The following is a 57,671-nucleotide window of genomic DNA, read 5'->3' as shown; positions in this document are numbered from 1 at the left end:
TCTTCAGCCATACCTCGTACGGCATGATCGGCACCTGGTCGTAGATGTAATCCAGGTTCGCGATGATGAACGGCGATTGGTCCGGATATTGCGCCGGCCAGTACGGCACGATGCCTACGATCGCGAATTCCACGACCCCGTCCTGCAAGCCCGCCGTAATCGTGTCCCCGAGCTTCAGCTGGTATTTCTCCGCCACGCTCGACGGAATGATGGCCGCCTGCTCGTATAGGCCGAGATTTTTCAAATAGTTGAACGGATGGACCGGGAACAGGTCGTTGCGGAACCAGGCCACCTTCGAGAAATCGACGTTGTCGATTCCCATGACCGTCCCTTGGCCGATCGAACGGCCGGAGACGACGATGTTCGCCTTCGTCTGCAGGACGCGGGCCGCGGCTTCGACGCCGTCCAGCTTGCGGAATATCTCGAACGGCGGCTCGCTGTAATTGACGCGCGTCGGAATGCTTTCGCCCCCACCTTGCCCGCCGCCGCTGCCGCCTCCGGATCCGCCGTTCCCGTTGCCGCCGCCTTGCCCGCCGCCCTCGGTACCGCCGTTGCCGTTGCCGCCACCGCCGCCATTGCCGCCGGACCCGCCGCCCCCGGTAGTGATGACTTCGGTACGGCCTTCCCAGACGGTCTGAACGATCACGTCCGTTCCGTATTTATAGAGCGTCCGCTCCGTCGAGTTCAGGTCGATGGTCCGCGCCGCCGACGCGTTGTACACGCCGAGGCCCAGCGTCAGAATGAGCAGTATCATGAGCGGGTAATACCCTTTGGACGAGCGCGACAGCTGCGTCAGCGTGAGGTAGAGCGGCACGGGCAGGAGCTTCCGGCCGAGCCAGTTGAACAGCTTCAGCAGCCACGGGAATACCCGCAGGAAGAACAGCCCCATCGCGAAGATCGCCAGCGCCGGCACGAAGAACAGGAACGGCTGCACGTTCAGCTGGTCCGTCGTCAGGTTGCTCTTAATCGAGATCATCTGCCGCTCGTTGAACAGGTACCAGCCGTACCCGGCGACGCCGAGCAGCAGCACGTCGACGAACCAGCGCTGCCAGAACGGCTTGCGGTCCGAGCGCGCGATCTGCTTCTTGTAGTCGACGATCGAAGCCCGCGCGTACACCACGGCCGGAATGACGGTGGCGAGCATGGCGAGCACGACCGCGCCGAGCCCCGCGATGACCGCGTCGGATGTGAAGCCGACCGGAATCGACTTGCGGTTGACGAACTCCAGGAATCCGTTCGCCGAGCCGATGCTCTTCGCCATGAACCAGCCGAGCAGCGGTCCCGCGGCCAGCGCCAGGATGCCGAGGAACAGCCCTTCGAGCAAATAAATGCCGACGATTTGCCTCGTTCCCGCTCCCCGGCTTCGCAGCACGGCGATGTCGCTGCGCTGCTTGTCGAGCGACTGGCGCGCGTTCATCGTTATAAAATAGAACACCATCGCCAGCATCGGCGCCGCGAGCGTGAAGAGCAGCATCTGCAGCTGCAGGCTCTGCGTCTTGAACTCGCCGAGCAGCTTGGCGAACGAGATTTCCACCCGCGTATCCTTCAGCCGCTGGTACAGGTCGATGTTGAGCCGGTCCAGCGTCTGCGTGAGCGGCGCGAGCTGGCTCGTCTTGATGTCCTTCAAGTCGAAGGCGTAGTACCAGCTGGCCGTATGGATCGGAATGTTCCGTTCCTTCAGCAGCCCGTCTTGGAACGCCTTGTCGCCGATCGTGAGCGTGCTCATGAGGCCCTCCAGCCCTTGGTACCAGAACGGATCGGTATCCTTGAGCGGCTTGTAGGCGCCGACGATCTTGACCTTCAGCGTCGTGCTGTTCGCGCCGTAGATCGGGTACTCGAACTCGTCGCCGATATGGACGTCGCTGCGGTACATCGCTTCTTCCATCATGACGGCTTCGATGACGTCCCCGTCGCCGACGGCGTCCTTGAACCAGCGCCCCTGCGTCAGCTCCGCCTTCTTGTCGAGTCCCGTCATCGTCGTGATGGCCATCGTGCGCGCCCGGCTCGCGTCAACCTTGGTCGGATCGACCGGCGTCAGATCGGCGCTGCGGATCGCGAGGCTCTGGCTGTACGTCGCGAACGGAAACCCGATCAGCTTCGGCACGTCGTCCCGAATGTAGGCGCCGACCGCGTTCAGGCCGTTCAGGTCCGTCTTCGACGACGTCTCCTGGTACCGCATGAGCAGGGAGCCGGCAGGCAGGCCGCCGCTCTCGTTCTGGAGCGTCTGCGCCACCACCCGCTTCAGCGCTCCGTCCGCGTACATCGGGATGCTGGTCGCGAAGGCGACGGCGATGATCAGGCCCGCGAGCGAGCTGAGCGTCATCCAGCGCGTATTCCACATTTTGCGGAACAGAAAGCGAAAAAGCTGGATCCCCATACGCTACTTACCTACGACTTTCTGCCCCGGCGTCAACCCTTTGAGGATTTCCACTTCCGTCGCGGTCTGCTGGCCGACTTCCACGTCCACCTCGCGCTTGCCTTCCGCGTCGACGACCTGCACGTACGTGCGCGAACCGATGGTGCGCAGCGCGGACGGCGGGATGACGACGGCGTTCTCCTTGCGGTCCATGATGATGGAGATGGACAGCGGGGTGCCGCGCATGACGCCGGCCGGCAGCGGCTTGTCGAGCGAGACGGTCAGAAAATCTTCCGGCCGTTCCGGACGCTGCGCGCCGCCGTTGCCGCCCCCGTTCCCTCCGCCGCCATTGCCGTCATCGCTCGAGACGACGGGAAGCTGCGTCACTTTGCCGCTGAATTCGCCGGCGTTGTTGATGTCGACGACGACCGGCATGCCGACCGCGACGCCTTCGAGGTCTTCCGGCGCCAGCTTGGCTGCCGCCGTGAGCTTGCCCGTGTCGGCGATGATGCACACCGGGTCGTACGCTTTGATCGCATCGCCCTTCGAGACATTCAGGCTGACGACCGTGCCCGTGAACGGCGCCGTCAACTCCGCCTTGGCAATCTCCGCTTCGGCGTCGGCGAGCGCCTGGCGCTTCTCCTCGAACGCAATCTTCGCCAGCTCGAACTCGACCGGGTCCATCTCGTCCTTCTTGCGCAGCGTGTCCTTCATCTGCAGCTCATCCTTGGCGAAATTGAGCTTGTCGGAGCGAAGCTGCTTGCGCATGTCGTCGACGTCCAGCGAGCCGATCAGCTGCCCGGCGGTCACCTTCTGGCCGACTTTCACGTTCAGCCCCTTGAGCCGTTTGCCGTCGAGCGTAAAATAAAGCGTCTCTTCCTGCGTGGCGATCATCTTGCCAATCTCCGTCCGCTTCGTCTCCAGCGTCGTCGTCGTCACCTCGTACTCCGGCTTCTTGGAGATTTGCGGCGGCGCGATTTCCGGCAGCACCTCCTCGCTCGCCTCGTTCGGCAGCAGCGAGCAGCCGGTCGACGCCAGCAGCACCGAACCGCCGATGACGATCGCGGCCGCTGTCTTAAATGAACTTCCCGTCAACCATTTCGTAAACATGATCGGCAACCTCCAAAATCGTGGGATCGTGCGTAGTCATACAAATCGTGACATGCTCTGTGCGGATAATCGTCTGGAAGACCGACATGATCTGCGCGGCCATCTGCGAATCCAGCTCAGCCGTCGGTTCGTCCGCGAGCAGCAAGCTCGGCCGGTGGGCGATCGCCTTGGCGATGGCGACGCGCTGCTGCTCGCCGCCGGACAGCTCGAACGGGCGGTGATGCATCCGCTTGGCCAAGCCGACGAGCTCCAGGCAGTGCTCCACCCGCGGCTTCCACTCGGCGCCGGGCAAGCCCGCCATGCGAAGCGACAGCTCGACGTTCTCGTACGCGGACAGCAGCGGCATCAAGGCGTACGCCTGGAAAATAAAGCCCATGTCCTTGCGCCGTACCTTCGTGCGCTGATCGTCGTTCATCGCATGGAACGGCAGATCGTTGAAAAAAATATGTCCTTTAGACGGCTGATCGAGCCCGCCGATCATGTTCAGCAGCGTCGTTTTGCCGGAGCCGGAACGACCGCGCAGCATGACCAGCTGCCGGGGCTTCAGCTCCATATGAATGCCCTTCAGCACGTGCAGCGGCTGTCCGCCGACCTGAAAGGTCCGTTCGACGCCTTCGACGACGAGCAGCGGCTTCGAGTCCGGAACCGCCGGCCCCGGCGCTTCCTTATGTACGTCGTTACGGGCAGCTTCGGCCACGGTTCTTTTGCCCTTCCTCCAACCCATATCGACCGCGAACCCCCTTCCCATGAGAAAACTCTAATCTTGCTACCGAATAGACGGTGCGTGGCAACAAAAGGTTACACTGGAAAAGGCCTTTAATAGAATTTTATATAGGAAAATAGCGCCCGTTCGACGCGGCCGTGACCATGCCGCGCGAACGGGCGCTATTTTCGACAATCCGGACGCTGACCGGGGGAGCGGACTCGGGCCATTTCACGGCCGGCGCCCTATCCGCGGAGCACGATAGCGTTGCCCGAGGCGTACCGCTTCAAGCCGAGCCGGAACGCGAGAACCGCAGCCGCGCCGAACAAGAGCGTGGCGCCGACGGCCTTCAGCGCGAACGCGGGATCGGCGTCCCGCATCAGGCCGATCGGCAGGAAGCTGATGAATCCCGCCGGAAGCGCCGTGAAGAGCAAAGCCTTCGCCAGCCCCTTGAAGATGTCGGACGGGTACGTCGACAGCGCGACGAAGCTGTTGAACACCTGCTGCGATAGTCCCTCCGCGTTGCCCATGAAGAAGGCGAGGCTGCCCGCCAGGACGACGACGCCCATGAACATCATGCCGCTGATCAAGAGCGCCGCGGCGAACAGCAGCACGCCCTTCGCGGAATGGTCGCCCACCCAGGCATACACGGCGAGGCCGAACGCGAAGTCTCCGGCCGCCGTCAGCGACATCCGGCTCGCCAGCACGTGAAGCAGCACCGGCTTCGGCTGCGACAGGTAGACGTCCAGCTGGCCGCTCGCGACGATCGGGGCGATCCGGGTGAAGTTGCCGAACAGCAGGTTCGCCCAGCCGAAGCCGCCGGCCCCGACCGCCCACATGAGCATGACGTCGTTCAGCCCCCGGCCGTTCACGACCGGAAACTTGCCGAAGAACAGGCTCCAAAAGAACAGCCACATGAAGTTATTGATGAACATCATCCCCGCCATTAAGAAGAAGCTCGCGCGGTATTCCATCGCGGAAGCCAGATTCACCTTCCAGCAGGTAAACAGGAACGCAAGCGCGCTCCCTGCCCGTCTCGCCCAGAACGGAGACGGCCCCGTCCCGTGCCGGGCGCGTTCATTATCCGCCGTTGACATGCAGCTTCGACACTCCTCTCCTGTAGATCAGCAGCACGGCCGCCGTAAGCATCGCGATCCAGACGGCCTGAATCGCGAATTGTTCGCCGAGCGGCGCCTCCCCGAAATTAACCGCCGTTCGCGCGGGAAAATACAGCATCGCCTGAAACGGCAGCCAGGCGCATACACGCTGCAGCGGCTCCGGCATCAGGTCGAGCGGCAGAAGCATGCCGCCGACGGTGAACTGCAGTTTGTGCAGCACGAACTCCATGCCCCGCGTCTCCTCGACCCAGAAGGCGCAGAGCGCGACGATCATGTTCAGCATGAACGCGATCGTAAGCGCGCCGGCCGTAAGCGAGAATAATCCCAGCCAGCCGAGACCGAACGCCGGCGGCCCGACGCACAGCCAGGCGACGGTGCCGCCGACGGCGAGATGCACGAAGAAACGGAAGACCGCTTCGGCCATGTAGGCGGCATAATGGTAGCCGACGTACGACAGCGGCCGGATGAGCCGGACCGCGATGTCACCGCTCTTCACTTCGTTCTCGATCAGGCCGCACAGCGCGGGGACGCCCATGGTGATCGCCTCGGTGAAGACGAGATACCAGATGATCTGCTTCAGCGTATAGCCGTCGATGACGCGCGTCCGGTCGCCGCCGTACGCCGCGGACCAGAGCTGGACGAACACGAACAGGATGATGAACATGAAACTCGCGCGCATCAGAAAATCCGTCTTGTACGCCAGCTGCTGCCTCATCGTGATCCGAGCGACCGCGGCGGCCTTCAAACCTCCGGCGGACAGCGGCCGCGGCCGCCGGACTGCCAAATCGTTCGCATTGCGCATGGCCCGCTACCCTCCCGTTCCGTATATATGCGTGATGATTTCCTCCATCGGCGGGTCTTCGACGGTGACGTCGTCGAGCCGGTACGCGCCGATGACCGCGCCGAGCACGGCTTCGATGTCGGTGGCCGCCAGATCGACAGCGAGTTTCAGCCGCCGGCCGTCCCGGGCAAGGACGCTCGTGCCCCGGAGCGGCGGCAGCGCGGACGCGTCCGAGCCCGCGGCCATCGTGAGCGAGATGATTTTGCGGTTCAGCACCTCCCGCTTCAGCCGGTCGACGGGCGCGTCGAGCAGGATGCCGCCGTGATGGATGACGACCGCGCGCGAGCACAGCTCCTCCATATCGCCCGCGTCGTGCGACGTCAGGAACACCGTCGTCCCTTCCGTCCGGTTCGACTCGCGGATCAGCTCGCGGATCCGCTGCTTCACGACGACGTCCAGCCCGATCGTCGGCTCGTCGAGGAAGAGCAGCTGCGGCCGGTGGAGGAACGATACCGCAATTTCGCAGCGCATCCGCTCCCCGAGCGACAGCTTGCGCACCGGCGTGTGCAAATACGGTCCGAGCTCGAAGCGCGCGATCAGATCGTCGCGCCGGCTCCGGTAGTCGCGGCGGTCGAGCTCGTATATCCGGCTGACGAGGTCGAACGTGTCGATCGGCGGCAGGTGGTACCAGAGCTGCGATTTCTGGCCGAAGACCGCGCCGATGCGGTACGCCAGCTTCTCCCGTTCGCGCCACGGCGTGAAGCCGAGCACCTTCGCCTCTCCTGAGGACGGGTGCAATATTCCCGTCAGCATCTTGATCGTCGTCGACTTGCCCGCCCCGTTCGGCCCGAGGAACGCGACCATCTCCCCCTGCCGCACCGTCAAATCGATGCCGCGCACCGCGACCTTCTCCTCCCATGCCGGCTTCAGCAGCGACCGGAAACTCCCGGCCAAGCCGGCGTCCTTGCGTTTGACCGCGAATACTTTGCGCAGCGCCTGCGTCCGAAGTGCGATCACGCGATTCCCCTCCTTTTTCTTTGCCCGCGGCGCTTCGTCGGAGTAAAGCAAAAAAGACCTCCGCGCAAACGCCGCCCAGTCCTGCTGGGTGGAACTTGCCGAAGGTCTTTTATCCCTACGGTGTGGCGGACTATCGTCCATGCCCGGTTTCGCTCGGTTCGCCTCGAAGCGGATCCCTAGAAACCCTTCCATTTAATGTTACATATTACCATCACCTCCACCGGCTGGCAAGAGGTTTTTTCTCTTCTTCCTTCTTCATTTTGCTGCACACGGGTTTCGATCGTGGGCCGGGAAAATGACCGGAGGGCGGAACGGAATCGGAGCAACGAAGTGGTCGCCTTTGCAGACGGAAATTCACCTTTAATCATTTCCTACAATGAAAATTTCCGTCTGCAACAGCGAGCGCAGATCCGTTCCGCCCGGAGGTCATTTTCCCTTCCGGCCCCCCCATTCAAGCCGCGTGCAGCAAATCCTCCATCATCGTGATCAGCCGCTGCCGCATGTGCAGCAGCTTCGCCGCCACGCGCTCCATCGCGGATTCATTGCGCGCATCTATCGCGTCGAAGGCGCGGCGCAGCTGGCCGTACGCTTCGTCCATCTGCAAGATTTCGTCGCATTTCTTCAGCTCCCGGTCGTATATCCGTACCCGGTACAGGAGGTCTTCCGTCGAATCCATCAATCGCTTGTAAAATATGTGCATCATGGCTTCCTCGCATTCTAGCAATCTATTTTGGCGGAACACTCCATTGTATGCGGCAGGTTAGCTACATATAACCCGCCTGCGGAAGGATGAAACACGGAGCTTGGCGACGAAAAAAAACAGGACCCGCCCTAGTAGGCGGATCCTGTCTGAAGAGAACGGCCGGAACCCGCTGATTGCGCGGGTCTCCGGGACGCATATCGCGGCCAGCGGCCGGCAGCTTACGCGCCGAACGCTTGCGGATTTTCCCGCCACGCTTGCAGCAGGGCGACGTCGCTCTGCTGAACGATGCCGTTCTCGAGCGCCACGTCGATCAGCGCCGAATAATTCGACAGCGTCGCGAGCGGAATGCCCGCTTCCGCGAACGCTTCGGCGGCTTGCGGAAATTGGTACGTGAAGATCGCCACGACGCCCAGCACCTCGCAGCCGGCGTCGCGCACCGCGACCGCCGCCTTCAGCGAGCTGCCGCCGGTCGACACCAGATCCTCGATCAGCACGACCTTCTGGCCGGGCTCGAAATGGCCTTCGATCTGGTTCGTTTTGCCGTGGCCCTTCGCCTTGTCGCGGACGTAGAGCATCGGCAGGTTCAGCTTCTGCGCCGCCCAGGCCGCGTGCGGAATGCCGCCGGTCGCGATGCCGGCGACCGCCTGGCAGTCCGGATACTGCGTGCGGATCACCGCCGCGAATCCTTCCGCGATCTGGTCGCGGATCGCCGGATACGACATCGTCAGGCGATTGTCGCAATAGATCGGCGATTTCAAGCCGGACGTCCAGGTGAACGGATCGTTCGGGCGCAGCGCGACCGCATTGATTTGCAGCAGTCCGTTCGCGATGTCTGTCGGCAGTTGTTCCAGCGTGGATGTTGTCATCTACATCAGCTCCTCGATTATGGTTTCCAAAGCTTCTCTCGGGCTCGGCGCCGCCGTGATCGGCCGGCCGATGACCATGTAATCCGTGCCTTGCGCGAGCGCATCGCGCGGCGTCATGACGCGCGACTGATCGCCTATGTCGGCGCCCGCCGGACGGATGCCTGGCGTAATCGTCCGAAACGACGGCCCGCAGGCCTCCTTGATCAGCCGCACCTCGCGGGGCGAAGCGACGACGCCGCCCAGACCCGCATCCAGCGCCAGCCGTGCGTAGCGGACGACCGCGTCCGCGACGGAGCCGCCGATGCCGATCTCATCGTTCAGCACCGCCTGGCTCGTGCTCGTCAGCTGCGTCACAGCGATGACGAGCGGCCGCCGCAGACCCGGCTCGGCGGCGACCGCCGCTTCCACGCCTTCCATCGCGGCGCTCATCATGGCCGTTCCTCCGGCCGCGTGCACGTTGAACATATCGACGCCGAGCTTCGCGATACTGTTCGCGCCGCCTCTGACCGTGTTCGGGATGTCGTGCATCTTCAGGTCGAGGAACACCTTGTACCCCCGCGTCTTCAGCTCCGTCACGAAGCCCGGACCGGCCGCGTAGAACAGCTGCATGCCGACCTTCATGTAGCACGGAATGCCCTCCAGGCTCCGCACGAGCGCTTCGGCCGACGCTGCATCCGGATAATCGAGCGCCACCATGACGCGGCCCGCTGCTTCTTCTCTGCTTAGCTTCAACTGCTCCGCCTCCTTCGATTCGTTTGCTATGCATGGCGAAAGCCTGCTGGGGGGCAGGCTTTCGCGGCCGGCTGGCGGCCATTGCGGTCGGTTCGACCGCGGTTATTTTTGCGCCGACAGCACCGGCATCGGCCGCGAGGAGAAGTTGATCGTCTCCAGCATGTTCAGCAGGGCGCGGACCGTATCGAGCGAGGTCATGCAGACGACCCCGTTCTCGACCGCCTCGCGGCGAATGCGGAAGCCGTCGCGCTCCGGCGTCTTGCCCTTCGTCAGCGTGTTGACGACGAAGTGCGCGCGTCCATCGCGAATGAGATCCAGGATGTTCGGCGAACCTTCGCTCAGCTTGTTCACGCGCTTCACGCGCAGCCCCGCTTCCTCCAGCGCCGTCGCCGTGCCGCCCGTGGCGATGATGTTATAGCCCAGCTCGTAGAAGCCGCGCAAAATATCGATCGCTTCCGGTTTGTCCTTGTCGGAGACCGTGGCGATGATCGAGCCCGTCGGCGGAATGCGCATGCCCGCGCCTACGAGGCCTTTGTACAGCGCCTTCGCGTACTGCTCGTCGCGGCCCATGACTTCGCCCGTCGACTTCATCTCCGGCGTCAGCGTCGGGTCGACGCGGCGCAGCTTGGCGAAGGAGAAGACCGGTACCTTGACCGAGACGAATGCCTCTTCCGGCCACAGCCCTTCGGCATAGCCGAGGTCCGCGAGCTTCTTGCCGAGAATCGCCTGCGTCGCCAGGTTCGCCATCGGAATATTCGTGACTTTGCTCAGGAACGGCACCGTACGCGAGGAGCGCGGGTTCACCTCGATGACGTACACTTCGTCCTGGAAGATGACGAACTGGATGTTGACGAGGCCGATGACGTTCAGGCCGCGCGCGATCTTAATCGTGATGTCGACCATCTTTTGCTGCAGCTCTTTGGAGATCGCCTGCGGCGGGTACACCGCGATGGAGTCGCCGGAGTGCACGCCCGCGCGCTCGACGTGTTCCATGATGCCCGGGATGAGCACCGTCTCGCCGTCGCAGATCGCGTCTACTTCCGCCTCCTTGCCCAGCATGTAGCGGTCGATCAGGACAGGATGCTCCGGATTGATCTTCACCGCCTGCACCATATAGGTCAGCAGCTCCTCGTCGGAGTAGACGATTTCCATCGCGCGGCCGCCGAGTACGTACGACGGACGGACGAGCACCGGATAGCCGAGGCCTTGGGCGGCGGCGACCGCTTCGTCCACGGACGTGACCGTCGTGCCCTTCGGCTGCGGAATGTTCAGCTCGCGCAGCAGCGCCTCGAACTTCTTGCGGTCTTCGGCCGCGTCGATGCTCTCGAGGCTCGAGCCGAGGATGCGCACGCCGGCTTTCGTCAGCGGCGCCGCGAGGTTGATCGCCGTCTGGCCGCCGAACTGCACGATGACGCCGATCGGTTTCTCCTGCTCGATGACGTTCATGACGTCCTCGAAGAAGAGCGGCTCGAAGTACAGTCGGTCGGACGTGCTGAAGTCGGTCGAGACGGTTTCCGGGTTGTTGTTGATGATGACCGCTTCGTAGCCGGCCTTCTGAATCGCCCAGACCGCGTGCACCGTGGAGTAGTCGAACTCGATGCCCTGGCCGATCCGGATCGGACCCGAGCCGAGGACGAGCACCTTCTGCTTGTCGGTCTCGATCACTTCATTCTCGACCTCGTACGTCGAGTAGTAGTACGGCGTCGTCGCTTCGAATTCGGCCGCGCACGTGTCGACCATCTTATAGACCGGCTTCAGGCCGAGCTCCAGGCGGTAGGCGCGGATATCGTATTCGTTGGTATACGTCGGCTGATTGCCTTCGCGGCGGATCTCCGCGATGGAGCGGTCGGAGAAGCCTTTGCGCTTCGCCTGGTACAGCAGCTCCTTCGACAGGACCGCTGCGCCGCGCAGCTGCGCTTCGAACGCGACGATGCCCGCGATCTTATCGAGGAACCACCAGTCGATCTTCGTCAGATCCTGCACGTCCTGCAGCTCGTAGCCGCGGCGGAACGCTTCCGCCACGAGGAACATGCGCTCGTCGTCCGGCTTGCGCAGCCGCAGGCGCAGCGTCTCCTCGTCCAGCTCCGCGGCGTCCTTCAAGTGGATGCGGTGCGTGCCGATCTCGAGCGAGCGGACTGCCTTGTGCATCGACTCTTCGAACGTCCGGCCGATCGCCATGACTTCGCCGGTCGCTTTCATTTGCGTGCCCAGCTTGCGGTTGGCCGAGGTGAACTTGTCGAACGGCCAGCGCGGAATCTTCGAGACGATGTAATCGAGCGTCGGCTCGAAGCAGGCGTACGTTTGCCCCGTGACCGGGTTGACGATTTCGTCGAGCGTGTAGCCGATGGCGATCTTCGCCGCCATCTTGGCGATCGGGTAACCCGTGGCCTTGGACGCCAGCGCGGAGGAACGGCTGACCCGCGGGTTCACCTCGATGACGTAGTATTGGAAGCTGAACGGATCGAGCGCGAACTGCACGTTGCAGCCGCCTTCGATGTTCAGCGCGCGGATGATTTTGAGCGAAGCCGAACGGAGCATCTGGTACTCGCGGTCGGACAGCGTTTGGCTCGGCGCCACGACGATGGAATCGCCGGTATGTACGCCGACGGGATCGAAGTTCTCCATGTTGCAGACGACGATGCAGTTGTCGTTCGCGTCGCGCATGACTTCGTATTCGACTTCCTTCATCCCCGCGATCGATTTCTCGATGAGGCATTGGCCGATCGGGCTGTAGCGGATGCCGGACGCGACGGTTTCGCGGAGCTCCTCTTCGTTGGCGCAAATGCCGCCGCCCGTGCCGCCGAGCGTGTACGCCGGGCGCACGATGATCGGATAGCCGATTCGATTGGCGAAGTCAAGCGCTTCGTCCAGCGTCGTGACGATGACGCTGTCCGGCACCGGCTGCTCGAGCTCGCGCATCAGATCGCGGAACAGGTCGCGGTCTTCCGCTTTCTCGATCGCCGTCAGCTGCGTGCCGAGCAGCTGCACGTTCTCGCGTTCCAGCACGCCGGCGCGCGCCAGCTCGACCGCCATGTTCAGGCCGGTCTGGCCGCCGAGCGTCGGCAGGAGGCCGTCGGGACGCTCTTGGCGAATGATCTGCGTGACGAAGTCGAGCGTGATCGGCTCGATGTAGACTTTGTCCGCCATGTTCGTGTCGGTCATGATCGTGGCCGGGTTGCTGTTGATCAGCACAACCTCGTAGCCTTCTTCTTTCAACGCTTGGCAGGCTTGCGTCCCGGCATAGTCGAATTCAGCCGCCTGGCCGATGACGATCGGGCCGGAACCGATGACGAGGATTTTTTTCAGCTTGTTATTTCTGGGCATACTGCAGCTCTCCTCTCAATGATGCCGCCATTTGCGCTTGACGCGGTTTCTGCGGGTTGTTTCGTTTCGTGGTGCGGATCATGTCCAGGAATTGATCGAACAGGTAGCTGCTGTCGTATGGGCCGGGCGCCGCCTCCGGGTGGTACTGCACGGAGAAGGCCGGGTATTCCGCATGCTTCAAGCCCTCGATCGTCCGGTCGTTGTTGTTGATATGGGTCACTTCCAGCTTCGTGCCCGCGACGGACTCGTCAAGCACCGTGTAGCCGTGATTCTGGGACGTGATGTAGCAGCGGTTCGTCGCCAGCTCCTTGACCGGATGGTTGCCGCCGCGGTGGCCGAATTTCAGCTTCGACGTATCCGCGCCGCAGGCGAGCGCGAACAGCTGATGGCCGAGGCAGATGCCGAAAATCGGATATTCGCCGAGCAGCTCTTGAATCATCTTGACCGCGTGCGGCACGTCCTTCGGGTCGCCGGGGCCGTTGGACAGCTGGATGCCGTCCGGATTCAGCTTGCGGATCTGTTCGGCCGTCGTGTCGTGCGGCACGACGACGACGTCGCAGCCGCGCTTCGTCAGCTCGCGCAGGATGCCGCTCTTCGCGCCGAAGTCGACGAGCACGATCCGCTCGCGTTCGCCCGGGCTCGTGAACATGCTCTTCGTCGACGTGCGCGCCACTTGATCGCGCATGAGCGGAGAGCCCGACAAGCGCTCCTGCAGCTCTTCAACGCGCTCGGCGCCCGTCGTCAGGATGCCCTTCATCGTGCCGTGATGGCGGAGGATACGGGTAAGCATGCGGGTATCGATGTCGCTGATGCCGATGATGCCGTGCTCTTTCAGGATGCCGTCCAGCGTGTACTGCGCCCGCCAGTTGCTCGGCACCGGCTCGTGGCGCCGCACGACGAAGCCGTGGATGAACGGCGCCACCGTTTCGAAGTCGTCGCGCGTGATGCCATAGTTGCCGATGAGCGGGTACGTCATCGTCACGATCTGGCCGCAATAGGATGGATCCGACAGCACCTCTTGATATCCCGTAATGCCTGTATTAAATACGACTTCGCCGGTCGACTGCCCTTCGGCGCCGAAGCCGAGGCCCGTGAACAGCGTGCCGTCTTCCAGTAACAATCTTGCTTGCATCCGTATCCACTCCTGTTCTCAAGTTGCGTGCTCGCGTTAGTGTGCCGTCCAAACGATCTTGCCGCCCACGAGGGTCGTCTCCGGCCAGCCGTACAGCTTCCAGCCGCCGAACGGCGTGTTCTTGCCCTTGGAAGCGAAGGTCTCCGGATTAACTTCGCGTTCGTGCTCCAGATCCACGATAGTAATATCTGCAGGAGCGCCTGCTTTCAAAACCCCGCTCGCCAGCCCGAACACGCGGGCCGGGTCCGACGTCATCCGGCGCAGCAGGAAGCCGAGCGTCCATTTGCCCGTGCGGACGAATCGGGTGTACAGCAGCGGGAACGCCGTCTCGAAGCCGACGATGCCAAACGGCGCGAGCTGCATGCCGCGGGCCTTCTCCTCCGCGCTGTGCGGCGCGTGGTCCGTGACGACGATGTCGATCGTGCCGTCCTCGAGCGCTTCGATGACCGCTTGCACGTCGCGCGGCGTGCGCAGCGGCGGGTTCATTTTCCAATTCGCGTCCATGCCGGGAATGTCTTCGTCCGACAGGATCAGGTGATGCGGACACACCTCCGCGGTAACGTTGATGCCGAACTGCTTCGCGTGCCGGATGAGTCGCACCGACTGCTCGGTGCTCACGTGGCAGACGTGGTAGTGCACGCCCGTCGCTTCCGCGAGCAGAATATCCCGGCCGACGTGGATCGCTTCGGACTCGTTCGGAATGCCCTTCAGGCCATTCGCCGCGGCGAACTTGCCTTCCGTCACCGCCGCGCCGACGACCAGCGAGTCGTCTTCGCAGTGGGCGATGACCGGCATCCCCATCGAAGCCGCCAGCTTCATCGCGTCCTTCATCATCTGGGCGTTCTGCACGCCGACGCCGTCGTCTGTGAAACCGATCGCGCCTGATTCCTTCAGTGCCGCGAAATCGGTCAGCTCGCGTCCCAGTTCGTTCTTCGTAATCGCCGCGTACGGGAGCACGTTGACGATCCCGGCCGTCGCCGCCTTATCGAGGATGTACCGGACCGTGTCCGGCGTATCCGTAACGGGACGCGTGTTCGGCATGCAGGCGATCGTCGTGAATCCGCCCGCCGCCGCCGAGCGCGTGCCGCTCGCGATGTCTTCTTTATATTCGAAGCCCGGCTCGCGCAGGTGGACGTGCATGTCGATGAACCCTGTGGATACCAGCTTGCCTTGCGCGTCGATCGTATCGTGGCCTTGCGTGTCCGGCATCCCCGCGGACGCGTCCGCGAGTTCGGCGATGACGCCATCCGCGATGCGGATATGCTTCGTCTCCGTCTCGCCCGTTGCTTCGTTCCAGACTAATCCGTTCAAAATCCATGCTGCCATATATGTTTTGTCTCCCTTCGAACTTTAAGTCAATGCCCGTTCGATGACGGCCATGCGGATCGGCACGCCATTTTGCATTTGCGGAAAGATGCGCGATTGGCCGTGCTCCACCAGCTCCTCGTCGATCTCCACGTTCCGGTTGATCGGCGCCGGGTGCATGATGATGGCGTGCGGCGCGATGCGCGAAGCCCGGTCGACCGTCAGGCCGTACTGCTCCCGATACGCTTCCGGCGTACTCATCATGCCCGCTTCGTGGCGCTCCAGCTGAACCCGCAGCATCATGATAACGTCGGCGCGCAGCGCCTCCTCCATCGTGACGAGCGGTGCGTCCAGCTCCGGCGCGGCCATGCTCGGCGGCGCGCAGAACTGCACGTTCGCGCCGAACTTGCGCAGCGCGTACAAGTTCGAGCGCGCGACGCGGCTGTGCAGGATATCGCCGACGATGGACACCGTCAGCCCGCGGAGCTCGCCGAACTGCTTGCGCATCGTATAGAGATCGAGCAGCGCCTGCGTCGGATGCTCGTTGTTGCCGTCGCCCGCGTTGATGAGCGGCACGTTGATTTTGACTGCCAAGTCGGCCAGCACGCCGATCGGCTTCAGCCGGATGACGCCGGCGTCAATGCCCATCGATTCCAAGGTGCGCACCGTGTCGTAGATCGATTCGCCCTTCTGCACGCTCGAGACGGCCGCGGAGAAGTTGAGCACTTCCGCGCCGAGCCGCTTCTCCGCGACTTCGAACGAGAAGCGGGTGCGGGTGCTGTTCTCGAAAAACATGTTCGCGACGAATTTTCCTTGCAGCACCGGATCGATCTTGCGCGCGTGATGCTCCCAGTGCGCGGCGCGGTCGAGAATCGACTCGATCTCGCCCCGGCCGAGCTCTTTCAGCCCGAGCAGGCTTCGGTCCTTGGTCAGCGTTGCGGTCGTCATGCTCTTCCCCCTTAGTGGATAATCGTCACTTGATCGTTCTCGTCGACTTCCTGCAGCGACACTTCGATCTGCTCCTGCTTCGAAGTCGGCACGTTCTTCCCGACGTAGTCCGGCCGAATCGGCAGCTCCCGGTGGCCCCGGTCGACCAGCACCGCCAGCTGGATCGCCTGCGGCCGTCCCATGTCCATCAGCGCGTCCATCGCCGCCCGGATCGTCCGGCCCGTGTAGAGCACGTCGTCGAAGAGAATGACCCGTTTGTCCTTGACGTCGACCGAAGAGACTGCCGCCGGACGCTCGGCGCTGCTCTTCTCTCGGTCGTCGCGGTACTGCGTAATGTCGAGCTCCTGCACTTCGACGGGGCGTCCTTCGATTTCCCGGATTTGCTCGGCGATCCGCTGCGCCAGATAGATGCCGCGGGTGCGAATGCCGACGATCACGCAGTTGTCGATGCCTTTGTTCTTTTCGACGATTTCATGGGCAATCCGCGTGAGCGCGCGCCGGATCGCCGTTTCGTCCATGATGACGCGATGCTGCTCATCCATTGGTTTCATGCGCCTCCTTGCTTGATTGCGAAGTTCCATGGCCACAAAAAAACTCCTTGCGGCATGCGCAAGGAGTTCGTCGTTTCAGATATTCAATCTTCTCGGGTTGGACAAAGCGCCACTTCGGCTAAGCGCCAGTGGGCAGGGTTGTCCCCGGATTCGATTGATAAAACGATTCACGTTACCTTGCCAGCCTCTCTGGACTGAATTAAAGGTACTACGGTTTATCAAAAGAATTATGTCACATTCGACAAGCGATGTCAATCGCCGGCCGCCTGCTTAATTACAGGCTCAGCTTCGTAATCCGCTCCACCGCTTTTTCCGTGTTCTCGCGGCTGCCGAAGGCCGTCAGGCGGAAATAGCCTTGGCCGGCTTGGCCGAAGCCGACGCCCGGCGTGCCGACGATGTTCGCTTCCGACAGCAGCTTGTCGAAGAACGCCCACGAGTCGAGGCCGCTTGGCGTCTTCAGCCAGATGTACGGCGCGTTCACGCCGCCGAACACTTCGAGGCCGAGGGAAGCCAGACCGTCGCGGATGATGCCGGCGTTCGTCATGTAATAGTCGATGATGGACGCGATTTGCGCTTTGCCTTCCGGCGTGTAGACCGCCGCCGCGCCGCGCTGGGTGACGTACGAGACGCCGTTGAACTTCGTCGTGTGGCGGCGGTTCCACAGGTCGTTGACGAGCACGGCGTTGCCGTCCGCGTCCTTCGCTTTCAGCTCGCGCGGCACGACGGTGTACGCGCAGCGCACGCCTGTGAAGCCGGCCGTTTTGGAGAAGCTGCGGAACTCGATCGCGACTTCCTTCGCGCCTTCGATTTCATAGATGGACCGCGGCACGTCCGCCTCGCGGATGAAGGCTTCGTAAGCGGAATCGTACAGGATAATGCAGTTGTTCGCTTTGGCGAAATCGACCCAGCGCTTCAGCTCTTCCTTGGTCAGCGTCATGCCGGTCGGGTTGTTCGGGTAGCACAGGTAAATCAGATCGACCTTGCGGTCCGGCAGGCTCGGCGTGAAGTTGTTCGACGCGTCGCATTTCAGGTACACGATGTTTTCGTACTGATTCGTTTCCTTATTGAACGCGCCGGAACGGCCGGCCATGACGTTCGTGTCCACGTAGACGGGATACACGGGATCCTGCACGGCGACGACCGCGTCCTGGCTGAAAATTTCTTGAATGTTGCCGACGTCGCATTTCGAGCCGTCGCTGACGAACACCTCGTTCGTCGCGATGTCGATGCCCCGCGCCTTATAATCGTGCTCGATGATGGCGTTGATCAGGAAGTCATAGCCTTGCTCCGGTCCGTACCCGCGGAACGTGCCCGGATTCGCCAGCTCGTCTACCGCATCGTGCATCGCTTTGGTGATCGCGTCCGGCAGGCCGCGCGTCACGTCGCCGATGCCGAGGCTGATGATTTGGGCGTTCGGGTTTTCCTGCATGAATTTCGTGCGGCGTTTCGCAATTTCGGAGAACAGGTAGCTGCCCTGAAGATTCGTATAATACTGATTGATTTGCGTCATGCTCGATTTCTCACCCTTCGATTCGAAGATTTACGATTTGGTTCCATCATAGCGCAAGGCTAGGCGGCTGCCATATATAGAATATGGCGAAAAGTTTGCACTAATTTCGGAATCAGCGCTGTCGTAATATCGTCAGCTCATGCTCCATGTCGGCTGGAATCGGGGCCGAAAATTCCAAGTACTCGCCGCTGCGCGGATGCACGAAGCCGAGCACGGCCGCGTGGAGCGCCTGGCCCTTGAGCCCGATCGTCTTGCTCCGCCCGTACACCGGGTCCCCCGCGAGCGGATGGCCGATGTACTTCATGTGGACGCGGATCTGATGCGTCCGCCCGGTCTCCAGCTGCAGCTCCAGCAGCGTATAGTCCCCGAAGCGTTCGAGCACCTGGAAGTGCGTGACCGCTTCCTTGCTGCCCTTGTGCGTGACCGTGAACAGTTTCCGGTCCTGCGGATCCCGGCCGATCGGCGCGTCGACGGTGCCGTTCTCGTGCGGCAGGTTGCCGTGGACGAGGGCCACGTATTTGCGCGTGACGGAATGCGCCTTCAGCTGCTCCGCCAGCGACAGATGGGCCAGGTCGTTCTTCGCGGCCATTAAGAGGCCCGACGTGTCCTTGTCGATGCGGTGCACGATGCCCGGGCGCAGCACGCCGTTAATGCCGGACAAGTCTTTGCAGTGGTACATCAGCGCGTTGACGACCGTGCCGGAATAATGGCCGGGCGCCGGATGGACGACCATGCCCCGCGGCTTGTTGATGACGATGACGTCGGAGTCCTCGTACGCAACGTCGAGAGGAATGTCTTCCGCGTCGATGACCGCTTCCTCCGGTTCAGGCACAATAACCGTGACCACGTCGGCCACGGCTAGCTTGTAATTCGCCTTCGCTTCGCGGCCGCCTACCAGCACCGCGCCGCTCTTGATCCAGTCCTGCACCTGCGTGCGCGAGACCGCGCCGTCCTCCAGGTTTTCGGTCACGAATTTGTCCAGCCGTTCGCCGGTCGACGATTCGCCGATTTCGAAGACCATCGCGTCCTGGTCCTGTTCGTCACCGGATAAATTGATGGTTTTCGGATCCATTGCTTTCTTGTCCATTGGAATTAGAATCTCCGTTCTCTTTCTTGGATGAGAGCAGCGCGTCCAGCAAAATCAGCGCCACGCCGACGCAGATGCCGGAATCGGCGATGTTGAACACCGGGAAGACATAGCTCCCGAACGTGAATTGCAGAAAATCGATGACTTGTCCGTACAGCGCCCGGTCGATCAGGTTGCCGACCGCGCCGCCGAGCACGAGGCCCAGGCCGGACAGCAGCAGCGCTTTCCCGGAATGGCGGTTCTTCGCCATGTACCAGACGATGCCGATGACAACCACGAGCGTGATTCCGATGAACAGCAGCCGTTGCTCCTGCAAAATGCTGAACGCCGCCCCTTTGTTGCGGATCGAAGTGATGACGAAGAAATCGCCGATCACGCTTCTCGTCTCGTACAGGTCGAGACTGTGTTCCACCCACTTCTTGGTTGCATAGTCCACCACAAGCACGAATACGGCCAGCCAATAATAGTAAAATTTCACGGCGTCTGCCCCCTTATCCCCCACATTGTAGCATATTTCCGCGATGCGGGGCCAGCGTATCCGCCGCCGCGGCTGCCAGCTAATCCATGAATGCCCGCCTCTAAAAAACGCCCCCGCTGCAAAAGCTAACGGCACGACATCAACGCCAATCCGTTCCGAGGAAAGAGGGGTTTCAACCGATGACGACGACGCATCTGACGAACGCGCAGCTGCGCGGCCTGCGCAGCCGGCTCAACGTGGAGAAGGCGGCAGCCGAACAGCGCCTGGCCAGCAGCGAGCATTACGGCCTGGGCGACTCGCTGCGCGACGAATCCGGCGATCTGTCCGCCTACGACAACCATCCCGCCGACGCCGCCACCGAAACGTACGAGCGCGGCAAGGACATCGCGCTGCACGAGCAGGAGGAGCTGCACCTGAACCGCATCGAAGCCGCGCTGTCCGCCATGGACGACGGCAGCTACGGCGCCTGCCGCGTCTGCGGCGAACCGATTCCGCTCGCGCGGCTGCAGGCGATCCCGGATACCCTCTACTGCGTGGCGCATTCCCCGCGCCAGGACGTCTCCGACCGCCGGCCGGTGGAAGAAAGCTTCCTGCAGCCGCCGTTCGGCCGGACGAGCCTCGACGACCACGAAGACGGGTACAACGGCTTCGACGGCGAGGATGCGTGGCAAATCGTCGAAAGCTGGGGCACGTCCAATACGCCGGCGATGGCGGAAGGCCGCGAGATCGCCTCGTACGACCAAATGGCCATCGAGGCGGACGAACTGGACGGGTACGTGGAGCCGTACGAAAGCTTCGTCGCCACGGACATCACCGGCAACCACCGCTTCATCGTCCGCAACGAGACGTACAACCACTACTTGGACAACGAGGAAGGCGAGCCTCTGCTGGACAGCGAATAACGGGCAAGCCACGCGACAACAGGGCCAAGCGACAAAAGGGCAGCGGCGCCGGGCGGTATATCCGGCGCAGCTGCCCTTTTTGACGCTGCCCGCCGCTTCTTCGGGCCGCGCTTCCGGCGCGAGTCTTCCTGCGCCTTCGTCTACTTCTAGTACGTCTTCCCTTCCAGCTGATGCTGCACGATGCGCACGATATCCGCGATATAATCGCCGATGATCGGAAGATTCAGCGCCCCAAGCACCTGCAGCAGGTAGAGGATCGTGGACGCGATTACCGTAAAGCCGATCGCGATGCCGACGCCGCGCGACAGCCCGCCGAGCGCGTTGCGCCAGAACAGCGAGAACGGCCGGTTCAGCAGCTGCACGTAATCGGCGATTTGGGTGCGCTCCATTTGAGCCGTCAACGTTTCAAGCCGCTTCTCCAAGGCATCGAGCGAATGGCGGACGCCGTTCAGATCTTCTCGGTTATCGGTCGTTGTCATGGCGAATCTGTCCTTTGCTTGGCATTCGGCAAACGAAACGACGCCCACGCACGGGCGGCCCAAGCGGCAAAAAGCCGTCGGCCGCCCGCGTGTGAGCGTTCGGTTACTTTGCTGCTATGCCGTTATCATGCCCCCGCGATCGCGATTCCAATCTCGCGGTCGCCGAGCGGCATCCGTTCCATCTCCGCCGCGGTACCGTACGCTACGTCGCTCAGCAGGACATTTTCGAACAAGACTTCCCGGAACGCGTCGAGCGCCGCGCGCAGCTCCGCGTCCACGTCGAGCGTCAGCTTGACCCGCTGCTCGATCGGCAGGTCGAGCTTCTTGCGCGTGTCCTGCACCGCGCGGATGACTTCGCGGACGAGGCCTTCCTGCTCGAGCTCCGGCGTAATGTCCGTGTTGATCGCGACCGTCAGCTGGTAGCCGGAAGCGGACGCGAAGCCGGACTTCGCCTGCTTCTCCACGAGCAGCTCGTCGAGCGTGATGACGAAGCTCTCGCCCTCGAGCGTCGTATACGACAATTCGCCCGCTTTGACGATGTCGCTCGTCTCGTCCGGCAGCAGTGATTTCAGGTATGCTTGAATCGGCCCGACGTGCTTGCCGTACTTTTTGCCCGCGACCTTCAAGTTCAGCTTGAACGTAAAGTCGACGAAGCCGCTGTCGCCGCTCGCGATCGTGATCGACTTGACGTTGATCTCGTCCTTGATGATGTCCTCGTACGGCGCAAGATCGAATTCGTTGTCCAGCGCCACGATCAGCTCGGACAGCGGCTGGCGCGTCTTGATGCCGGCTTCGTTGCGCACGTTGCGGGCGAGCTCGACGATTTGCCGCGCCGTCTCCATGTCGCGCTCGAGCTTCTCGTCGATCGCGTTCTCGTCGGCCTTCGGATAGTCGGCCAGATGCACGCTGCCGCCGTCGCCGAGGTTCGTGTACACGTCCTCCGCCAGCATCGGCGCAAACGGCGCGATCAGGCGCGCCAGCGTCGTCAACACCGTACGAAGCGTGCCATAGGCGTCCAGCTTGTCGTCCGTCAAGCCGCTCCCCCAGAATCGGTCGCGCGAACGGCGGATATACCAGTTGCTCATCTCGTCGACGAAGCCCTCGATCGCCTTGGCCGCGTTCAGGAAGTCGTACGACGCCAAGCTCTTATTGACGTTCGCAACGAGGCTGTTCAAGCGCGACACGATCCAGCGGTCGAGCTTCGCCGTCGATACGCGGGCCGGCTGGGCCGCCGGGTCGTAGCCGTCAATCGACGCGTACAGCGCGAAGAAGGCGTGCGTGTTCACGATGGTGTCGATCACCTTGGACTTGGCTTCGCCGACGATGCCGCGCGAGAACCGCTTGCTGTTCCACGGCGCGCTGTCCGCCAGAAGCGCCCAGCGGAACGCGTCCGTGCCGTATTCGTTGATGATTTCCCAAGGGTCGATGACGTTGCCCTTGGATTTGGACATCTTCTGGCCGTTCTCGTCCAAGATGTGGCCGGTCGAGATGACCGCCTTGTACGGCGCGCGTCCGTTATACAGCGTGGACACCGCCAGCAGGCTGAAGAACCAGCCGCGCGTCTGGTCGATGCCTTCGCAGATGATGTCGGCCGGATACTGCTCCGCGAACGTCTCCTGCTTCTCGAACGGCTGATGGTACTGCGCAAACGGCATGGAGCCGCTGTCGAACCAGACGTCTACGACTTCGGACGTGCGCGTCATGACGCCGCCTTCGCAGTGCGGGCAGTGCAGCTTCACGTCGTCCACGTACGGCTTGTGCAGCTCGATGTCCTCGGAGATCGGCGTGACCGACCGCGCGGCCAGATCCTTCCGGCTGCCCGGCGCGTGCTGTCCGCCGCACTTGTCGCAGATCCAGACGTTGAGCGGGGTACCCCAATACCGGTTGCGGCTGATGTTCCAGTCCACGAGGTCCTCGAGGAATTTGCCGAACCTGCCTTCGCGGATATGGGACGGATACCAGTCGACTTCGCTGTTGTTCTTGATCAGCTGGTCTTTGACCGCCGTCGTCTCGATGAACCAACTGTCCGTCGCGTAGTAGATGAGCGGCGTTTTGCAGCGCCAGCAGAACGGGTAGCTGTGCTCGTAGCGTTCCTTCGAGAACAGCAGGCCGCGCTCGCTCAACATTTTCACGATGTCCACGTCGCATTCTTTGACGAAGCGGCCGGCCAGATCGGTGACGGCTTCGACGTAGCGGCCGGCGTTGTCGACGACGTTCAGGAAGCTGACGCCGTTCTGGCGCGCCACCTTGTAGTCGTCGTCGCCGTGCGCCGGCGCGATGTGGACGATGCCGGTACCGCTCGAATCGCTGACGAAATCGCCGGGGATGATGAAATGCCCGTTGTCGACTGCAACGTAACGGAATGGCGGCTCGTAGTTCAGGTTCAGCAGCTCCGTTCCCTTCAGCGTCGACAGCACTTCATAGTCGGCCTTCATGACGCTCTCCACGAGCGCTTCCGCCACGATGTACGTCTCGCCGTCCTTGCGCACGCGCGCGTACGTCAGGTTCGGATTGACTGCGAGCGCCACGTTGGCCGGCAGCGTCCACGGCGTCGTCGTCCAGGCGAGCACGAATTCGTCGCGGCCGTCGAGCTTGAACTTCACCGTCGCGCTGAGGTCCTTGACATCCTCGTAGCCCTGCGCCACTTCGTGCGAGCTGAGCGTCGTCTGGCAGCACGGACAGTACGGGCTGACGCGGTGGCCGCGGTACAGCAGGCCTTTGCCGTGAATCGTGGACAGGATGTTCCAGACGCTCTCGATATAATCGTTGTTCAGCGTGATATACGGATCGTCCATGTTCGTCCAGTAGCCGATCGCTTCCGTCAGCTCGCGCCATTGGCGCTCGTATTCGAAGACGCTGTTTTTGCATTTGTTGATGAACGCTTCCACGCCGTAATTCTCGATCTCCTGCTTGCCGGAGATGCCGAGCTGTTTCTCGACGCCGAGTTCGACCGGCAGACCGTGCGTATCCCAGCCGGCTTTGCGGACGACCCGGTAGCCGTCCATCGTCTTGTAGCGGCAGATGAAGTCCTTGATGACCCGGCCGAGCACATGCCCGATATGCGGGGCGCCGTTCGCGGTCGGCGGTCCTTCGTAAAACACGAAATTCGGCTTGCCCGCCCGGTTGTCGATCGACTGCCGGAACGTCTGCTCCTCTCTCCACTTCCCGAGCACCCGCAGGTCGCGGCTTCTCGCTTTCTCTTTCACGTCGATGCGCTGCATGCTTCATTTCCCCTCTCAATGGTTTGGACTGCTGCTGGACAAATAAAAAAAGCCCCGCCCCCGAAAAGGGACGAGACTCGGCTCGCGATACCACCCTTGTTCCGAACGCCGCCTTATTCGCCCCGTCCGAAGACAAAACGAATGAAGCCGAAGAATCGGCACCTTAGTCACGGATGCAACTGCCATCCGCGTTCCGGGTAACGGCGGAAATCCGGCGGGACTTACTGCTTGCGGCCATGCGCAAGGTTCGGCGCCGCTTCTCGGAGAGGATCTTCGGCAATCGTCCGCACGCCGGCTTTCAGCAAGCGCCGGCTCTCTGGGGGAACGTTCGAATGCGTACTTGTTCTCGTCAACGAAATCGTCGTATAACTCGATTATTACCATATATACGCCATTCCGATACATTTGTCAAACGTCCGAAGCAAAAAATTCGTTCTAGCCGCGGCTGCTCTCGCTTGCGAGGGACGGCGGGCTGTCCAGCGTATCCCAGCCTTCTTGGGACAAGAGCTCGAGCTGCGCTTCCACCAGCGTCCGGAAACGGGCGCGGTAGATCGACGCCTGCTTCTTCAGCTCTTCCACTTCGAGCGCGACCTTGCGGGACTTGTTGAGCGAGTCGTTGATGATGCGATCCGCGTTCTTCTCCGCTTCCTTCACGATCAGCTGCGCTTCCTTCTTGGCGTTGTTGCGGACTTCGTCGGCGGCTTCCTGCGCCACGATGATCGTCTTGCTGAGCGTTTCTTCGATATTGGCGAAATGGTTCAATTTCTCTTGCAGCGCCAGCGCTTGATTCTGGATCTCTTTGTTTTCGCGAATCAGCGCTTCGTAGTCCTTGATGACCTGGTCGAGAAATTCGTTCACTTCGTCTTCGTCGTACCCGCGCAGACGTCTGCTAAATTCCTTATTATGTATGTCCAATGGCGTTAACGGCACCGGCGCACCTCCTGAATGTTTGCATGTTAAGGGCAAGATGCCCGATTGTACATTGTTCATTCGACAGGTGGAGCCAAATTCCTGCAAAGTCCTAGATAATTTTCCCGATTTTGACCCGGATCCGGCCTTTCTTGGTGACGCCTTCGACCTCTAGCACCTTGAAGCGTCCGAGCCCTTGCATCGAGACGACGTCGCCCGCCTTGAGCGGCGCGGACGGATCTTCCTCGACCTTCCAATTGACGCGGCATCGGCCGGCGCGGATCGGATCCACGATCTTACTCCGGCTGATGCGATGCACGTCGCTCGCGATGCCGTCCAGACGCAAAGAGGCCACCGACAGGTTCATCTCTTCCATGGCCGGTATGGCCGGACGCAGCCGCTCCAAGGGAAGAATGTCCGTTAGGACGTGAACGCGGTGGACTTGTCGCAAATGAATGTTGATATAGCCCGCAATCTCCTCGGCCACGAGGCAGTGGCAGCGGTCTTCATGAACATGCAGATCGCCGATCCTGTCCCGCTTGATGCCGAGGCCCAGCAGCGCGCCCAGATAATCGCCATGGTCCAGCTCCAAATGCCCCTGCGTGCCGCCGGTCACTTCGATCAGCGCGATATGGGCGGGCTCGTCGTCCAGCACCCGGTAGTCCGGCGCGAGGAGGGCTCGCTTCCGTTCGGCGCCTTCGTAGCCGCCGTCCATTCGCAGCTGCACGTCGGGATTGCGGTTGGCAAGCGACGCGAGAATGTCCGCCTGCCGCGGATCCAAGAAATCCGTGCGCTTCAGCTCGTGGCCGAACGCGGCGCGGTCGATCCATTCCGACGCGCGGTCCACGAACGGACGCTCGTCGGGATGGAAATGAACGTAAAGATCTGGCTTCATACAAACATATCCAGGATCGCGATCAGCCCGTAAGCCACGAAACGAAGCGCGAATAACGCGACGATCGGGGAAATGTCGATAACGCCGCCAATGGAGGGAATAAATCTGCGGAACGGCGACAAATACGGCTCGACCAGCTTGCCGAGCAGTTCGCCGATGAAGCTGTCGCGGACCCCCGGCAGCCAAGACAGCAGCACGTAGGCAATGATCATATACTGGTAAATCTGGGTAAGCGTCCAAATAATACTGGCCACGTCAGACAATTCAAGGTCACCTCATTTTATTGTAGTCTTGCTCTTCAGTCAGCATTTCCGAAATCGCACCTTGAATTTCGACCGTATCCGGCGTGCAAAGAAAAATATTAGGCCCCAGTTTGGAGATGCCGCCGTTCAGCGCGTAAATCGTGCCGCTCAGGAAATCGACGATGCGCACGGCCTGATCCGAGCGCACGCGCTGCAGATTGACGACGACCGAACGCCGCGAACGCAAATGGTCCGCGATATCCTGCGCCTCTTCGTAGGAGCGCGGTTCGTTCAATATGACGCGGACGTTCTTCTGCGAATGGATGCTGACGATATTATTGCCCTTCGAAGAAGCTTTACGTGCTTCGAAGGGAGAAGTTTCAACTTCTTGCTCGTCGTGCGATTCGACCCGCTCGCGCTGTACGACCTCTTCTTCCTCCTGAAGTCCGAGAAAACTCATGAACTTGTTCATCATGTCAATCGCCTTCCTTCGTATGTATTGGCTGCTCGCCGGCCGGACGGATCTCCGCGGCGTCAGCTCTTTCCTACCAATACGGTTCCGAGTCGGAGCCAGGTGGCCCCTTCCTCGACGGCAATTTCGAAATCTCCCGACATGCCCATCGACAGCCCGCGTACCGGATCCGCCAGCACGGAACTGCCGTTCAGTTCATCGCGCAATTCCCGGAGCCCCCGAAAGACGGGTCTCGCTTGTTCACCCTCCGCGTCCAGCGGCGCCATCGTCATCAGCCCGAGGGGCTTGATATGGCGGAGCGGCGCCAGCTCCTTCGCGAACGGCAGGAGCGCTTCCGGCGCCAGGCCGTGCTTGCTCTCCTCCCCCGATACGTTTACCTGCAGGAAGCAGGGAACGACGAGGCCTAGCTGCTCGGCCCGCCGTTCGATCGCTTGCGCGAGCGACAGCCGGTCGAGCGAATGGATGTATGTAAACTTCCCGATGACGTCCTTCACTTTGTTCGTTTGCAGCGACCCGATGAAATGCCAGACGGCTTGTCCGGCCGGTGCGTGCGCCCGGTCGGCGTCCCAGCCGCCGCCCGTGATGGCGTTCCACTTGGACGCCGCGTCCTGCCAGCGGTTCTCGCCCATGTGGACCAGCCCGTGCCGAAGAACCTCCTGCGTCCGTTCGACGTCCACGTATTTGGTCACCGCGATAACCTCGATGTCCGAACGGTCGCGGCCGCTTCTGGCGCAGGCCGCCTCCAGCCGCCGTTCGACCTCGTCAATGCGATCTGCTAATGTCACGCTTTCAATTCTCCTTCTGCCATGCCGATCCAACTGACCATTCTGCCCGTCGCGCCGCCCTCCACCCGATGGGAATAGAACAAATCCGTGGAGCAGCCGGTGCACCATTCTGAACATTCGATACGAGTCGGCAAAATTCCTGCTTTTATCATAATCTGTCGGTTCAATTCTTTCAAGTTTATCCGGGCCTTTCCGTTTTCGGTCGGCGCTACCAGTCCGTCGCTCCCCAGACCCAATCGCTCCATAAGGGGGATTACCCGGTCGAGCACGATTTCATTCACTTCGTAGCAGCACAGGCCGATCGACGGTCCGATCGCGGCTTCAACATCCGCGGGGACGCAGCCGAAATTCGCCGTCATCGCCTCGACCGTCCTGCGCGCGATCTCCAGCACCGTGCCCTTCCAGCCGGCATGCGCCAGCGCGACGACGCCCTTGACAGAGTCGAAAAAATAGAGCGGCACGCAATCCGCGTAAAACGATGTCAGCAGCACGCCGCGCGCGTCCGTGATCATGGCGTCGGCGTCGCCGACCGCCGTGCTCCGGCTCTCGCGCCCCTTGCCGCGGTCGTTCTTGCCGACGACGAGCACTCGGTCTCCGTGCACCTGCTCCGCGCAGGTCCACGCTTCGAACGGCCAGCCGATCGCCTCGGCCAGCCTGCTGCGGTTCGCGACGACGTCGGCGTCGGCGTCGCCGACGTGCAGGCCGCAGTTCAGCGACGTCCAGGGCTCCGCGCTGACTCCGCCCTCCCGGCCCGTGAATCCGGCCGTGACGCCGGTGTACCGCTCGCTCCAATGCGGCAATAAAAAAAGCGAAGGACCCTTCGCCTCGCGCTTCACAAATGGTTCCATCGTTTGGCTTCACCTCTGCCTTAGTGTACCATGCGGCCGCCCTCCGCGCGAGCGCCGGCGCGCCCGCCCGGATGCGCGATCCTCCGCTGCCCGCCTTCAGCGGACCCCGACGTCGTCTTCCTCCGTCCGGTAGACCTTCGCGTCGTCGATGCGCACGAGCACGACGTCCGTGCCGATCTTCACGATGTTGCGCCACGGGATGATGACGTCCGTGCCGTTGCCGAACATGCCGAAGAATCGAGAATAGCTCGGCACGACGATGGAATCGATCCGCCCCTGGCGCAGATCCAGCTCCAAGTCGCTGATCTGCCCGAGCTTGCGCCCGTCTACGATATTGATAACGTCCTTTGTTTGAAAATCGGATATTTTCATCTTCCGTTCACCACGCTTCCCGCAGGACTGATGCCAAACAGGCCTATGCTTTCAGTATATGTGCCCGCCCGGCAAAATGTCCTGCTTGGCAGGAAATATCGCGCCGCGGCGTCGTAATAGGATAGAGCGCCGCTGTCAAGCCTTCCAGCCCGGCTCCATAAAAAAAACGGCGCGGGGGCGCCGTTGTCGTGTGCGATTGGAAAAAGCTCAGGTTTTGACGTGCTTTTGCATTTGCTGGATGGCCGATTTCTCGAGCCGGGAGACTTGCGCTTGCGAAATGCCGATTTCGTCGGCGACTTCCATTTGGGTCTTGCCTTCGAAGAAGCGCATCGAGAGAATCATCTTCTCGCGTTCGTTCAGTTTGTGCATCGCTTCCCGGAGGGCGATTTCCTCGATCCAGGAGACGTCCTTGTTCTTATCGTCGCTGATTTGGTCCATGACGTAGATCGGATCTCCGCCGTCGTGATAGATCGGTTCGAACAGCGATACCGGGTCTTGGATGGCATCGAGCGCGAACACGACGTCTTCTTTGGGAACGTTCAGCGCCTCGGAAATTTCGAATATCGTCGGTTCCCGCGAATTTTTGTTCGTCAGGGTGTCCCGGACCTGCAGCGCCTTGTACGCGATGTCCCGCAAGCTGCGCGACACGCGGATGGGATTGTTATCCCGGAGGTAGCGGCGTATCTCGCCGATGATCATCGGAACCGCGTACGTCGAAAACTTCACGTTCTGGCTGAGATCGAAATTGTCGATTGCTTTCATGAGGCCGATGCAGCCGACTTGGAAGAGATCGTCGACGAATTCCCCGCGGTTGTTGAACCGTTGTATCACGCTGAGCACAAGCCTCAAATTGCCATTGACTAATTTCTCTCTGGCTGCCCATTCGTTTTGCGTTTGCAATGCCGTGAAAAGCTCGCGCATTTCGGCATTCGTGAGGACAGGCAGTTTAGCGGTATCCACTCCACAGATCTCGACTTTATTTCGGGTCAACGTGATTACCTCCCAAGGAGAAACATTAATGTTCAGTATCTCCCCGGACCCCCAATTTATTCCCCCGCGAAACAGAAGAAGAAGCCCGTCCCGACCAGCATAAACCGGATAAAAAAACAAGCCCCCGGCGGGCTGCCGGAGGCTTGCGCAAACCGCGCCGAACGAAGTCTGGGGCGCGTCAGGATTCGAGGCCGAAGCTGTACAGCGTCATCGGCTGGAGCAGCTCCCGCTGCCGCTCGGGCGTGCCGTCGACAGTCAGCTTGCCCCTGTACGTCACCTTCCCGTCGGCGAGGTTGACGACTAGAATCTCGCCGTCCGCGTTCACGCGGTTCAGCACGTAGAGCCGGCCGCCGTAGATGAAGCGCTGCATGGACGAATTCGCGGCTGCCAGGTCGAGTGGAACGTCGTACGTCTCGCCCCGTTCGTTGCTCGCCAAGTCGTCGCTGCGCAGCGTCAGCTTGCCGGCCGCCTTCTTGATCGTGATCAGCTTGCCGCCGGACAGCATGCGGGCCGTGTTCGCTTCGTCCCCGCCCTCCGCGGGAACCGGCGTCAGCTTGCCCGTCTTGTAATCGAGCACGAGGACCTGCGAAGCGAGCGTACGCTCCGTATACGTGCCGTCCTTGTCTTTCCCTGCTTGAACGTTACTTCCGGACAAGAGCGCGTAGCCGGAGGGTGAGGCGGCGCCCTCGCTCGTAGCGTGGATCGCATACTGCTCCCGCTTGCCGGCGCCTTGGTCGGCATCCGCGGCGACCGTCATGTCGCCGGCGATGCCTTCATTGTCCAGATCGACCGTGAGCAGATGAATTTCCGTCATCATGCCGAGTTGGCCGAACCCCCTGTCTTTCGACAGCTGAACCAGCAGCTTCGCCTGGCCGTCGAGCATTTGCACGTCGTAGACGTACAGGTACGAATATTGCTGCTTGCCCGGCATGATCGCGTCGAAATGCGTTTTCTTGCCGGTCTTCAGATCCAGCGCGGCGACCGCGATCGAATAGTCGCTCAAGCCCGAAGCGGGATTCGTCTCCTTGGGCCTCGCATCCGCGTAGATGATCGCCTCGTCGCCTGCGTAGAAACCGTTCGTGCTGAGTTTGCCCCGCATGAAGCCGCGGTGCTCCTTCTTCAGCCGGACCAGATCTGGGCTGTTATCGGTGAAATCATTGTCCAGCTGCGCCAGAAACGACCGCCGTTCATTGTAAACCGAACCGTTCGTGCCGATCTCGACCCGGTGATACTTCTCGTCGCCGATCCGGGTATCGGCCTTCAGGATCAGCTTCGCCGCTTCCTTCGGATCGCCCGCAACGGTCTCGATGCGGAAATCCGGCATGTCCCGCGTGGCGGCGCCGACGTAGTACGTCCCGATGCTCGCAGCGACGAACACCGGAAGCGCGATGGATAACCAATATCTTCTCATGGATACGCCCCCTATACCGAAACCTTCTTGGTGATGAGATGCAGTCCGAGCCACACCGTAACCGCGGCGACGATCGCGAGCAGAACGAGCTCGATGCCGTAAAACTCCACCGGATACAAGTACGTGTCGATCCTGCTGCCGAGCACGAGGTAGGGCAGCAACAGAAAGAGGCACGCGCCGGCGACGTACAGGACCGCCGCGGCCAAGCCTTTCAACCGGTAGCTGCGCTCCAGCAGCACTGCCGTGAAGCACACGAGCACGGCGACGGCGCCGATGCCGTATAGGAACAGAAAATCCGTGAACGTCCCCGGGATGAACAGCGTCAGCGAAGCTCCGCGCACGATGTCGAACACCCCGGAGGGCTCGAACAGCGCCGTACCTCCGACGGATACGAACAAGCGGTTCTCGAGCGGCAGCAGCGCGAGCTGCAGGCCGACGAGCGCGAGCACGAACAGCAAAATGGCCGTCAGCTTGGCGAAGTAGATGTTGCGGCGCGCGGTCGGCAGCATGAGGAGGCGATAGACGAAGACGTTTTTGCCGTACCATTCTTTATACCAGATCATGAAGACGTAGAGCGCGAGGATGCCGGCGCACAGCGCGATCGGCCCGTAGATCCACATGCCAGTCTGAGTGAGGGCGTCGAGGAACGAATATTTGCCGTTCGCCTGCACGAACGCGCCCAGCGTGCTGTTGCTCGTACGAATGTGATAATCCACTTCATTGCTGTAATGGTTCGCTTCGCGGATTATCCCCGCACACTGGACGATCGCCGTCAGCGCGGCCATCCCCGCCAGCAGTTTCCAAAACCGCATCATTTCCCAATGGACGAGCTTCAAATACCGATTCATCCGCTATACACCTCTCTCATCACGTCCATGACGGACTTTCCTTCCTCCTGCCGAACGGTTTCGGCATCGAACTCCCGGCGCACGACGCCGTCCTCGAGCAGGACGACCTTGTCGATCAGATGCTCGATGTCGTTGATCTCGTGCGTCGTGATGATGACGCCGCGGTCCTCGATCAAGTGGCTCGTGAACACGGCCGCGATCTGCTCCCGGCTGAACATGTCGATGCCGGAAAACGGCTCGTCCATCAGCACGTAATCGACGTCGAGCGCCAGGCCGAGCAGCAGGTTGAGCTTGGCGGCGTTGCCCTTCGACAGCTCGCCGACCCGGTCGCGGCCGTTCAGTCTGAAGAAGCCCTTAAGCTCCTCGGCGCGCTTCGCGTTCCAGCTGGCGTAATAATCCGCCATGAACCGCATGCAGCTGTCGACCGTCATGCCGGGCGGCATCATGATGGCATCAGGGATGAACGTGATCCGTTCGTACAGGCGGCTCGAGACCGGCTGCCCGTCGATCCGGATCATTCCATCGGATACCGGCGTCAAGCCCATGATCGCCTTCAGCACCGTCGATTTGCCGACGCCGTTAATGCCGATCAGGCAGGTGATCTGCCCCTTCTCCGCCGTGAAGGACACGTCCTTCAGCACGTGCTTGCGGCCGAACCGCTTGCGGATGCTCCTGACCTCAATCATGCGCGTTTCCCTCCCCGTCTTGCTTCGCGTAGCTGTCCTCGACCCGGAGCTTGACGATCGCAAGCAGCTCGTCGACCGGAACGCGAATGTTCTGGATGGAAGCGACGAACGCGTCGACCGCATCCGCGATGAGCTCGCCTCTTATCGACCGCAGCACCCGTTCGTCCGACGTGATGCGGCTCGGGGAATTTCCTTCCGTAACGATCAAGCCTTGTTCCTCCATTTCCTTGTACGCCTTCTGCGCCGTATTGGGGTTGATCCGCAGCGTGCCCGCCAGCTCCCTGCGCGAGGGAATGACCTGCCCGCTCGCCAGGCGGCCCGTCGCGATTTCTTCCTTGAAATACCGGACCACCTGCATGTAGACGGGGTCGCGGTTATTGAACTTCACTTCCAACGGTTGATCCCCCCTTGCCGCTCGTAACTTTCCTGATATTGGTGTGTGTACTATGTAGTTCATACACTCTATGTGTACTATACCCGTAATACACCAAACCGTCAATCCTCCCGCTGTAGATTTTATCCTCTTGTACGAAAAAACGCCCGCAGCTCCCGTCAATCCGGGACTGCGGGCGTTCGCCGATCGCCGATTAGACCATTTTGTTGAACTCCTTGCGGAGCCGCTTGATGATGCGTTTCTCCAGGCGGGAGATGTACGACTGGGAGATGCCGAGCAGATCGGCGACGTCCTTCTGCGTCTTCTCCTCCCCGTCCGCCAAGCCGAACCGCAGCTCCATGATGATCCGTTCCCGCTCGGTCAGCTTGTCGAGCGCCTTGTGCAGCAGCTTGCGGTCCACCTGCTCCTCGATGTTCCGATAGATCGTGTCGTTCTCAGTGCCGAGGACGTCCGAGAGCAGCAGCTCGTTGCCGTCCCAGTCGATGTTCAACGGCTCGTCGAACGATACTTCCGTACGCGTCTTGCTGTTGCGCCGAAGGTACATGAGAATTTCGTTCTCGATGCACCGCGAGGCGTAGGTCGCCAGCTTGATTTTCTTCTCCGGGTCGAATGTATTGACCGCTTTGATGAGGCCGATGGCCCCGATGGACACCAGGTCCTCGATATGGATGCCGGTATTCTCGAATTTCCGGGCGATGTAGACGACGAGCCGCAGGTTGCGTTCGATGAGCATGGCCCGGATGGCGGAATCCCCGGAGGGCAGCTTCTCGAGCAAATATTCTTCTTCTTCGCGGGTGAGCGGCGGCGGCAGCGCCTCACTTCCGCCGATATAATAAATTTCCTCACTCTTCAGGCCGAATAAAAACAAAACGCGATAATAATATAACTGCAGGATTAATTTCCATTTGACGAGCATGCTGCTCCATCCCTTCCCGAAGTACTGTGAATTGAATCGGTCGTGACGGTACGATCTTGAAGAAGTGACGGATGGATAATCGCCCTGTACGTTCCGTCGGCCACGAGCTTGCCGGCATCTAAGCCGATCAGAACTTTTTTGGACTGAAACACGTCCCCTTCCCGCTCCACGATGACCAGATCCGGCTTGATCGCCAGCATAAACTGCGCCCCGCGATTCACGCCCCGGTAAGGCACGAGCCGCAGCCGATCCTGCCACGCGAAAGGCTCATGCTCCGTCATGCCCGCGACGAGCTGATCTACCTTCGCTTCCCGGATATGCCGAAGCCAGGAGGCCGGAAGCGCATCCTGCCAAATCGAGGCTTCCATGACCATGACCGGCGTGCGGGTCAGCGGTTCGTAAAGCTGATTGCCCGTATCGATCAGGCCCACACAGCGATGCTCCAGGTCGTCGATTCTCACCCTCACCTCCGCGAGATGGGTTGTGACCAATGCGCGTTCCCGACGCTGCGTCAATACCGAACGGTAAATATAATAGCCGACCACCACGATGCACAGGACAAAGACCATCGTCGTGCTCAGCATGAAACTGGGTTTGCCATTCACGTACACGACGGTCTTCCACAGCCGGTTCGAGCTGTTCATGAACAAATAGTGGAAGCCGAGCACCGCGCCGGCAGCCGCGAAATTGACGCCGTAGAACGCGCCGATTAGACGGACGAAATGCTGAACGCTTCCAAAGCCGAAGGCGATCAGCAGCATCGCCACGGACAGCAGAAGCTTGACGACGATCGTAAACAGAAACGACAGCGGCGGAAACACGATCATGACGGCATACAAGGAACCGACGCCGGCGGCGAGCAGCACCCGCCACCAGTTGGCCCGGATGCTTCGCACCCAGGCCGTCAGCAGCAAATTGGAACCGTCGATCAACAGGTTCACCAGAAACAAGACGTCGATATAAACGGCATCCAGCGCGTTCACCTTCCTGCTGCAGATCCCCATGCCCGTTCCTCAAAACCTTTCGCGCGGCGCCACGGGGCGGGCGGCGTGCCCCGAAGATCGCTTCGAGGCGGCGTCCCGCCCGCTCCCCGCAGGTTCTCGCGAGGTTTTAGCGAGGAAGAGCGGCTTGTGTCTAGTATAGTTAAATGCTATTACAATGTCTGTCTAATCATGCCGTCAGGAGCGATCTTTTTTTGTCGACCCCCACCGCGCCGAACCGCCTCGCAAGCGGGCCGGACCTTGTCTCGTTCTAGCAAAAAAGCCGCTTTCCGTAGAACGGAAAGCGGCTTAAGAGCTGACGATTAACGATCGTTGTTGCGGCGGTTGCGCAAGAATGCGGGAATATCGAGCTGGTCGCTCGAAGTCGGCGTGCCGAACGGCTTCGGGCCGCTGCCCGCTGCCGGCTGGCGCGGCGCTTCGGCGGCCGCGGCGGTCTCGGCGTGCTGCTGGCCGGCGTTCGGACGGCGAAGCGGCGCGCTGGCGCGATGCTCGAAGCCGGTCGCAATAACTGTCACTTTGATTTCTTCCTTCAGGTTTTCGTCGATGCTCGCGCCGAAGATCATGTTCACGTCCGGGTCGGAGGCCGAAATGACGATCTCCGCCGCTTCGTTGACTTCGTACAGCGACAGGTTCGAGCCGCCCGTGATGTTCATGATGATGCCGCGCGCGCCGTCGATCGACGTTTCCAGCAATGGGCTTTGGATCGCCTTGCGCGCCGCTTCCGCCGCGCGGTTCTCGCCGGTCGCGTTGCCGATCCCCATCAGCGCTGAGCCGCGCTCCGTCATGATCGTCTTCACGTCCGCGAAGTCGAGGTTGATCAGGCCCGGTACGGCGATCAGGTCGGAGATGCCCTGTACCGCTTGCTTGAGGACGTTGTCCGCTTCGCGGAACGCTTCGAGCATCGGCGTTTTCTTGTCGACGATTTCGAGCAGCCGGTCGTTCGGAATCACGATCAGCGTATCGACCTTTTCCTTCAGCGCTTCGATGCCGAGCTCGGCTTGTCCGGAGCGCTTGCGGCCTTCGAAGGTGAACGGCCGCGTGACGACGCCTACGGTCAGCGCGCCGCATTCGCGCGCGATCTCCGCGATGACCGGAGCCGCGCCCGTGCCGGTGCCGCCGCCCATGCCCGCGGTCACGAACACCATGTCCGCGCCCTTGAGCGTGTTCATGACGGTCTCGCGGGATTCTTCCGCGGCTTTCTTCCCGACTTCGGGATTCGCGCCCGCGCCGAGGCCGCGCGTCAGCTTGTCGCCGATCTGCAGCTTCTGTTCGGCCTTCGCCATATGCAGCGCTTGGGCGTCCGTGTTCACCGTAATAAACTCGACGCCTCTCACGCCGTTCTCAATCATCCGGTTGACCGCGTTGCTGCCGCCGCCGCCGACGCCGATGACTTTGATTTGAGCCATTTGTTCCATCTCGAAATCAAATTCCAACATGCTGTTGTTCCCCCGATCAAATAAATTCGCTAAACATATTTTTCAAACGCTCGAAAATGCCGGGCTTCGAGGGAGTGTTGGCTGCGCTTGCCTTCTTGCTCGCGCTCTTCTTCGGCGCGGCTGCGGGGCGGCCCCTCATATACTTCGACACGTATTGGATCATGCCGACCCCGCTCGTGAACGCCGGATCGCGGACGCCGATGTAATCCGGCACGGCGATGCGGACGCTCGCTTCCAGCTCGTGCTGGGCGAGCGGCAGCGTGCCGGCCATGGTCACGCTGCCGCCGGTCAGCACGTAGCCGTTGACCTTCTCGCCGTAACCCATACGCCGGACTTCCTGCCGGATCAAGTGAAAGATCTCCTGCATCCGCGGTTCGATGATGTTGGCCAGGTCGACTTGGGAAAATTCCTTCTCCACGTTGCTGCCCATGCGCATGACCTTGAACTTCTGGTCCTCCGCGGCATCGTCCACCAGCGCGCAGCCGAACTTCTGCTTGATCTTCTCCGCTTGCTCCGTCTGGGTCCGCAAACCGTATGAAATATCGCTGGTCACATATTCGCCGCCGACCGGCAGCGTGGACGTCGCGACGATGCTTCCTTGTTCGAAAACGGCGATCGTGCTGGAACCCGCGCCGATATCCGCAAGCACGGTGCCCATCATTTTCTCGTCTTTGGTCAAGGACATTTGGCCGGACGCCAGCGACATCAGGATGATGCCGGCAATCCGCAAATTGGCTTTCTCCACGCACCGGACCAAGTTATGTATGGCCGTCTTCGCTCCGGTAACGACGGTCGCTTCCACTTCCAACCGGACGCCGATCATGCCTCGCGGGTCCGATATGCCTTCAAGCCCGTCCACCAAAAACTGCTTCGGCACCAGGTTGATGATTTCGCGATCGGGAGGCACGGCGACGACTTTGGCCGCTTGCAGGACGCGATCGATGTCGTCTTCGCCGATTTCGCGGTCTTCGTTCGAGATCGCGACGACGCCGTGATTCGTCTGCAGGCCGATATGGTTGCCCTGAATCCCTACATATACATCGGATATTTGAATATCGACCATTCGCTCAGCATGGTCCACCGCGCTGCGGATCGATGCGACGGTCTGGTCGATGTCGACGATAGCCCCTTTGCGAATACCTTCCGAGTCGGCAGATCCAACTCCAATAATATTAATGACGCCGTTATTAACTTCGCCAATAATAGCCCGAACCTTGGATGTACCGATGTCCAAACTCACGATGATGTCATTGCTCAAACTCTGGCACCTCCGTTTCAACGTTAATAAGGTACAATGATATGCCGTGCCTCTGCATGCATTTCTTCTTATTCAACGCAGTGCTCATTATCCCTCTTTTTTCTACAATTTTTTCACCGTTTTCATTATGCAGACGGTGCGTCGTTACGCAGATCCGGAGTCATCCCTTAAGAAAAAAAAAGCTAAAAGGGCAAATAAATCTACATAAATAAAATTCTATCATTCTTTGGAGCTATTGAGTAGTCTCTTTTTGCGTAGTGGCGGGATTTTCCGGCTCCTCGGGAACGAACGGCGCGTATTTGTCCGCGAGCAGCAGCGTGATGATTCCCGGCGGCTGGATTTCGATGACGGCGTTCATCGTCGCGATCTTATCCTGCAGCAGCGAGACCGCCGTTATGACCTCGAAGCGCGTCCGGGTATAAATTTTGATCCGGTCCGGGTAGGACGTCGACGGCGCGGGGATGATCTCGGAAAAATCCGAGAGCGACTGCTCCGGAATCGCCGCCAGCGCCTTGCACAGCGCCGTGAGTACGGGATCGCCGGCTTTCCAGCCCGAAAGGATCGGCTTGTCCACCACCAGGTCGGATCCGGACGGAACTGATGTCCCGTTCGCCAAGACCGCCGCCATTTCGCCTTTTTTCGACAACGAGTAGGCGACGGTTGCGTATTCTTGAACCCGTATCGTGATGCCGCCTGGGAACGATTTGGCGACGGCGACGTTCTTCACCGGCTTCAGAGCGCGGACTCTCGCCTCGATCTTGCCGGCCGGCGTGCCGAAGAACGAATCGCCCGCGGCGATGCCCGCCGCCTTGCGGATATCCGCCGCCTGCAGCACCTTCTGGCCTTCGACGGTCACGGTCGACACCTTGCTGATGGAGGAATTGAAGAACAGCACGCCCAGCAGCACGATAAAGAGCAGCACGAGCACCGCCAGTAGCTTCTTGCCGCCTCTGCGCCGCTTGACAGGTTCCCGCAGAACGGGCATCTTCTCTTGCATGGCTTGTCCCCTATTCGTATAAACGCAAACGGCATCCCGCCGCTTGGTGGCTGGAGCCGTTCACGCGTTTTCTATCTTGAGCCGCACGCGTCCTTAAGGGACGACCGTATTGTTGGGTACGGGGGAATAGCGGGTAATTCTGGCGCCTAGCCGGCCGAGCATCTGCTCGATGCGGTCGTAGCCGCGGTCGATATGGTGCACCTGCTCGACGACGGTCTTGCCTTGCGCCGCAAGCCCCGCGATGACGAGCGCCGCGCCTGCGCGCAGATCCGTCGCTTCCACCGTCGCGCCGTACAGCCTGGAAACACCGCGAATGAACGCGGAGCTCAGGTCGACGCGAATGTCTGCGCCCATGCGGGCGAGTTCGTCCACGTGCTTGAACCTGCCTTCGAAGATCGTTTCCTTCATGACGCTGACGCCGTCGGCGAGCGCGAGCAGGACCATGACCTGCGACTGCAGATCGGTCGGAAACGCCGGGTACGGCGAGGTGACGATGCGGTCGATCGCTTTAGGCCGCGAGGCGCTGCCTACTTTGATTATATCACCGTCAACCGCTATTTGAACACCAGTGCGGCGGAGCACATGGATGAGAGAGGTCAGATGCGAAGGGCAAGTATTGAGCAGCGTCACCTGTCCGCGCGTAGCGGCGGCCGCGACCATGACGGTACCCGTCACGATCCGGTCCGGAATGACCTGATAAGCGCACGGCGCGAGCTTCTCTACCCCTTCGACGGTAATCGTATCGGTGCCGGCGCCGATGATCTTGGCGCCCATCCGGTTCAGGAAGTGCTGCAAATCTTGAATCTCCGGCTCCCGTGCGGCGTTGCTGATCGTCGTCAGCCCTTCCGCCAGGACCGCGGCCATCATGATGTTTTCCGTGGCGCCGACGCTCGGGAAATCCAGGTGGATCTCCGCGCCCTTCAGCTTTTTCGCGTAGCAGACGATCCGGCTTCCGTCCTCTTCGATTTCCGCGCCGAGCGCCTGCAGGCCGCTTAAATGCAAATCGATTTTCCGTTCGCCGATCGCGCATCCGCCCGGCTGATAAATCGTGACTTCGCCGAACCTGGCCAACAGCGGCCCCATCAGGAAGATGGACGAACGCATCTGGCGCATGAGCGCTTCGGGGATATGGGACGAATGCAGGCCGGTCGTGTCGAGCCGCACGGTTTGATCGTCGTGCTCCGCCCGGCAGCCGAGCTCCCGCAATATGCCCAGCATGACGTCGATGTCCAGCAATCTGGGCACCTGATCGATCGTCACTTCTCCTTCGACCAGCAAGCTGGCAGCTAAAATCGGCAAAGCGGCATTTTTAGCGCCTTGGATAACAATGGTTCCTGAGAGAGGTTTCCCGCCTTCAATCACCAATTTGTCCAACTTATCACCTCCGAATTACCGCTCACCCACGACCAGTACTTCGGCTATCAGCTCGATTCCGTATTTATCGCGAATAGTGCTTCGTATGGTCGTCATCAGGGTGAGGACATCTTCAGCTGTCGCTTGCCCGGTGTTGACAATGAAATTGGCGTGCTGCGTGGAGACTTCCGCCCCGCCTTGCCGCAATCCTTTGAGTCCCGCCTCTTGGATGAGCCTGGCGGCATAATCGTTCGGCGGATTCCGGAATACGCTCCCTGCGCTCGGCAGTTGGAGCGGCTGGGTCAGGAGGCGCCGCTGTTTATTCTCGGCCATCGCTTGCGCGATCGCCTTGCGGTCCCCTTCCTCCAGCTGGAATACCGCGCCGGTCACGATGCCAGGCCGTTCGTGCAGACAGGAATGCCGATAGGAAAACGCCATGTCCTCTGCCCCGAAGCGAACCAATTCCCCTGTTTCCAGCACAATGTCAGCTGATTTGAATATACGTGACACATCAGACCCTAGGGCGCCTGCGTTCATATAGACGGCTCCGCCGACCGAACCCGGAATTCCCCCCGCGAATTCCAGTCCCGTCAATCCTTCCTTGCCGGCCAGCACCGACAGCTTCACGAAGGAACATGCGGCGCCCGCGTACGCGAGCGTTCCGTCGAATCGCGCATAATCGAATCCTTCGCCCGGTTGAATGACGACGCCCCGGATGCCTTTGTCGCTGACGAGCATGTTGGAACCGCGTCCGAGATTGGTCCACTTCAGGCCGTGCCGATGCAGCAACCGGACCGCCGCCACCAGCTGGTCCTGGGTGTGCGGAATGATCAGCACGTCCGCCGGGCCGCCGATTTTCCACGTGGTATACGCGGCCAGCGGCTCGTTATACATGACGCTACCCGCGTCGATCGTTTGCAAATCCGCCAAAAACTGCTCCATCTGTCGAACCTCCTTCTGCTGCAAGCGATTGAAACCTCCAAGCGTTCGCCCTTTCCTCCGGGCGGCCGTTGCCCTGCTCGCCGCCGCGCGCTTAGCGTGGCGTGAGCGGGGCGCATGCCCTCCGGATGACGGTCACGATTATGCAGTATACTATGCCTTTCCGCAGAGGAGTGTGACAATCGCCCATTTGACAGGCACCGGGCTATTTCCCGGTCAATCGCCGCAATTCGCGCACGATGGCCGGCGCCGAATCCGGCTTGCCGAGCGCCTTCGCCGCCTCGCCCATTTCTTCATGGACGAGCGGATCGTTCATAATGCGGCCGATCCGGTCGAACAGGACCGCGCCGTTCAATTCGCGTTCGAGAATCATCTCCGCCGCCCCCGCTTCCGCCAGGCTCCGCGCATTCGCTTCCTGGTGGTTGTTCGTCACGTTCGGGGACGGGATGAGGATGGACGGCACGCCGAGCGCCGTCACTTCCGCCAGGGAAGACGCGCCGGACCGTCCGACGACGAGCCGCGAAGCGGCGAGCACCTCCGGCATCCGGTGCAGGTACGGCAGCACCTGCAGCTTGTCCGGCAGCTTCGGCGCCGCGGCTTCGATGCGGCTCTTCGTGCCCTCGTAATAGCTTTCGCCGGTCACAAACACAAAGTGGACGTCTGGCAGCCGCCCGAGGAGCGGCACCATGTCCACCATCACGTCGTTTATCGCTTTGGCCCCGCGGCTCCCGCCGACCAGCAGCACGATCCGGCTGCCCGGCGGAATGCCCAAGTGGGCAAAGCCTTGTCGTTGATCGGCGCGCGCGACGTTCGTCGCGCACGGATTTCCGGTATACAGCGTGCGGCTGGCCCGCCGGAACTGGTCCTCCGCCTCCGGAAAACTGACCGCGACGGTATCCGCGTACCGGGACAGAAACCGGTTGGTCAACCCGGCGATCGCGTTCTGCTCGTGGATCAGCGTCGGGATGCCGAGCTTGGCCGCCGCGTAAAGCACGGGGCCGCAGACGTAGCCGCCCGTGCCGACGACGGCGTCGGGCTTGAACGAACGGAGCAGCTGCTTGGAGCGGGCGACGCCCTTCAGAAACCGCATGACCGTCCGCACGTTCTCATATGACAACTTTCGTTTGAAGCCCGTGATTTCGACGGGTTCGAACGCAATCCCCTGCGCGGGGACGATACGGCTCTCGAGTCCCTTCGGGGATCCGATATAGAGCAGGGACGAATCCGGCGCCTCTTCCATGACCTGCTTGCCGATTGCGAGCGCAGGATAGATGTGGCCGCCGGTTCCCCCGCCCGACAGTACGATACGCATGATGATGCCTCACCTCGAAAATCGGGAAATATTAAGCAAGATGCCCAGCGCCGTCAGGAGCAGGGTCAGCGACGAGCCGCCGTAGCTGACGAGCGGCAGCGTGATGCCCGTGACCGGAAGCATGCCGATGACGACGCCGATATTAATGAAGACTTGTACGGCGACGATGCCGATGATCCCGACCGCCAGCAGGCTGCCGAACGAATCCGGCGCCGCGATCGCGGTACGCATCCCGCGCCAGAGCAGGATGCCGAACAGCAGGATGATGGCCGAGCCGCCGATGAAGCCGAGCTCTTCCGACAGAATCGAGAAAATAAAATCCGTTTGCGGTTCCGGCAAGTAGTTGAACTTCTGGCGGCTCATGCCGAGCCCCAGGCCGACGAGCCCGCCGGGCCCGATCGCGTACAGCGACTGGATCGACTGATAGCCGGCGCCGAGCGGATCGGCCCACGGATCGAGAAACGCCGTGATCCGCTGCAGCCGGTACGGCGCCGCGGCGATCAGGCCGACGAGGCCGGCGACGCCGACGAGGGCCAGCGAGCCCAGATGCCGAAGACGCGCGCCGGCCGTATAGATGATCAGAAGCGAAGCGCCGATCATGACCGCCCCCGTGCCAAGATCCGGCTGCAGCATGATAAGCCCGAACGCCAAGCCGAGAATGCCGAGCGGCGGCAGCAGTCCTTTCGCGAACTGCGTCACGGCCTGCTGCTTCTCCGCCAGCAGCTTGGCGAGGAAGATGACCATCGCCAGCTTCATGAATTCCGACGGCTGAATGCCGAAGGAGCTGATGCCGAGCCAGCTTCGCGCGCCGCCGCGAACGACGCCGACGCCGGGAATGAGCACGATCAGCAGCATGCCGAAGCAGACGAACAGCCCGAGCTTCGCCCACTTCTTCCAAATCCAATAATCCGCGTTCATCGTGGCGATCATGGCCCCGATCCCGAGCGCGGCGAACAGCAGCTGCCGTTTGACGTAATAGAACTTATCCCCGTAATCGTGAAACGCCAATACGGCGCTCGCGCTGTACACCATGATGAGACCGATGGCGAGAATGAGCAGAATCGCGATAATCATCCACATATCCGGGGCAGACCTGGCTTTGGCCATAGCGCAAAACACCTCTTGCAAGCGGAAGTAGGGACAAGCCCCCTACTTACAAGTTATGCGCCGATTCTTTAAAAATGCGCCCTCGGATCTCGTAGGACGAAAACATGTCCCAGCTCGCGCAAGCCGGCGAAAGAAGCACGGTATCGCCCGGCTCCGCGAGCGCGGCCGCTTCGCGGACCGCAAGGCGGAGGGTGCTCTCGGCGTCCTCCTCAGGTTCGACGAGTTTGACCGCCGTTAAACCTGCCTGACGCGCCACGTCCGCGATCTTGCCGCGCGTCTCGCCGAGCGCGACGACGGCCTTCACCCGGTCGCGGAAATGCGGCAGCAGCTCCCTGTAATCCGAGCCGCGGTCCAGCCCGCCCGCGATCAGCACGATCCGCGGCGGGAACGAACGCAGCGCGATGATCGCCGCGATCGGATTCGTCGCTTTGGAATCGTTGTAGTACGCCACGCCCGCATGCTCGCGGACGAACTCGAGGCGGTGCTCCACGCCGCGGAAGCGCCGCAGCGGCTCCGCCAGCGCGCCCGCGGACGCGCCGACGGCCAGGCAAGCCCCGATCGCGGCCAAGGCGTTGGCGGCGTTATGCCGGCCCGGAATGCCGAGCTCGGCTACGCCGACGATGTCGCGCTCGCCGCCTTCCCGGTCGCGCCAGACGATGCGGCGTTCGGCGCCGCCGTCCGGCTCCGCCAAGTCCGACGGGTACGGCGGCGTCACGCAGAGGCCGTAGTCCAGCTCGCACGTCGTCGAGAACGGGATGACCCGCGCGCCGAGCATGCCGGACGCCATCAGTTCGCGGCAGACGGCATCGTCGGCGTTCAGCACCGCCGTGTCGTCCTTGGTCTGGTTGGCGAACAGCTTCGCTTTCGAGGCGACGTAGTCGTCCATGTCGCCGTGATAGTCGAGATGCGTCTCGGCAATGTTCAGCAGCAGCGCGATCCGCGGCCGGAATTGACGCGTGCCTTTCAATTGGAAGCTGCTGAGCTCCGCGACGAGCCAATTGTCCGCTTCTGCCGCCTGCGCCGCTTCGCAGAGCGGCGTGCCGATGTTGCCGGCGACGATCGGCTTGAGCCCGGCGGCTTCGAGCATGTCGCCGATCCACGTCGTCGTCGTCGTTTTGCCGTTGGAGCCGGTGATGCCGATGATCGGCGCAGGCGACAGCAGGTACGCGACTTCGACTTCCGTCACGACCTCGATGCCGAGCTCGAGCGCCCGCGCGACGGGCGGCGACGAATACGGAATGCCCGGGTTCTTCACCACGAGCGCCGTCTCCGGCGTGATCAGCCCCTCCGGATGGCCGCCGCATAGAACAGAAACACCCAAAGCGTCCAGCTCGTCCGCTTCGGGGCATGATTGGCGATCCTTTTTATCGTTGACGGTGACGGACGCGCCCAGCTTATGGAACAGCTTAGCAACGCTCAGCCCGCTCTTGGCCAGGCCGAGCACGATCACCTGTTGATCCTTGTACAAGGATGGGTGTTTCATGGTTTCAGCTCCCTTTTGAATCCCCCCGCGGGCGGGGAACCGAGGGCTTTGCCCTCTGGACTCCCTTGTTAAACTTCTTTTTTTCAAATCACAAATCTAAGCGAGCGAAGACCCAAACCAACCGCAGGTCAGCGCCTTCTTCTCACCGCATTCCTCAACGCCCCAGGTACAGCCCGATGGCCGCGAACACCGCGCCGACGAACCAGAACACTGAGACGACCTTCCATTCGCCCCAGCCGGACAGCTCGAAGTGATGGTGGATCGGGCTCATTTTGAATATCCGCTTGCCGCGCAGCTTGAACGACCCGACCTGCAGAATGACCGAAAGCATCTCCAGTACGAAGACGCCGCCGATGATGACCAGCAGGATTTCCGTCTTCGTCAGGATGGCGACTGCCGCCATGCCGCCGCCGATGCCGAGCGACCCGGAGTCGCCCATGAACACCTTCGCCGGATGCGCGTTGAACACGAGGAAGCCGAGCAGCGCGCCGATCATCGTCGCCGAGAAGATCGCCGATTCGTGCTCGCTCGCGTGCAGTGCCAGGATCGCGAACGCCGCGAACGCCACGGCGCCTGTCCCGCCGAGCAAGCCGTCCACGCCGTCCGTGAAGTTGACCGCGTTCGTCGTGGCGAACAGCATGATGACGACGAACGGATAATAGAACCAGCCGAAGTCGATGGCCGTCGCCGTGCCCGGAATGCCGATGACGGTGCTGTGATGCATCTGATGAAGAAGAACGCAGATGATGACCGAGAACAAGAGCTGGCCGAACAGCTTCTGGAACGCCGTCAAGCCGAGCGAGCGCTTGAACGCGATTTTGATATAATCGTCGAGAAACCCGACCAAGCCGAAGCCCAGGCACGCGATGAGCAGCACCCAAAACTCGTTCGTCTTGTCGGAAAATTTCAGAAACGAAAGCAGCACCGCGAGCAGGATGATGATGCCGCCCATCGTCGGTGTACCCTTCTTCTTCAAGTGGCTCTGCGGGCCTTCCTCCCGGATCTGCTGGCCGAACTTCAGCCTTCGCAGCAGCGGGATGAACAGCGGCGCGAACAAGACCGACAGCAGGAACGATGCGCCGATCGATAGTAAAATGACCTTAACGTCCATAATTCACCTCTATGCCTCGCGCTGCAGGGCATGGACGATCTCTTCCATGCGCATGCCGCGCGAGCCTTTCACCAATACGAGATCTTCCGGCGCGAGCCGCGCCAGCAGCCATTCCGCGAGCGCCGCCTTGTCATCGAATGCGCGGACTTGCTCCTCGCCGCCATCCGCAGGGAACTGCTTCGCGGCCGAGGCCGCCGTCTGCCGCGACAGCGGGCCGAACGTAAGCACGGCATCCGCCTTCGCCGGCGTCACGTACGCGCCGACTTCGCCGTGCATCTCGAGCTCCCGCGGGCCGAGCTCCAGCATGTCGCCGAGCACGAGCCATTTGCGCCGGTAGCCGGTCAGACCGGCGACGAGATCGATCGCCGCCCGGACCGAGGTCGGGCTGGCGTTGTACGCGTCGTTCAGCACCAAGGCGCCGTTCAGCGCCCGTCCCGGCTCGATGCGCATCGCGGTCAGCTTCAAGCCCTCGAAGCCTTGCCGGATGACGGCCGCCGGCACGCCGAGCCGCGTCGCCGCGGCGATGGCCGCAAGCGCGTTCGAGACGTTGTGCCGGCCCGCGGCCGGCAGCTCTACGCGCTGCAGCTCAGCTTCGCCCCGGACATCGAACCGCGACGACGTCGCGTCGACGTCGATGCCCTCGGCGACCCAGCGGCTGCCCGCTTCGAGGCCGAACGTCTGCACCTCGACGCCGTCCGGCAACCGCGCCGAGCGGATGCCTTCGGCCAGCAGCGGCTCGTCCCCGTTCATGATCAGCAGGCCGCCCGGCCGGAGGCCGGCGACGATCTCCAGCTTCGCCTTCGCGATGCCGGCCCGCGAGCCGAGCTGCTCCATGTGCGAATCGCCGATGTTCGTGATGATCGAGATGTCCGGCTTGGCCAGCCGGGTCAGAAAATCGATCTCGCCGAACTCGCTCATCCCCATCTCGAGCACGACGGCGCCGCAGCTCTCGTCCAGCTCCAGCACGGTCAGCGGCAAGCCGAGATGATTGTTCAGATTGCCGGCCGTTTTATGTACCCGGTACGCCCCGGACAGGACGGCCGCGACCATGTCCTTCGTCGTCGTCTTGCCGTTGCTGCCCGTGACGCCCACGACGCGCAGGTCGAGCTCGTCCCGGTAATTCGCGGCCAGCCGCTGCAGCGCCGCCACCGTGTCGTCGACGAGGATCAGCGGCGCTGCCGACAGCGCGTCCGGCACCGCCTTGCTCCGCTCCCACAGCGCCCCGCCCGCGCCGGCTTCCAGGGCGGCCCCGACGTAATCGTGGCCGTCCACGCGCTCGCCCCGAATCGGAACGAACAGCATGCCCGGCTGAATCGTGCGCGTATTAATGGAGACGCCGGCGATCGCGGCGTCTCCCCGGTTATCGTTCAACACCGTGCCGCCGCAGAGGGCGGCAATCGCGTTTAATGGTCGTTTTATCACTATGAAAGACTCCTTATCGCTTCTTTGGCCACCTCGCGGTCGTCAAAGTCGTATTTGACGCCTTGCACGTCCTGATACGTCTCATGGCCCTTCCCCGCAATTAATACTACATCGCCGCGGCGAGCCATTTCAACCGCTTTTTGAATCGCCGCGCGCCGGTCCGCCAGCAGCTCGTAGCGGTCCTGCGCCACGCCGTCCGCCAGCAGGCCGGCCTCGACGTCGGCCAGGATCTGCAGCGGATCCTCCGTCCGCGGATTGTCCGAGGTGACGAAGCTATAATCCGCATACCGCGCGGAGATGCGGCCCATCAGCGGACGCTTCGTCCGGTCGCGGTCGCCGCCGCAGCCGAACACGCAGAGCACCCGGCCCGCGGCGAATTCCTTGACCGCCTTGAGCACGTTCTCGAGTCCGTCCGGCGTATGCGCGTAATCGACGATGACCGCGAACGGCTGGCCTGCTTCGACGGCTTCGACGCGTCCGGGCACGCCGGGCACCGCTTCGAGGCTCGCCTTGACGTGCCGCAGCGGAATGCCCTCGATGAGCGCGGCGCTGATCGCCCCGAGCGCGTTGTAGACGTTGTACTTGCCGACCATGCGCAGCGTGATGTCGGCCGAGCCGGCGAACGTCTCCGCCCGAAACGCCGTCCCGCGCGCCGTCATGCGCACGTTCGATGCCCGCACGTCGGCGTCGCGCTCGATGCCGTACGTGACGACCTCGGCGGCCGTGGCGTCGGCATAGCCGGGCGAGGCGGGATCGTCCGCGTTCAGCACCGCGAAGAGCCGGTCCTCCGGCGACGCGGCGAACTCATTGCCGAGCCGGCTGAAGAGCAGCCCCTTCGCCGCCGCGTACCGTTCCATCGTCTGATGATAATCGAGGTGGTCCTGCGTCAGGTTCGTGAAGATGGCCGTGCGGTACCGGCAGCCTTTCACCCGGCCCTGCTCCAGCGCGTGCGAGGATACTTCCATCACGCAGTAGTCCGTGCCCGCTTCCGCCATCGCGTCCAGGGAGCGCTGCAGCTCGAGCGCCTCCGGCGTCGTGCCCGACATCGGCACCGCGCGGTCCGCGTAGCGCATCTCGACCGTGCCGATAACGCCGGGCGAGTGGCCCGCATCCTTCAATATCCGCTCGATGAGGTACGTCGTCGTCGTCTTGCCATTCGTGCCCGTCACGCCGATCAGCTTCAGCCGGCGGCTGGGCTGGCGGTAATAATAATCCGCGATGACGGCCATCGCGTGGCGGCCGTCCTTCACGATGATTTGCGGTACCGGAGACGGCAGCTCGAGCAGCCGTTCGGCCACGATTGCCGAGGCGCCGTTCGCCACGGCCTGCGCGGCATAATCGTGCCCGTCGACCCGATGGCCGCGCAGGCAGATGAACAGCGTGCCCGGACCGGCTTGGCGGGAGTCGATTTCGACGCCCGACAGCTCCGTTTCCCCTTCCCCGACAAGGACTGCCGTAAGCAGCAGTGAAGCCAACTCTTTCACCCGCATCGCTCTGGTCCCCTCCCATGAGCAGTTGGAAGACCGCGCGGGCCGTTTCCGGCGGCGCTTCGCGCGGCGCTATGCCTACGATCGCAACTTACTACTCATTATAGTCAGGGACTTTCGCTTTCATCATTGTCTTTGGCTAAATATATGCGGATGGTTGACCCTCTGTCGACGCGCGTGCCGGCTGCGGGCGACTGCCGGATGACGGTGTCGCCGCTGCCCGCGGACGCCAGGTTGAAATTCATGTTCAAATCTTCATAAATATCGGATACGGTCTTGCCGACGAGATTCGGCACGGTGACGATCGGCGTCTCGCCGTACTTGTACTCCTTGTTGAGCTGCTTCGTGCTCGGCTGCACGCCCATGTACGGCAGCGCGTCCGCCAAAATGTTGTGCACGATCGGCGCCGCCACGACGCCTCCGAATTGAATGCCCTGCGGGTTGTCGACCGCGACGTACACGACGATCTTCGGATCGTCCGCGGGCGCGAAGCCGACGAACGAGACGATGTGCTCGTTGGGCGAGTAGCGGCCATTGATGACCTTTTGCGCTGTCCCCGTCTTGCCGCCGACGCGGTAGCCGTCGATGAACGCGTTGCGGCCGGTGCCCTTCGCGACGACGCTTTCCAGCGCGTTGCGCACTTGGGCGCTCGTATTCTCGGAGATGACCTTGCGGACGGCTTCGGGCTCGACCGTGCTGACCGTTTCGCCGGTGTCGGGGTTGATCCAGTCCTTCGCGACGTGGGGCTTGTAGAGCGTCCCCCCGTTGACCGTGGCCGACACGGCGGCGATCTGCTGAATCGGGGTCACCGAGACGCCTTGGCCGAACGACGTCGTGGCGAGCTCGACCGGGCCGACCTGATTCAGCTTGAACAGGATGCCGTTCTCTTCGCCGCCGAGATCGATGCCCGTCTTCTTGCCGAAGCCGAAGTTTTTAATATACTCGAAAAGCTTTTCTTTGCCAAGCCGGTTGCCCAGCGCGACGAAGCCGGGGTTGCACGAATTTTGCACGACCTCGAGGAACGTCTGGCTGCCGTGGCCGCCCTTCTTCCAGCAGCGCAGCCGCGCGCCGCCGATTTCGACCGCTCCCGGGTCGAAGAAATGGTCCTGCGTCAGGTTGACCTTACCTTCCTCGAGCGCGGCGGCCAGCGTGATGATCTTGAACGTGGAGCCCGGCTCGTACGTCATCCAGATCGGCAGGTTGCGGTTGTAGATTTGCTGATCGACTTCCTTATACTTGGACGGATCGTAGGTCGGCCGGCTGGCCATGCCCAATATCTCGCCGTTGTTCGGATCCATCGCGATCGCGATGATGTCGTCGGGATTGAGCTTGACCATCGCCTGATCGAGCTCGCGCTCCATGATCGTCTGGATCTGCTTGTCGATCGTCAGCTCCAGGTTGAGCCCGTCCTTCGGCGCGGTATACGTGTCGGAGGAGCCCGGCATCAGGTCGCCCTTGGCATCGGAGAGGAACGAAACGTTGCCGTTGATGCCCTGCAGCAGCGCGTCGTACTTGGCTTCGATGCCCGTCAGCCCTTGATTGTCGATGCCGGTAAAGCCGAGCACATGGGACGCGAAGCTGCCGAACGGATAGTACCGCTTGTTATCCTCCGCGACGACGATGCCCGGGAGGTTCAAATCCTTGATCTGCTGCGCCTTGTCCGTCGTGATTTTGCGGCCGCCGGGCTTCAGGTATACGATCAGCTGCTTCTTCGTGATCGTCTGGAACACCGTGTCCTCGGCCATGTCCAGCACGCCCGACAGCTTGGCCGCCGTCTCGCGCGCGTCCTTCACTTGCGCCGGGATTGCCATGATGGTCGGCGAACTAATATTATACGCAAGCACGCTGCCGTTTCGGTCCATGATCTCGCCGCGCTTGGCCGCGAACGGAATCTCCCGCCGCCACGAATCTTCCGCCCGGGCAGCGAGCTCCTCGCCCTTCCACAGCTGCACGTACCCAAGCCGGACGGCCAAAAGCCCGAACGCGAGAACGCCAATGAGAAGCGCCGTGAACAGCCGGCGCCTGATCGTTACGCTGGAAACTTTCATCTGTCATCCCCCCGAAAGGCTCGTAAAACGGGAACGTTCGTCCAACCGTCTCCTATTCCAAGCCTATTCGGACGAGCGTGGGGTTAGAACAAGCTCCCGCGTCCACAAAAAACGCCGCGCCGTCCGACGGGGACGGCGCGGCTGCCGGTGGATGACCGCGCTGCTGTTTGTCCGGCCGGCACTTAGCCAAGCCGCCGATGCCGATGCCGGGCAGGATCTCGGGTGCCGGGCGTCAAGCCCTCGGCGCCGGGCTAACCGCCAGCGCCCGGCTTGCCGTCGCCGCCGGCTTGGCCGCCGCCATCCGTCCCGCCGTCGCCGTCCGTCCGGCCGCCGTCTTCGCCGGCGTTCGGTTCGGGCTGGCGCAGCATGTCCTCGTCCGGCGGCGTCAGGTTGAGCAAGAGCACCGGCTTGCCGTTTAGCTTCGCCTGCGACTGCGACTTGACGAAGCCTTCACCGTTCGCGACGCACTGGATGCCGAGGTTCGAGCACATCTGCATGGCGTCGCGCAGCGGCATGCCGCTCATGTTCGGCGTCGTCAGCTTGCTCTGCTCCTGCGTGAGCAGGAAGATCTTCTGGTCCGGCCCGACCGCCGCTCCGGCTTTCGGAATCTGCTTCAGGACTGAAGCGCCCGTGCCGACGACCGTGTAGCCGAGCTTCTTGGCCTCCAGCAGCTGCTTCGCCTGCGCGAGCGGCTTCTCCGTCACGTCCGGCACCGGCACCGTCTGCTCCTGAGCCGGATTGCTGGCGGCACTGCCCTGCTCGATAGTCGGCCGCACGCCGAGATGCTTCAAGCTCTGCTGCATGATCTGCTTGAAGATCGGCGCGACCGCCGAGCCCCCGGACGCGAGCCGGTCGTTCGGCTCGTCCATGACGATGTAGAGCACGACCTTCGGATTGCCGACCGGCGCGAAACCGATGAACGAAAGCACGTACTTGTCTTCCGCGTATTTGCCGTTGATAACCTTCTGGGCCGTACCGGTCTTGCCGGCGACCCGGTAGCCTTCGATGTAGGCGTTGCGGCCGGAGCCGATCTTCTGGTCGGATACGACCTGCTCCAGGAATTCGTCGACCTGGCTAGCTGTGTGCTCCGTCACGACCTGGCGGACGACCTTTGCCGGGAAGACGGTTTTCTTCTTCGTGACCGGATCGTCGATCTCTTTCACGAGATGCGGCTCGAGCAGCTTGCCGCCGTTCGCGACGGCCGCCACCGCGGCCACTTGCTGGATCGGCGTTACCTGCACCTTGCCTTGGCCGAAGGCGGCCGTCGCGTACTCCACCGGATACACCGGATTGACCGAGCCGGCGATTTCGCCGCCGAGCTCGATGCCTGTCTTCTTGCCGAAGCCGAAAGCGTTGATGTAGCTCATCAGCTTGTCCGGCTTCAAGCCTTCGTAGCCGAGCTTGACGAACTCGACGTTACTGGAGCGCTTCAAACCTTCCAGGAACGTGATCGTTCCCCAGTTTTGATGGATGTCGTGGATCGTGCCGCCCGGGACCTTAATGGAACCGGACTTGTACAGCGTATTCGGATTAAACAGCCCTTCCTGCACGGCGCCGGCGAGCGTGACGATCTTGAACGTCGAACCGGGCTCGTACAGCGACTTGATGGCATGATCGTAGAAATTCGCCTGCGGGAAGGTCCAATACGCGTTCGGATTGAAATTCGGCAGGTTCGCCATGCCGAGAATGTCCATCGTCTCCGGATCCGCGGCGATCGCCGTGATGCTCTTCGGCTGATACTTGTCGTAGGCTTCCTTGATCGCGTCCTCGATATAGTGCTGGATGTCGTCGTCGATCGTCAGCGTGACGTTCTTGCCGTCCACCGCCGGTTTCATGTCGACCGTGCCGTTGTCGATAATGACGCCGTTGCCGTCGCGCTCGTATTTGATCGAGCCTTCCGTGCCCCGCAGCTGATCGTCGAGCGCCGCCTCGAGCCCCATGACGGCGTTCCCTTCCTTGTCTTCGTAACCGATGACGTGGGATGCGAGCGACTGCTTCGGATAGAAGCGCTTCTTCTGGTCGATCAGATAGATGCCGACGTCCTTCTCCTTCGTCTGCTCGATCAGCTGGTCGCGAAAGCGGACGATGCGGTCGGCCACGTCCTTGTCGATCTTCCAGCCTTCCTTCCGAACCTCCCGCTGCTCGTAATAGTCGCCGTTCGGCTTCTTCGCTTCGACAATGTCGCGCAGCGAGCTCTTGGACTTGCCGAGCACCGTGTTCAGCTTGTTGACGATGACGTCCTCCAGCTTCAGCTGGTGGATGATCTTCGGGTTCACGGCCACCGTATACGCCGCCACGTCCATGGCGAGCACGTTGCCGTTGCGGTCCGTGATCGTGCCGCGCACCGGTACGAGCGTCTCCGACCGCGACCAGACCTCCTTCGCCTTCTCCGTCCAAAAATCCGCCTTCACGACCTGCACCCAATAGATGCGCCCCACGAGGAAAACAAAAAGGAGGGTTATTATCCCTCCGACCAGCAGCGTGCGTAGTTTGATCCGTTTCGTCATGGCCGTTCACCTAATTCGAAGCGACGGGCGCGCCGCCCTCGGTCTGCACCTGAATGCGATCGTCGCTCATCACGTAGCCGTGTTGGGCGGCTTTCTCCTTCAGCACCTTCGGGTCGTTCGCGATTTCGCGCTTCGAGATCAGGTCGTCGATCTGCAGCTGCATCTGCGCCTGCTGCTTCGTCAGCGTCGTAATCTTTTGTTCCATCTGATAGATTTGCGCGTAGCGGAAAATAATGACGCCGGCCACGACGACGCAGCAGAGAATCGTGAACAGGTACAGCAGCTTCTCCTGTACCGGAATCGATCTTCGTTTGACGACGACTTTCTTCGTCTCGCGGTACGAAGGCTTCTGCTCCGGCTTTCGCTTCGGCTGCAGGGCCAGGTTTCCATTCATATAAGCCATTGGCGTTCCTCTCTCTCCTCATGGTTCGTTCTATCGCGTTCGTACGGGGACCCTCTCTATAGGCCGATACGATGAGTGTCTTGTAGGAAAAGTAAGTTACAGTCTTTCGGCGATGCGCAGCTTCGCGGATCGCGCCCTCGGATTTTGCTCCAGCTCCGCCTCGCTCGGCACGATCGGCTTGCGGGTGATCAGTTTCAGCTTCCCGTCGCCGCCGCCGCAGACGCACATCGGAAAATCCGACGGGCATGTGCATTTCCCGACAAATTTCGCGAACGTTTGCTTGCAAATCCGATCTTCGAGCGAATGGAACGTGATGACAGATGCCCGTCCGCCTGGCTTGAGCACGTCGACCGTCTGCTCCAGCGCCGTTTCTTCCGCGCCGAGCTCGTCGTTCACCGCGATGCGCAGCGCCTGGAACGTGCGCTTCGCCGGGTGCGGGCCCGTGCGCCGCGCGGCCGCCGGGATGCCGGACTTGATGATCTCGACCAGCGCGCCGGTCGTCTCGATCGGGGCTTGTTCCCGCGCCGCGATGATTTTGCGGGCGATCGACCGGGCGAATTTCTCTTCGCCGTAATTCGTGATGATTCGGGAAATTTCCCGTTCGTCCCAGCCGTTCACGATATCGTGCGCCGTCAGCATGCCGTCCTGATCCATGCGCATGTCGAGCGGCGCGTCGTGATTGTAGCTGAAGCCGCGTTCGCCTTCGTCGAGCTGCGGGCTCGAGACGCCGAGGTCGAACAAAACGCCGTCCACGCCGTCGATGTCCAATTCGCGAAGCACGTTCGCCAAGTAGCGGAAATTGCTTTTGACCAGCGTTACCTGCGCCATGTAGGGCGCCAATCGGAGCTTCGCGTTGTCGTGCGCCCAATCGTCCTGATCCAGCGCGATCAAACGTCCGCCCGGCCCAAGCCGAGAAGCGATGAGCTCGCTGTGACCGGCTCCGCCCAAGGTGCAATCCACGTAAATGCCGTCCGGCTTGATCGCGAGACCGTCAACCGCTTCTTCCTTGAGCACCGTTATATGTTGAAACATGCTGTTATCCTCCCGGCTCTAAGGTCGCCGGCCCGCGGGCTTGCGTGCCCCGGGCTCCGGCTAAAAGTTAAAATCAAAATCCACCAGCTTCTCCGCGATCTCGTTGAACGTCTCCTCGGATTGCTTGAAGTAGCTTTCCCAGATCGGCTTGCTCCAAATTTCCACCCGGTTCGATACGCCAAGCACGATGCAATCCCGTTCCAGCTTGGCATAGTCGCACAGCGTATTGGGCAAGTTTACCCTTCCCTGTTTATCCAGCTCGCATTCGGTCGCGCCGGAGAAGAAGAACCGCGAGAACGCCCGCGCGTCCGACTTCATCATGGGCAGCGACTTCAGCTTCTGCTCGAGCTGGCTCCACTCGCTGAGCGGGTAGACGAACAAACAGTTGTCGAGCCCGCGGGTGACGACAAATTGGTCGCCGAGCTGTTCGCGAAATTTAACGGGGATAATGATGCGGCCTTTGTCGTCGATGCTGTGTTGAAATTCGCCCATGAACATGCGACCGCTCCACCTCTCCCCCTAATTCCGCCACTTGGCCCCACTTTCCACCACTTGAGTTCATGTATTCGCCACCCGGAAAGCAATTCCTGCTCAAGGCCCATGATTTCCGTAAATATTTTATGGGATTAATCTTGTTACGATTTTGATACCTTTTTCCCTTGACGTTCGTGTACACTGGAAATCGGATCCTTGCGCCGGCATACCGGCCGCAATTGGCAGCGTCCCTCCCTATCCGGCGGACGCCGCCTCTCACCGGAACGATTACCAAAGGAGGCACGCCAGCAATGAACGGCACTACCGCCTTGCACGATACGATCAGCCTGCTCCGCGGCGTCGAGCATTACTGCTTCCAGGTCGCCTATTACTTGCTCGGCAATGATCTGGATGCGGCCGAAGCAGGCAAAAACGCGCTGCTCGCGCTCGCCCGCGACCGCCGTTTCCTAGACGGCGGCGAGGACGAGCGGAAGCGCCTGGCCAAATCCGCCGCAGTCGCCTGCGCCATGAAGCGCGCCGGGGCAGCGGCGGCAGCAGCCCAAAAAAGCGGGTAGCCCCGGCCGTTATACGACCGGGGCTGCCCGCTTCTACTCCTAATTCCTCGAATCCGCTACGATGAACGATCTTCGCCGCCGTCCGGTCCCGAGCCTTCCGCGGCTTGCCGGACTTCCGGCACTTGCGAGGCTTCCGGGAGACGGCTCGCCGCTCCCGGATCCGCTCCTGCCCGCGCGGCCGCCCGGCCGGCGGCCTTTCGCCGGCCGCTCCGGTAGAACGCATAACACGGAACGGCGATGATCGCGATGACCGCCAATACCGGAAGCGCGCCGGCCGCGAACACGACGATGCCTTGCGCGGCGGCGAACAGCGCTTTCAAGCTGCTTTCGGCAGCGTCCGACACCCGCTCCCCGAACCCGCGCTCCGCCGGATTTGCCTTCACGTCCGCCTCCACCGTCTCGTACATCCGCAGATCGATCGTCGAAAAGGCGACGTTCGCGTCCAGATAGCGGATCCTTCCTTTAATTTGCTCGATCTCCGTCTGCACGTCCCCGAGCTGCTGCGAGATTTGCAGCAGGTCCGCCGTCTTCGTCGCCTTCGCCATGAAGTCGAGCAGCCGCGCTTCGACAACTTGCCTCGCCTTCAGCCTGGCCCCGAGGTCGACGTACTCCTGCGTCACGTCCGTGCCTTGCGCGCTGCTCTGATAGCTGAGATGCTCGATCTTCTCCAGGCCGGCGAGGAAGCCGTCGAAGCCGGTCGCCGGTACCTTGATCGTAAACGTGCCGCCCCGCTCCGCCGACGTCTTCTGGTCCGCGAACTTCAGCAGATAACCCCCGGACAGATGAATGAGGTCCCGAAGCTTCGTCTGCGCCGCGTCGTACGCCTCGACTTCCATCGTGATATTGCCGCGGTAAACGATTTTGCGGTCGATCGGCTCGCCCGCAGCACCGCTCTCGCCCGATCCGGCTGCCGCACCGCCCAGCTGCGTGCCGGCTTCCGAAGAGCCGGCCGCGTTCGATTGCGCCTCTGCTGCCACGCCTGCCGATGCCGCCGTATCCGCCGTCGCGGACGAGTTCGCTGACGACGTCAGCGCCTTGCCGTCGTCGCTGGCCGCGTCGGCATTCCCCGCGTCGGCGAGTGCCGCCGACTCCGTCGCGGCCGTGTTGCTTGCATTCCGATTCGCTGCCGAACAGCCGGCCAGCATGCCCGCAAGCAAGGCCGCAGCCATTAGGCCCGCCCACCATTTCGCGTCCGTTCTCCGTTTTCCCGCGTCGCGTTGCCGATTCCGTTTCCGTTTCATCCGCACGCCCCCCTGCTTTATATTTGTTCGCGAGCGATGATGGCTTTCCGTGCTCGACCGCAGGATCGAACAGGCTCCTTCATCGCTTCGCGCCTTCCCACTTCCCAAACGCGGAAAAGCTTCCAAATGTTGCAAATCAGTTCTGGGCGCAATCAGTCCGTAAACGCAAAAAAGGAGCCGCTTCTCAAGGAAGGGCTCCCGCCAAGTGATGCTTATGCTTCTACTGCGCAATTTAGGCGCGAAACGCGCGCTTCTTAATGTGCCTGCCAGCTGTCGAGGTACGTCTTCTGCTCGTCCGTCAGCTTGTCGATGCCCGTGCCGAGCGCTTCCAGCTTGTAGCGCGCGACCTGCTCGTCGAGCTCGTACGGCACGTTCACGACTTTGGCGCCGACCG

The 57,671-nt window shown here is 61.7% G+C and carries 53 protein-coding genes and 1 other annotated feature (2 of these 54 running past the window's edge); of the genes, 2 read left to right on the top strand and 51 right to left on the bottom strand.

Annotated elements, in window-relative coordinates; all coding sequences use genetic code 11:
* The 17 genes from ACFPB1_RS03430 to lspA form a co-directional block, all read right to left on the bottom strand.
* Positions 1-2,377 carry the 5' portion of an ABC transporter permease gene (locus tag ACFPB1_RS03430; RefSeq protein WP_379221930.1) on the bottom strand. It extends 551 nt beyond the left edge of the window, so only the first 2,377 of its 2,928 coding nucleotides appear in the window; the start codon lies at positions 2,375-2,377; its stop codon lies off the left edge, out of view.
* Between the two features lie 3 nt (positions 2,378-2,380).
* The gene (locus ACFPB1_RS03425; protein ID WP_379221928.1) at positions 2,381-3,466 is read right to left on the bottom strand and encodes an efflux RND transporter periplasmic adaptor subunit; all 1,086 of its coding nucleotides are present in this window, start codon (positions 3,464-3,466) and stop codon (positions 2,381-2,383) included.
* Positions 3,432-4,190, bottom strand: coding sequence for an ABC transporter ATP-binding protein (locus tag ACFPB1_RS03420; RefSeq protein ID WP_379221926.1), 759 nt, complete (start codon positions 4,188-4,190; stop codon positions 3,432-3,434). Before ACFPB1_RS03420 ends, ACFPB1_RS03425 begins: the two co-directional genes overlap by 35 nt.
* A 224-nt stretch (positions 4,191-4,414) precedes the next feature.
* On the bottom strand, positions 4,415-5,266 hold the full coding sequence (locus tag ACFPB1_RS03415) for an ABC-2 family transporter protein (protein ID WP_379221924.1): 852 nt from the start codon (positions 5,264-5,266) through the stop codon (positions 4,415-4,417).
* Positions 5,250-6,089: an ABC transporter permease gene (locus tag ACFPB1_RS03410; protein ID WP_379221922.1), complete on the bottom strand. Its 840-nt coding sequence runs from the start codon at positions 6,087-6,089 to the stop codon at positions 5,250-5,252. The genes ACFPB1_RS03415 and ACFPB1_RS03410 overlap by 17 nt, the downstream gene beginning before the upstream one ends.
* Before the next feature lie 6 nt (positions 6,090-6,095).
* Positions 6,096-7,085, bottom strand: coding sequence for an ABC transporter ATP-binding protein (locus ACFPB1_RS03405; protein WP_379221920.1), 990 nt, complete (start codon positions 7,083-7,085; stop codon positions 6,096-6,098).
* 451 nt (positions 7,086-7,536) lie between these two features.
* Positions 7,537-7,788: a hypothetical protein gene (locus ACFPB1_RS03400; protein WP_379221918.1), complete on the bottom strand. Its 252-nt coding sequence runs from the start codon at positions 7,786-7,788 to the stop codon at positions 7,537-7,539.
* 218 nt (positions 7,789-8,006) lie between these two features.
* Positions 8,007-8,654 (bottom strand): orotate phosphoribosyltransferase, encoded by a 648-nt coding sequence (gene pyrE / locus ACFPB1_RS03395; protein ID WP_379221916.1) that lies wholly within the window; start codon positions 8,652-8,654, stop codon positions 8,007-8,009.
* Positions 8,655-9,386, bottom strand: a complete 732-nt coding sequence (gene pyrF / locus ACFPB1_RS03390) for an orotidine-5'-phosphate decarboxylase (RefSeq protein WP_379221913.1) — start codon at positions 9,384-9,386, stop codon at positions 8,655-8,657.
* 102 nt (positions 9,387-9,488) lie between these two features.
* Positions 9,489-12,710, bottom strand: coding sequence for a carbamoyl-phosphate synthase large subunit (gene carB, locus ACFPB1_RS03385; protein ID WP_379221911.1), 3,222 nt, complete (start codon positions 12,708-12,710; stop codon positions 9,489-9,491).
* Complete coding sequence (gene carA, locus ACFPB1_RS03380; RefSeq protein WP_379221909.1) at positions 12,697-13,842, bottom strand: glutamine-hydrolyzing carbamoyl-phosphate synthase small subunit; 1,146 nt, start codon at positions 13,840-13,842, stop codon at positions 12,697-12,699. Before carA ends, carB begins: the two co-directional genes overlap by 14 nt.
* 36 nt (positions 13,843-13,878) lie before the next feature.
* Positions 13,879-15,168 carry a dihydroorotase gene (locus ACFPB1_RS03375; RefSeq protein ID WP_379221907.1) on the bottom strand — a complete coding sequence of 430 codons (1,290 nt, stop codon included), beginning with the start codon at positions 15,166-15,168 and terminating at the stop codon, positions 13,879-13,881.
* A 24-nt stretch (positions 15,169-15,192) separates the two neighbouring features.
* Complete coding sequence (locus ACFPB1_RS03370; protein ID WP_379221905.1) at positions 15,193-16,095, bottom strand: aspartate carbamoyltransferase catalytic subunit; 903 nt, start codon at positions 16,093-16,095, stop codon at positions 15,193-15,195.
* An 11-nt stretch (positions 16,096-16,106) separates the two neighbouring features.
* A complete protein-coding gene (gene pyrR, locus ACFPB1_RS03365; protein ID WP_379221903.1) occupies positions 16,107-16,637 on the bottom strand; it encodes a bifunctional pyr operon transcriptional regulator/uracil phosphoribosyltransferase PyrR in 531 nt (176 codons plus the stop codon).
* Between the two features lie 283 nt (positions 16,638-16,920).
* Positions 16,921-18,156 (bottom strand): LL-diaminopimelate aminotransferase, encoded by a 1,236-nt coding sequence (locus ACFPB1_RS03360; protein ID WP_379221901.1) that lies wholly within the window; start codon positions 18,154-18,156, stop codon positions 16,921-16,923.
* Positions 18,157-18,268: 112 nt separating this feature from the next.
* Positions 18,269-19,177, bottom strand: a complete 909-nt coding sequence (locus ACFPB1_RS03355) for an RluA family pseudouridine synthase (RefSeq protein WP_379222377.1) — start codon at positions 19,175-19,177, stop codon at positions 18,269-18,271.
* A gap of 19 nt (positions 19,178-19,196) precedes the next feature.
* Positions 19,197-19,721: a signal peptidase II gene (lspA, locus tag ACFPB1_RS03350; protein WP_379221899.1), complete on the bottom strand. Its 525-nt coding sequence runs from the start codon at positions 19,719-19,721 to the stop codon at positions 19,197-19,199.
* A 179-nt stretch (positions 19,722-19,900) separates the two neighbouring features.
* Between lspA and ACFPB1_RS03345 the strand changes: the two genes are divergently transcribed.
* Positions 19,901-20,623, top strand: coding sequence for a TraR/DksA C4-type zinc finger protein (locus tag ACFPB1_RS03345; RefSeq protein WP_379221897.1), 723 nt, complete (start codon positions 19,901-19,903; stop codon positions 20,621-20,623).
* 146 nt (positions 20,624-20,769) lie between these two features.
* Here ACFPB1_RS03345 and ACFPB1_RS03340 read toward each other — a convergent pair whose 3' ends face one another.
* From ACFPB1_RS03340 to mraZ, 32 genes are all read right to left on the bottom strand, one after another.
* On the bottom strand, positions 20,770-21,102 hold the full coding sequence (locus ACFPB1_RS03340; RefSeq protein ID WP_379221895.1) for a DUF5665 domain-containing protein: 333 nt from the start codon (positions 21,100-21,102) through the stop codon (positions 20,770-20,772).
* Positions 21,103-21,227: 125 nt separating this feature from the next.
* Positions 21,228-24,323, bottom strand: coding sequence for an isoleucine--tRNA ligase (gene ileS / locus ACFPB1_RS03335; RefSeq protein ID WP_379221893.1), 3,096 nt, complete (start codon positions 24,321-24,323; stop codon positions 21,228-21,230).
* A gap of 63 nt (positions 24,324-24,386) precedes the next feature.
* Positions 24,387-24,685, bottom strand: a binding site (T-box leader).
* Between the two features lie 73 nt (positions 24,686-24,758).
* A complete protein-coding gene (locus ACFPB1_RS03330; RefSeq protein ID WP_379221891.1) occupies positions 24,759-25,253 on the bottom strand; it encodes a DivIVA domain-containing protein in 495 nt (164 codons plus the stop codon).
* A 91-nt stretch (positions 25,254-25,344) separates the two neighbouring features.
* Positions 25,345-26,127 (bottom strand): RNA-binding protein, encoded by a 783-nt coding sequence (locus ACFPB1_RS03325; RefSeq protein WP_379221889.1) that lies wholly within the window; start codon positions 26,125-26,127, stop codon positions 25,345-25,347.
* Positions 26,124-26,381, bottom strand: a complete 258-nt coding sequence (locus ACFPB1_RS03320) for a YggT family protein (RefSeq protein WP_379222375.1) — start codon at positions 26,379-26,381, stop codon at positions 26,124-26,126. The genes ACFPB1_RS03325 and ACFPB1_RS03320 overlap by 4 nt, the downstream gene beginning before the upstream one ends.
* Before the next feature lie 16 nt (positions 26,382-26,397).
* On the bottom strand, positions 26,398-26,850 hold the full coding sequence (locus ACFPB1_RS03315) for a cell division protein SepF (protein WP_379222373.1): 453 nt from the start codon (positions 26,848-26,850) through the stop codon (positions 26,398-26,400).
* Positions 26,851-26,903: 53 nt separating this feature from the next.
* Positions 26,904-27,626 (bottom strand): YggS family pyridoxal phosphate-dependent enzyme, encoded by a 723-nt coding sequence (locus ACFPB1_RS03310; RefSeq protein ID WP_379221887.1) that lies wholly within the window; start codon positions 27,624-27,626, stop codon positions 26,904-26,906.
* Entirely contained in the window at positions 27,623-28,474 is an 852-nt protein-coding gene (gene pgeF, locus ACFPB1_RS03305) for a peptidoglycan editing factor PgeF (protein ID WP_379221885.1), read from the bottom strand. Before pgeF ends, ACFPB1_RS03310 begins: the two co-directional genes overlap by 4 nt.
* Before the next feature lie 96 nt (positions 28,475-28,570).
* Positions 28,571-28,846 carry a YlmC/YmxH family sporulation protein gene (locus ACFPB1_RS03300; protein ID WP_379221883.1) on the bottom strand — a complete coding sequence of 92 codons (276 nt, stop codon included), beginning with the start codon at positions 28,844-28,846 and terminating at the stop codon, positions 28,571-28,573.
* A 207-nt stretch (positions 28,847-29,053) separates the two neighbouring features.
* The gene (gene sigG, locus ACFPB1_RS03295; protein ID WP_379221880.1) at positions 29,054-29,836 is read right to left on the bottom strand and encodes an RNA polymerase sporulation sigma factor SigG; all 783 of its coding nucleotides are present in this window, start codon (positions 29,834-29,836) and stop codon (positions 29,054-29,056) included.
* A 178-nt stretch (positions 29,837-30,014) separates the two neighbouring features.
* Entirely contained in the window at positions 30,015-31,247 is a 1,233-nt protein-coding gene (locus ACFPB1_RS03290) for a hypothetical protein (protein WP_379221878.1), read from the bottom strand.
* 11 nt (positions 31,248-31,258) lie between these two features.
* Positions 31,259-32,095 carry a hypothetical protein gene (locus ACFPB1_RS03285; RefSeq protein WP_379221876.1) on the bottom strand — a complete coding sequence of 279 codons (837 nt, stop codon included), beginning with the start codon at positions 32,093-32,095 and terminating at the stop codon, positions 31,259-31,261.
* Complete coding sequence (locus ACFPB1_RS03280; RefSeq protein WP_379221874.1) at positions 32,092-32,781, bottom strand: ATP-binding cassette domain-containing protein; 690 nt, start codon at positions 32,779-32,781, stop codon at positions 32,092-32,094. Before ACFPB1_RS03280 ends, ACFPB1_RS03285 begins: the two co-directional genes overlap by 4 nt.
* Complete coding sequence (locus tag ACFPB1_RS03275) at positions 32,774-33,175, bottom strand: GntR family transcriptional regulator (RefSeq protein ID WP_379221872.1); 402 nt, start codon at positions 33,173-33,175, stop codon at positions 32,774-32,776. The genes ACFPB1_RS03280 and ACFPB1_RS03275 overlap by 8 nt, the downstream gene beginning before the upstream one ends.
* Positions 33,176-33,368: 193 nt before the next feature.
* Entirely contained in the window at positions 33,369-34,091 is a 723-nt protein-coding gene (sigE, locus tag ACFPB1_RS03270; protein ID WP_090638315.1) for an RNA polymerase sporulation sigma factor SigE, read from the bottom strand.
* Positions 34,070-35,095: a sigma-E processing peptidase SpoIIGA gene (gene spoIIGA, locus ACFPB1_RS03265; protein ID WP_379221870.1), complete on the bottom strand. Its 1,026-nt coding sequence runs from the start codon at positions 35,093-35,095 to the stop codon at positions 34,070-34,072. The genes sigE and spoIIGA overlap by 22 nt, the downstream gene beginning before the upstream one ends.
* A gap of 299 nt (positions 35,096-35,394) precedes the next feature.
* Positions 35,395-36,528: a cell division protein FtsZ gene (gene ftsZ, locus ACFPB1_RS03260; protein WP_379221868.1), complete on the bottom strand. Its 1,134-nt coding sequence runs from the start codon at positions 36,526-36,528 to the stop codon at positions 35,395-35,397.
* 16 nt (positions 36,529-36,544) lie between these two features.
* Positions 36,545-37,786, bottom strand: a complete 1,242-nt coding sequence (gene ftsA / locus ACFPB1_RS03255; RefSeq protein ID WP_379221865.1) for a cell division protein FtsA — start codon at positions 37,784-37,786, stop codon at positions 36,545-36,547.
* Positions 37,787-38,018: 232 nt separating this feature from the next.
* A complete protein-coding gene (locus ACFPB1_RS03250) occupies positions 38,019-38,783 on the bottom strand; it encodes a cell division protein FtsQ/DivIB (RefSeq protein ID WP_379221864.1) in 765 nt (254 codons plus the stop codon).
* A gap of 93 nt (positions 38,784-38,876) precedes the next feature.
* Positions 38,877-40,157 carry a UDP-N-acetylglucosamine 1-carboxyvinyltransferase gene (murA, locus tag ACFPB1_RS03245; RefSeq protein ID WP_379221862.1) on the bottom strand — a complete coding sequence of 427 codons (1,281 nt, stop codon included), beginning with the start codon at positions 40,155-40,157 and terminating at the stop codon, positions 38,877-38,879.
* A gap of 15 nt (positions 40,158-40,172) precedes the next feature.
* Complete coding sequence (gene murB, locus ACFPB1_RS03240; RefSeq protein WP_379221860.1) at positions 40,173-41,078, bottom strand: UDP-N-acetylmuramate dehydrogenase; 906 nt, start codon at positions 41,076-41,078, stop codon at positions 40,173-40,175.
* 202 nt (positions 41,079-41,280) lie between these two features.
* Positions 41,281-42,387 carry an undecaprenyldiphospho-muramoylpentapeptide beta-N-acetylglucosaminyltransferase gene (gene murG / locus ACFPB1_RS03235; RefSeq protein ID WP_379221858.1) on the bottom strand — a complete coding sequence of 369 codons (1,107 nt, stop codon included), beginning with the start codon at positions 42,385-42,387 and terminating at the stop codon, positions 41,281-41,283.
* 9 nt (positions 42,388-42,396) lie between these two features.
* Positions 42,397-43,494: a stage V sporulation protein E gene (gene spoVE / locus ACFPB1_RS03230; protein ID WP_379221856.1), complete on the bottom strand. Its 1,098-nt coding sequence runs from the start codon at positions 43,492-43,494 to the stop codon at positions 42,397-42,399.
* Between the two features lie 46 nt (positions 43,495-43,540).
* Positions 43,541-44,977: a UDP-N-acetylmuramoyl-L-alanine--D-glutamate ligase gene (gene murD, locus ACFPB1_RS03225; RefSeq protein ID WP_379221853.1), complete on the bottom strand. Its 1,437-nt coding sequence runs from the start codon at positions 44,975-44,977 to the stop codon at positions 43,541-43,543.
* Between the two features lie 154 nt (positions 44,978-45,131).
* Entirely contained in the window at positions 45,132-46,088 is a 957-nt protein-coding gene (mraY, locus tag ACFPB1_RS03220) for a phospho-N-acetylmuramoyl-pentapeptide-transferase (protein WP_379221851.1), read from the bottom strand.
* A gap of 9 nt (positions 46,089-46,097) precedes the next feature.
* Positions 46,098-47,510, bottom strand: a complete 1,413-nt coding sequence (locus ACFPB1_RS03215; protein WP_379221849.1) for a UDP-N-acetylmuramoyl-tripeptide--D-alanyl-D-alanine ligase — start codon at positions 47,508-47,510, stop codon at positions 46,098-46,100.
* Positions 47,510-49,000, bottom strand: coding sequence for a UDP-N-acetylmuramoyl-L-alanyl-D-glutamate--2,6-diaminopimelate ligase (locus ACFPB1_RS03210; protein ID WP_379221847.1), 1,491 nt, complete (start codon positions 48,998-49,000; stop codon positions 47,510-47,512). Before ACFPB1_RS03210 ends, ACFPB1_RS03215 begins: the two co-directional genes overlap by 1 nt.
* A 104-nt stretch (positions 49,001-49,104) precedes the next feature.
* Positions 49,105-51,045 (bottom strand): stage V sporulation protein D, encoded by a 1,941-nt coding sequence (locus tag ACFPB1_RS03205; RefSeq protein WP_379221845.1) that lies wholly within the window; start codon positions 51,043-51,045, stop codon positions 49,105-49,107.
* Positions 51,046-51,296: 251 nt separating this feature from the next.
* The gene (locus tag ACFPB1_RS03200; protein WP_379221843.1) at positions 51,297-53,552 is read right to left on the bottom strand and encodes a penicillin-binding transpeptidase domain-containing protein; all 2,256 of its coding nucleotides are present in this window, start codon (positions 53,550-53,552) and stop codon (positions 51,297-51,299) included.
* Between the two features lie 10 nt (positions 53,553-53,562).
* Positions 53,563-53,955, bottom strand: a complete 393-nt coding sequence (locus ACFPB1_RS03195) for a cell division initiation protein (protein ID WP_379221841.1) — start codon at positions 53,953-53,955, stop codon at positions 53,563-53,565.
* A gap of 96 nt (positions 53,956-54,051) precedes the next feature.
* Positions 54,052-54,987 carry a 16S rRNA (cytosine(1402)-N(4))-methyltransferase RsmH gene (rsmH, locus tag ACFPB1_RS03190; protein WP_379221839.1) on the bottom strand — a complete coding sequence of 312 codons (936 nt, stop codon included), beginning with the start codon at positions 54,985-54,987 and terminating at the stop codon, positions 54,052-54,054.
* Between the two features lie 60 nt (positions 54,988-55,047).
* Positions 55,048-55,485, bottom strand: coding sequence for a division/cell wall cluster transcriptional repressor MraZ (gene mraZ / locus ACFPB1_RS03185; protein WP_379221837.1), 438 nt, complete (start codon positions 55,483-55,485; stop codon positions 55,048-55,050).
* A gap of 287 nt (positions 55,486-55,772) precedes the next feature.
* Between mraZ and ACFPB1_RS03180 the strand changes: the two genes are divergently transcribed.
* Positions 55,773-56,036 carry a hypothetical protein gene (locus ACFPB1_RS03180; RefSeq protein ID WP_379221835.1) on the top strand — a complete coding sequence of 88 codons (264 nt, stop codon included), beginning with the start codon at positions 55,773-55,775 and terminating at the stop codon, positions 56,034-56,036.
* Positions 56,037-56,092: 56 nt separating this feature from the next.
* Here ACFPB1_RS03180 and ACFPB1_RS03175 read toward each other — a convergent pair whose 3' ends face one another.
* Positions 56,093-57,277, bottom strand: a complete 1,185-nt coding sequence (locus tag ACFPB1_RS03175; protein ID WP_379221833.1) for a DUF4349 domain-containing protein — start codon at positions 57,275-57,277, stop codon at positions 56,093-56,095.
* A 254-nt stretch (positions 57,278-57,531) separates the two neighbouring features.
* Positions 57,532-57,671, bottom strand: the final stretch of a protein-coding gene (locus tag ACFPB1_RS03170; protein ID WP_379221831.1) for an adenosylhomocysteinase. 1,129 nt of this gene lie beyond the right edge of the window; 140 of the gene's 1,269 nt are visible here — the last part of the coding sequence; its start codon lies off the right edge, out of view; its stop codon occupies positions 57,532-57,534.

The sequence above is a fragment of the Paenibacillus sp. GCM10023250 genome (assembly GCF_042653205.1).
In the GTDB taxonomy this organism is placed as follows: domain Bacteria; phylum Bacillota; class Bacilli; order Paenibacillales; family Paenibacillaceae; genus Paenibacillus_Z.
Note: the sequence above shows the minus strand (reverse complement) of the source record. Positions and strands in the feature narration are given on the sequence as shown.

What these genes read in the sequence shown, in the direction of transcription:
- ACFPB1_RS03425 (WP_379221928.1), bottom strand. Translation starts at nt 3,466, where the DNA reads ATGTTTACGAAATGGTTGACGGGAAGTTCATTTAAGACAGCGGCCGCG.
- ACFPB1_RS03420 (WP_379221926.1), bottom strand. Translation starts at nt 4,190, where the DNA reads ATGGGTTGGAGGAAGGGCAAAAGAACCGTGGCCGAAGCTGCCCGTAAC.
- ACFPB1_RS03415 (WP_379221924.1), bottom strand. Translation starts at nt 5,266, where the DNA reads ATGTCAACGGCGGATAATGAACGCGCCCGGCACGGGACGGGGCCGTCT.
- ACFPB1_RS03410 (WP_379221922.1), bottom strand. Translation starts at nt 6,089, where the DNA reads ATGCGCAATGCGAACGATTTGGCAGTCCGGCGGCCGCGGCCGCTGTCC.
- ACFPB1_RS03400 (WP_379221918.1), bottom strand. Translation starts at nt 7,788, where the DNA reads ATGATGCACATATTTTACAAGCGATTGATGGATTCGACGGAAGACCTC.
- pyrE (WP_379221916.1), bottom strand. Translation starts at nt 8,654, where the DNA reads ATGACAACATCCACGCTGGAACAACTGCCGACAGACATCGCGAACGGA.
- carB (WP_379221911.1), bottom strand. Translation starts at nt 12,710, where the DNA reads ATGCCCAGAAATAACAAGCTGAAAAAAATCCTCGTCATCGGTTCCGGC.
- carA (WP_379221909.1), bottom strand. Translation starts at nt 13,842, where the DNA reads ATGCAAGCAAGATTGTTACTGGAAGACGGCACGCTGTTCACGGGCCTC.
- ACFPB1_RS03375 (WP_379221907.1), bottom strand. Translation starts at nt 15,168, where the DNA reads ATGGCAGCATGGATTTTGAACGGATTAGTCTGGAACGAAGCAACGGGC.
- ACFPB1_RS03370 (WP_379221905.1), bottom strand. Translation starts at nt 16,095, where the DNA reads ATGACGACCGCAACGCTGACCAAGGACCGAAGCCTGCTCGGGCTGAAA.
- pyrR (WP_379221903.1), bottom strand. Translation starts at nt 16,637, where the DNA reads ATGGATGAGCAGCATCGCGTCATCATGGACGAAACGGCGATCCGGCGC.
- ACFPB1_RS03360 (WP_379221901.1), bottom strand. Translation starts at nt 18,156, where the DNA reads ATGACGCAAATCAATCAGTATTATACGAATCTTCAGGGCAGCTACCTG.
- ACFPB1_RS03355 (WP_379222377.1), bottom strand. Translation starts at nt 19,177, where the DNA reads ATGGTCTTCGAAATCGGCGAATCGTCGACCGGCGAACGGCTGGACAAA.
- ACFPB1_RS03345 (WP_379221897.1), top strand. Translation starts at nt 19,901, where the DNA reads ATGACGACGACGCATCTGACGAACGCGCAGCTGCGCGGCCTGCGCAGC.
- ACFPB1_RS03340 (WP_379221895.1), bottom strand. Translation starts at nt 21,102, where the DNA reads ATGACAACGACCGATAACCGAGAAGATCTGAACGGCGTCCGCCATTCG.
- ileS (WP_379221893.1), bottom strand. Translation starts at nt 24,323, where the DNA reads ATGCAGCGCATCGACGTGAAAGAGAAAGCGAGAAGCCGCGACCTGCGG.
- ACFPB1_RS03325 (WP_379221889.1), bottom strand. Translation starts at nt 26,127, where the DNA reads ATGAAGCCAGATCTTTACGTTCATTTCCATCCCGACGAGCGTCCGTTC.
- pgeF (WP_379221885.1), bottom strand. Translation starts at nt 28,474, where the DNA reads ATGGAACCATTTGTGAAGCGCGAGGCGAAGGGTCCTTCGCTTTTTTTA.
- ACFPB1_RS03300 (WP_379221883.1), bottom strand. Translation starts at nt 28,846, where the DNA reads ATGAAAATATCCGATTTTCAAACAAAGGACGTTATCAATATCGTAGAC.
- ACFPB1_RS03290 (WP_379221878.1), bottom strand. Translation starts at nt 31,247, where the DNA reads ATGAGAAGATATTGGTTATCCATCGCGCTTCCGGTGTTCGTCGCTGCG.
- ACFPB1_RS03285 (WP_379221876.1), bottom strand. Translation starts at nt 32,095, where the DNA reads ATGAATCGGTATTTGAAGCTCGTCCATTGGGAAATGATGCGGTTTTGG.
- ACFPB1_RS03280 (WP_379221874.1), bottom strand. Translation starts at nt 32,781, where the DNA reads ATGATTGAGGTCAGGAGCATCCGCAAGCGGTTCGGCCGCAAGCACGTG.
- sigE (WP_090638315.1), bottom strand. Translation starts at nt 34,091, where the DNA reads ATGCTCGTCAAATGGAAATTAATCCTGCAGTTATATTATTATCGCGTT.
- spoIIGA (WP_379221870.1), bottom strand. Translation starts at nt 35,095, where the DNA reads ATGGGGATCTGCAGCAGGAAGGTGAACGCGCTGGATGCCGTTTATATC.
- ftsZ (WP_379221868.1), bottom strand. Translation starts at nt 36,528, where the DNA reads ATGTTGGAATTTGATTTCGAGATGGAACAAATGGCTCAAATCAAAGTC.
- ACFPB1_RS03250 (WP_379221864.1), bottom strand. Translation starts at nt 38,783, where the DNA reads ATGCAAGAGAAGATGCCCGTTCTGCGGGAACCTGTCAAGCGGCGCAGA.
- murB (WP_379221860.1), bottom strand. Translation starts at nt 41,078, where the DNA reads ATGGAGCAGTTTTTGGCGGATTTGCAAACGATCGACGCGGGTAGCGTC.
- murG (WP_379221858.1), bottom strand. Translation starts at nt 42,387, where the DNA reads ATGCGTATCGTACTGTCGGGCGGGGGAACCGGCGGCCACATCTATCCT.
- spoVE (WP_379221856.1), bottom strand. Translation starts at nt 43,494, where the DNA reads ATGGCCAAAGCCAGGTCTGCCCCGGATATGTGGATGATTATCGCGATT.
- murD (WP_379221853.1), bottom strand. Translation starts at nt 44,977, where the DNA reads ATGAAACACCCATCCTTGTACAAGGATCAACAGGTGATCGTGCTCGGC.
- mraY (WP_379221851.1), bottom strand. Translation starts at nt 46,088, where the DNA reads ATGGACGTTAAGGTCATTTTACTATCGATCGGCGCATCGTTCCTGCTG.
- ACFPB1_RS03210 (WP_379221847.1), bottom strand. Translation starts at nt 49,000, where the DNA reads ATGCGGGTGAAAGAGTTGGCTTCACTGCTGCTTACGGCAGTCCTTGTC.
- ACFPB1_RS03205 (WP_379221845.1), bottom strand. Translation starts at nt 51,045, where the DNA reads ATGAAAGTTTCCAGCGTAACGATCAGGCGCCGGCTGTTCACGGCGCTT.
- ACFPB1_RS03200 (WP_379221843.1), bottom strand. Translation starts at nt 53,552, where the DNA reads ATGACGAAACGGATCAAACTACGCACGCTGCTGGTCGGAGGGATAATA.
- ACFPB1_RS03195 (WP_379221841.1), bottom strand. Translation starts at nt 53,955, where the DNA reads ATGGCTTATATGAATGGAAACCTGGCCCTGCAGCCGAAGCGAAAGCCG.
- rsmH (WP_379221839.1), bottom strand. Translation starts at nt 54,987, where the DNA reads ATGTTTCAACATATAACGGTGCTCAAGGAAGAAGCGGTTGACGGTCTC.
- mraZ (WP_379221837.1), bottom strand. Translation starts at nt 55,485, where the DNA reads ATGTTCATGGGCGAATTTCAACACAGCATCGACGACAAAGGCCGCATC.
- ACFPB1_RS03180 (WP_379221835.1), top strand. Translation starts at nt 55,773, where the DNA reads ATGAACGGCACTACCGCCTTGCACGATACGATCAGCCTGCTCCGCGGC.
- ACFPB1_RS03175 (WP_379221833.1), bottom strand. Translation starts at nt 57,277, where the DNA reads ATGAAACGGAAACGGAATCGGCAACGCGACGCGGGAAAACGGAGAACG.